Source organism: Micromonospora sp. NPDC003944, assembly GCF_053605225.1.
The window spans coordinates 1-57,453 of the sequence record NZ_JBSGIV010000038.1 but is presented as its reverse complement, the minus strand read 5'-3'; the positions used below and the strand labels follow the sequence as shown (position 1 = coordinate 57,453).

Here is a 57,453-nt window from a genome sequence, read left to right as displayed (position 1 = left end):
CCGCCGCCATCGCCCGCGCCATGGACGTCACCGGCGTCGCCACCATGGCCGAGCGTCCGGTCGACGAACTCTCCGGCGGTGAGCTGCAACGGGTGTGGCTGGCCACCTGCCTGGCCCAGGACACCCCGGTGCTGCTGCTCGACGAGCCCACCACGTTCCTCGACCTGCGCTACCAGGTGGAGATCCTCGACCTGGTCCGTGACCTCGCCGACGATCACGGCGTCGCCGTCGGCGTCGTCCTGCACGACCTCAACCAGGCCGCGGCCGTGGCGGACGAGGTCGTCCTGCTGCAGCAGGGCCGGGTCCGCGCCACCGGCACGCCGGCCGAGGTGTTCACCGAGAACGCCCTCACCGAGACCTACGGAATCCGCATCGAGGTGACCACCGATCCGGTCAGCGGACTGGTCACCACCCGCCCCGTCGGGCGGCACCAGATCCGCGCCCTGGTCTGAACCACCCCTCACCCACAGCAGAGAAAGACCGTCATGACCCGTACCCGTTTCACCGCCCTCATCGCCGTCGCGGCCGCCCTGACACTTGGCGCCTGCGGCACCACCGAGAAGGCCGCCGCCCCCGAGACCTCCGCCTCGGCGGCCGGCGGACCGGTCACCATCACCGACAGCCGGGGCAAGGAGATCACCCTCAAGGCCCCGGCGACCAAGGTCGTCGGGCTCGAGTGGGGCGAGGTCGAGATGCTCGTCAGCCTGGGTGTCATGCCCGTGGGCGTGGCCGACCCGAAGGGCTACGGCACCTGGGTCACCTCGGCGAAGCTCGACCCCGGTGTGAAGGACGTCGGCACCCGCGGCGAGCCCAGCGTCGACTCCATCGTCGCCCTCCAGCCCGACCTCATCGTGATGGAGGACGACCGGGGCGCCAACATGGTCAGCCAGCTGGAGAAGTACGCCCCCGTCGTGGTCGCCAAGGGCAGTGACGCCACCGACAACCTCGGCCGGATGCGCACCGACCTCACCATGATCGCGAAGGCGGTCGGCAAGACCACCGAGGCGACGAAGCTGCTCGCCGACTTCGACGCCGCCCTCGCCGACGGCAAGAAGAAGATCGCCGACGCGGGTGCCGCAGGCCGACCGTTCGCCATCGCCGACGGCTGGAAGGAGGGCAGCACCGTCAGCATCCGGATGTTCGGCGCGGGTGCGCTCGTCTCCCAGATCGGCATCCAGCTCGGCCTCACCAACGCCTGGACCGGTAAGACCGATGAGGTGTGGGGCCTCGGCCAGACCGACGTGGAGGGCATGACCGTCCTCAAGGACCCGAACGTGCACCTCTTCTACAACGCCTCCGACGGCGACGACGTGTTCGCCGACGGGCTTGCCAGCAACGCCATCTGGAAGTCACTGCCGTTCGTGCAGAAGGGCAACCTGCACAAGATGCCCAACGGCATCTGGACCTTCGGCGGTCCGCTCTCCGGCAAGCAGTACCTCGACGAACTCGTCAAGACGTACGCGGTGTGAGCGTGCTGAACGCACCCCCACGCCCGGAGTCGGCCATTCGGCCGGCTCCGGGCGGTGGCCCGGCCGTCACTCGCGTCGCCGGTGTCTTCGTCGCCGCGATCCTGCTGCTGCTCGTGGTGGGCGCGGTGCACCTCACCCAGGGCACCTCGACCGTCGGCGCCCTCGACCTGCTGCGGCTCGTCACCGGCACCGACGACGACGCGGCCCGCGTCCTGATCGCCTCCCGGCTGCCCCGGCTGCTCGCCGGACTGGCCATCGGCGTGGCACTGGGGTTCGCCGGGGCGGCGTTGCAGTCGATCGCCCGCAACCCGCTCGCCTCCCCCGACACCCTGGCGGTCAACGCGGGCGCCCACCTGGCGATCGTCGCCGTCGCCGCGTTCGGCGTCTCGCTGCCCGCGCTGCCCGCCGGCGGCCTCGCCTTCTGCGGCGGGCTGGCCGCCGCCGGCCTGGTGATGGCGATGTCCTCGGGTGGGCAGGCCGGCACCACCCGGCTGATCCTCGCCGGCTCGGCGACCGCCCTGGCGCTCGGGTCGGTGACCACCCTGCTGCTGCTCCTGTTCGAGCAGGCCACCATCGGGCTGTTCGCCTGGGGCAACGGCTCGCTGGTGCAGAGCGACCTGACCGCGCTGACCCAACTCGCCCCGGTGATCGTCGGCGCCGCCACCGTGCTCGTGCTGCTCGGGCACCGCCTCGACATCCTCGCCCTCGGCGACGACACCGCCACCGTGCTCGGCCTCGACGTGCGGCGTACCCGGCTCACCGTCATGGTGCTGGCCGTGCTGCTCTCCGCCGCGGCCGTCACCCTCACCGGCCCGGTCGGCTTCGTCGGCCTGTGCGCCCCGGTGATCGTCCGGCTGCTCGCCCCCGTGGTGCCGGGAGTGCACCGGCACCGCATCCTGCTGCCGTTGTCCGGCATCGCCGGGGTCATCATCGTGCTCGGCTCCGACGTGCTGCTGCGGGCCGTGATGGGCGGGCAGGCCGGGGTCGACATCCCCACCGGCGTGGTCACCACCCTGTTCGGCGCGGCGATCCTCATCTGGCTGGCCCGCCGGCACCGCGACGCGGGCCCCACCCGCCGTCCGCCCGGTGGGCACGCCGCCGTCCGCTCCGCCGCCTTCCACCGCGGCGTCGTCGCCGCCACCGCCGTCCTGACCGTCTGCGCCGTGACGATCGGCATGCTCGCCGGCGACACCTGGGTCCTCCTCGGTGACGTCGTCAACTGGGTCAACGGCAGCACCGGGCCCGCGTACACCTTCGTGCTGGACCAGCGGTGGCCGCGCGTCGCCGCGGCGGTCCTGGCCGGCGCGGCGCTCGCGGTCGCCGGCACCACCGTGCAGGCGGTCTGCCGCAACCCGCTTGCCGAGCCGGGCATCCTCGGCATCACCGCCGGCGCCGGGCTCGGGGCCGTCTCGCTTCTCACCTTCGTGCCGCTGGCCGGGGTGTGGGCCGTGTCCGGCGTCGCCGGCCTCGGCGCGATGCTGGCGTTCGCCCTGGTCTACGGCCTGGCCTGGCGCGGCGGGCTGAGCTCCGACCGGCTGGTCCTGATCGGCTTCGGCGCCTGGCAAGGCGGCATGGCGGTCATCACCTATCTGGTCGTCGCCTTCGACCCCTGGAACACCGGGAAGGCGTTGACCTGGCTGTCCGGCTCCACCTACGGTCGCATGCCCACCCAGGTGCTGCCGGTGCTGATCGCCCTGGTGGTGCTCACCCCGGCCGTGGTCGCCGCGCGCCGGGAACTCGACCTGCTGGCGCTCGACGACGACACCCCCCGGGTGCTGGGCGTCCGACTGGAACGCACCCGGCTGATCGCGCTCGGCGCGGCGGCGCTGCTCACCTCCACCGCCGTCTCGGCCGTCGGCGTCATCGGCTTCGTCGGCCTCGTCGCCCCGCACGCCGCGCGGGCGCTCGTCGGCGGGCGGCACTCCCGGGTGCTCCCGGTGGCCGCTCTGCTCGGCGCGGCGCTGGTCAGCATCGCCGACACCCTCGGCCGGACGATCATCGCCCCGGCCCAGGTCCCCGCCGGCCTGGTCACCGCCATGATCGGCGCCCCGTACTTCGTCTGGTTGCTGTGGCGCTCCCGCGCCGTGACGACCAACTCCCGCTAGCCGCCGACCCGAGCCGAGAGAGGCACCATGACCGAGACCCTGCCCATCGCCCCATGGCGCGTGTTCACCGTCACCGTCGCGGCGGTACGCCGACTCAGCCCCTCGTTCACCCGGGTCACCTTCACCGGCGTCGACCTCGACCGCTTCGCCGACAACGGTTACGACCAGCGGATCAAGCTGGTGCTGCCGTTGCCCGGCCAGCGCGGGGTGCACCTCACCGGCGGCGCGGACTGGTACGCGGCCTGGCGGGCCCTGCCGGAGCACCTGCGCAACCCGATCCGTACCTACACCGTGCGGGCGGTCCGGCCGCACCTCGCCGAGGTCGACGTCGACCTCGTGCTGCACGGCGACGGCGGCCCGGCGACGCGGTGGGCCCGGCGCGTCAGCGTCGGCGACGAGATCGCCCTCGTCGGCCCGGACGCCGGCTACGACGGCAACCACGGCGGGATCGAGTTCCGAGCGTCGACGGCCGACACTCTGCTGCTCGCCGGGGACGAGACGGCAGTGCCGGCGATCGCCGGCATCTGCGAACGACTCCCGCTCGACGCCCGGGGCGTGGTCCTGCTGGAGGTGCCCGACGCCGACGACGTGTTGCCGCTCGTCACGCCGCCCGGCATCGAGGTCCGGTGGCTGCCCCGGGGGCTCGACGGGCACGGCAGCCGGCTGGTGCCGGCCGTCGCCGCCGCGGCGGAGGAACTGCTGGCTCCCGGCGCGTCGACGGCCGCCCAGCCCGTTGCGGACGTGGACGTGGACACCGAGATCCTGTGGGAGGTCCCGGACGTGGTGGCCCCGGTTCCGCTGTACGCCTGGCTGGCCGGGGAGGCCGGTGTCATCCGTACCCTGCGCCGCCATCTGGTCGCCGAGCGGGGGCTGGACCGGCGGGCGGTGGCCTTCATGGGTTACTGGCGTCTCGGCCAGGCCGACGCCGCCTGACCGTCGCGAGCCGCGCTCGACGCCAGGACGGCTGGCGCGGCGCACCCCGAGGCCGCCACGGCTGCGAGGTGCGGCGAGGGCCGCGTGGTGCGTACAGTTTCGGGTCGGACTTGGGGCGGGCCGGCGCGAGCCGGCACGGAATACGGGACGAGACGACGACGCATGACGGTGGACAGCATTATCGAAAACGGTCAGGACGGCATTGACCGAGACCGGCTGGAGGCCTGCCTCAGCGTCTTCGAGGCGTTGGAGGCGCTGCCACCCGACCACCCCGACGTGGTGCGGGTGCAGCGCGCCACCGCCCGGCTCTACAAGGTGATCAAGCAGCGGCGGCGCGAGGAGCGGCGCGATGCCATCCTCGCCGCCGACCGGGCGGTGACGGAGGCCACCGCTACCGGCGCTCCGGGGCGGATCGACGACGAGACGCAGGGCATCCCGCTCGCGTCCTCGGTGCCGGGCGAGACGGCGGGCTTCCTGCACAACCCGCGCGGCTGCTACGTCTGCAAGCAGCGCTACCGCCAGGTGGACGCCTTCTACCACCAGCTCTGCCCGTCGTGTGCCGCGCTGAACCGGGAGCGCCGCGACGCCCGGACCGACCTGAGCGGCCGGCGCGCGCTGCTCACCGGCGGCCGGGCCAAGATCGGCATGTACATCGCGTTGCGGCTGCTGCGCGACGGCGCGCACACGACGGTGACGACGCGGTTCCCGCACGACGCGGTCCGCCGCTTCGCCGCGATGCCCGACAGCGCGGACTGGCTGCACCGGCTGCGCGTCGTCGGGATCGACCTGCGTGACCCCGCCCAGGTGATCGCCCTCGCCGACGACGTCGCCAGCCAGGGCCCCCTGGACATCTTGATCAACAACGCGGCGCAGACCGTCCGCCGGTCCCCCGGGGCGTACGCGCAGCTCGTCGCCGCCGAGGCCGCGGCGCTGCCGGACGGCCCCCTGCCGGAGCTGATCACGTTCACCAAGCCGGGTGGGCAGGGCGCCCCGGCGGGCAGTCTCACCGCCGGGCTCACCCCACACGCGCTCACCGCGCTGGCATTGACCAGCGGCTCGGCCTCGCCGGAGCGGATCGCGGCGTCCACGGCCATCGACGCCGGAGGTCTCGTACCCGACCTCGACTCGGTCAACAGCTGGGTACAGCGGGTGCAGGAGGTGGACCCGGTCGAGCTGCTCGAAGTGCAGCTGTGCAACGTCACCGCACCGTTCGTGCTGGTCAGCCGGCTGCGCCCGGCGATGGCCGCCGCGTCGGCCCGCCGCAAGTACGTGGTGAACGTGTCGGCGATGGAGGGGCAGTTCGGCCGCGGCTACAAGGGGCCGGGGCACCCGCACACCAACATGGCGAAGGCGGCGTTGAACATGCTGACCCGCACCAGCGCCGAGGAGATGCTCACCGACGGCATCCTGATGACGAGCGTGGACACCGGCTGGATCACCGACGAACGCCCGCACCCGACGAAGATGCGGCTGGCCGACGAGGGCTTCCACGCTCCGCTGGACCTGGTCGACGGCGCGGCCCGGGTGTACGACCCGATCGTCCGCGGCGAGCAGGGCGAGGACCTGCACGGCTGTTTCCTGAAGGACTACGCGCCCTGCGCCTGGTAACCACCCCGTACCACGAGGAGAAGATCATGCCGAACGACCGTGAGTCGTGGCCGACGCTTGACGAGCTGCTGCGCGAGGAGACCGAGCTGGAGCTCGCGGGTCTGTCCGAGACCGACGCGTACGAGCTGGGAATGCTCGCCGTCACCGCCGCGACCGAGCAGCGGCTGCCGGTGTCGGTGGGCGTGTGGCGGGCCGGGCGGCAGCTGTTCCACTGTGGGCTGCCGGGGTCGACCGCGGACAACGACGCGTGGCTGCGCCGCAAGGGGCGGGTGGTGATGCGCTTCGAGCACTCCTCGCTCTACATGGCCCGGCTGTGCCAGGACAAGCAGGTGACACTTGCCGAGCGGTTCGGCCTGCCGGCCTCGCGGTACGCGGCGGCTGGAGGTGCGGTGCCGCTGCGGGTGCGCGGCACCGGCGTGGTGGGCTGGGTCGGTGTCTCCGGGCTGCCGCAGCTGGACGACCACCGTTTCGTGGTCGACATCCTCCGCAAGCTCCCCCGCTAGGACGGGAGCCCGGCGGCCTCGTGCCGACGCCGCCGGGCCACCCGCTCAGTGTGCGCGCCGGTTGGCGCGCAGCGCGCCCAGGAGCACGCCGGGCCGGCTCAACGAACGCGGGTGCTCGCGCATGGAGACGACGTCGTTGAACCGCCGTGCGGTCGGCACGTCCGTGACGGTCGCGGCGATGATCTGCCCGCTCGCCCAGCGAGAGAGCCGGTAGCCGCGCGGGTAGGGCCCGTCGACGTGGGGCAACGCCAGGTCCGCCGAGGTCGAGATCGACCAGGCGGCGTCGACCACGACCTTCTGTAGGGCGAGGTAGTGGCGCGCGGGCGCCCGCAGGTCCGGGCCGGACCGGAGGTACGTCGAGAGGCAGGCCGCGTGCAGGGCTGCCGCCGTCATGCCCTGTCCGTACACCGGGTTGAACGACGCGACGGCGTCTCCGACGCTTACCAGCCCGGCCGGGAAGCGCTTCAGCGCGTGGAAGTCCCGCCGCCGACTGTCGGCGTGGTGGTAGGTCTGGACGTCGCCGAGCATCTCCTGGTCGGCGACCTCGCCGAACTCCGGTGGGAACTGTTCCCGTAGGCGACGGACGAAGTCCGTCGCGGTGCGCCCCGGACGGTCGTTGCCGTAACCGGCCATCATGGCCATCCACCGGCCGTCCTCGATGGCGAAGAACGCGGCCCCGGCCACGTCCACTGCCATCTTCGGGGTGTTCAGCGCCAGTACGACGGTCGAGGGCGGGTCGACCTCCGGACGGCGGAACAGGGCGGTCGCGTAGTTGAGGTGCACCGTCATCCGCCGGATGGCCGGCCGGTCCCAGTCGGCCTGCTCCAGCCAGTCCGACAGTTTGCTGGACCGCCCCATGGCGTCCACCACGAGGTCGGCGCGCTCGACCCCGGGCACCCCGCCGACATCGCAGCGGACCCCGGTGACCGCGCTGCCGTCGACCACGAGGCCGGTGGCGCGGGCGGTGATCGTCTTGACGTTCGGCAGTCGGAGCACCTGCTGGCGGATCAGCGTCTCCAGCAGGGGTCGGCTGCCCGCCAGGCTGTCGGCGTCGTCGGGGACGACGACCTTCAGACGTCCGTCGAGGTAGTTGCGCCGGGCGTCGGGCGGCGCCTCGACCGCTCCGCGCGCCAGTGCCTCCTCGCGGAAGCCGGGAAACAGCCGCTCCAACTGGAAGAGGCCGCCGGGCAGCAGCGCGTGCAGCTGTGTCCCCTGGGGTACGCCGGGCCGCGCGCCGGTCACCTGCGGGTCGTCCCGGTCGATGATGACGACGGTGTCGGCGTGGTCGGACAGCACCCGGGCGGCCAGCAGACCGGCGACACTGCCGCCGACCACGACGGCCGTGCCCATCGACGGGGACGGCCGGTCAGGGGGTCGAGCCGCGTTCAGCTCTGCGAAGACCCGGGACGGGGAGAGGGACATCGTGCTCTCCAAGAGGGTAACGAGGTGTGTGCCCTTCCCGGTGACTGTCCAGGAGGGCGCGTGGACGGACCGGTGGACGGTCGTTCGACGTGATGCCCGCCGATAGTCGCACAACCGCCCGAACGTCAACCGGCTGTGTCCGGCAGATGACCACCTGTTGACCGATGGGACGGACGCCGTCGGCGTTCGGCCGGGTCAGGTGGCGCATCCACAGGCCGACTGTCACCATCTCCGGCATGCCCGTTGCGCGTCGTACTCTGCTCGGGGCCGGCCTGGCCGCCGCGACCTCCGCCCTCGCCGGTTGCGGCGACAGGAACGCGGCAAACCCCGGTTCGGCCGGTGACGCGGTGACCGGGGCGGACGCCGCCGGGAGCCGGACCGGGTTCGGTTCGGCGGGCACCTTCAGGTCGCCGTCCGCCGCACCGGGTGCGCCGGTCCCCCCGAGCGGCGGGGCCCCACCGGCAGGTCAGGCCCGCTACGCGCAGGACGTGACCGCGCTGCTCCGGCGACACCTGCCCGCCACACCGCAGACCGTCCAGCACAAGGGCTTCCCCGGTGCTGTCGCTCTCGTGCTGGTGGACGGGGAGATGACGGTGCACACCGCGGTCGGCGAGGCGCTGCGTTACGGGGCGGGCCCGAAGCTGCTCGCGGCGAGCCAGCGGGTCGCGATGCGCTCCGACTCCATCTTCGACCTCGCCTCGGTCACCAAGGTGTACACGGCGATCCTGCTGTTGCAGCAGGTCGACAAGGGGCAGGTCGACCTGGGCGCCGCGGTGCGCGACTACCTGCCCGCCTTCACCGGCACGGGCAAGGAGCGGGTCACCGTCGAGATGTTGCTCACCCACACCAGCGGTCTGCCGGTCGGCGCCAAGGTCACCGGACTGCCCGACAACGCGGCCCGCTGGAACGCCGTACTCACCACGCCGCTGGTCTCCGGCGCCGTGCCCGGTGACACGTTCCGCTACTCGAGCGTCGGGCTCATGGTCGCCGGCAAGATCGTCGAGAAGGTCACCGGCCAACGGCTCGACCAGGCCCTCAAGACCAACCTCACCAGCCCGCTCGGCCTGCGCGACACCGGCTTCAACCCCAGCGGTTGGATGTCCACCAGCTCCAAGGCCGCCCGGCTGGTCGCCACCGACGCCCGCTCGTCCCGGGGCCTGCTGCGTGGCGTCGTCCACGACGATGTCGCCAACCACCTCGGTGGCATCGCCGGTCACGCCGGCATCTTCGCCTCGGCGAAGGATCTCGCGGTCATCGGTCAGCTGCTCCTCAACGAGGGCACCTACCAGGGCAAGCGCATCCTCGCCGCGGCGACCGTGCGTCGGATGCTCACCAACCACAACGCCGGCAAGCCCGCCATCGACCCCGAGCGCCCCAACCGGACCTCGGCGCACGGCCTCGGGGTCGTCCTCAACCAGAGCTGGTTCATGGGCAAGCTCGCCTCGGCGCGGACCTTCGGCCACACCGGGTTCGCCGGCCCCTCGCTCCTGGTCGCGCCGGACCGCAAACTCGTCCTGGCGCTGCTCACCAACCGTGCGCACCCCAACTGGAGTTGGTCGAACCCCGACCCGGTCCGGGCCGCCGTCGGCGACCTGCTCGCGGCGGCGGTCACCTGACCGGAAGGTGTGGACCATCGCGCCGCGCCCTGACACGATACTTGCGCTAGCAGTGCACATACTTCGTCCGTCAGGTGGAGGCTCGATGCACACATCTCGCCGGAGGCTGCTCTCCGCGGTGACCGGGGTCGCTCTCGCCGCCAGCCTGTCCGCCGTCACCGTGCCACACGCCGCCGAGGCCGCCACACGGACGTACCGTCCGGTGATCTTCGTGCACGGCAGCGCGGGGTCGGCGGCGCAGTTCGAGTCCCAGGCCAGACGGCTGACCAGCAACGGGTACCCGATCGACATCATCGAGGCGCACGAGTACGACTCGCCGAACACCGCGGCGATCCTGCCCCAGGTGCACGCGGGGCTCGACGCACGGATCTCCCGCCTGCTGGCAGCCACCGGCGCGGACCGGGTCGACCTCGTCGCGCACTCGCTGGGCACCTTCGTCACGCAGGCCTATCTCACCAGCTCACCGGAGCGCGCCGCCCGGGTCGCCCACTACGTCAACCTGGACGGGCGCACCGCGACCACACCGCCAGGTGGGGTGCCCACCCTCGCCATCTGGGGCGAGGGTGACCCGGCCCGCACCATCGTCGGCGCGACGAACGTGCACCTGCCGGACCAGTCGCACACCCAGACCGTGTCGTCGGCGGAGTCGTTCGGCGAGATCTTCAGGTTCTTCCAGGGCCGCGCGCCGGCCACGACCCGGATCGTGCCCCAGCTCTTCGGCACCGCCCGGGTCTCCGGTCGCGCCGTGCTCTTCCCGAGCAACGCCGGCGTCACCGGTGCGACCCTCGAGGTCTACCCGGTGAGTCCGCTGACCGGCAGCCGACTGTCACACCGACCCGCGCACCGGCTGTCGCTCGGCGGCGACGGCGCGTTCGGCCCACTCCCGGTGCTCGCCACGGCCCGTTACGAGTTCGCCATCGTGCGCCCCGGCGCCGCCACGCACCACTTCTACTTCCAGCCGTTCCTGCGCTCTGACTCGTTCGTACGCCTCGCGACGAGCGTGCCGGGCGAGGGCCTCAGCGCCCTCGTCGACACCAGCGACCGGCACACGGCGCTCACGATTCAACGCCAGAAGGAGTGGTGGGGCGACCAGGGCGATGCCGGCGACAACCTCTGGATCAACGGCAGGGATGTCCTGAACGCGGCGAACACGCCGCGCGCCAAGAGGACGATCGGCATCTTCGCCTTCGACGACGGCAGCGACGGCGTCACGGACCTGACGGCTCCGTTGCCGGAGTTCTTCAGTCAGACCTTCATCACCGGCATGGACGTCTTCATCCCGGCCACACCGGCGCGCCCCGGCCTGGTACGGATCGCCGTGGGCCAGCGCGGCGGCGGCTACGAGGTGATCAACGTACCCAACTGGAGATCGAGCACCGACCGGGTCACGGTAGGCGTCGACGACTTCTGACCGCGTGCCGGAAGCGGCCCGGCCCGTCAGGTCGCGACGGTGACGGGGGCCCGCTCGCGCGATCGGCGTCCGACGGCGAAGCTGACCAACCCCAGGATCAACCCGACGACCGCCAGCACGACGCCCACCCGGGCCGGCGCGAGGTAGCCGAGTCCGGCGGCGATGGCGACGCTGCCCAGGGCAGCGCCCAGGCTGTTCGCGATGTTCATGGCCGACTGGTTGAGCGCCGCGCCCATCAGCTGCGCACCCGGGGCGACGGTGATCAGCCGCGCCTGCAGGACCGGACCGAGGTAGAGGCTTGTCGCACCGACCAGGAAGGCGCCCACGAACAGGCCGACACGTGTCGACGCCACCAGGCTGAACACGGCGATACTCACGATCATCGCCACGAAGCCGACGACCATGCTGCGCTGCAGGTCGCGGTCCGCCAGCCAGCCGCCCAGGGCGTTGCCGACGGTCATCCCGAGGCCCACCGCGACCAACGCCCACGGCACCGTCGCGGCGGCCAGGCCGGTGACGTCGGTGGTGACCGGCGCGATGTAGGTGTTCACCGCGAAGAACCCGGCGAAACCGATCGCGCCGGTCGCCGCGACCAGCCAGACCTGCGAGGTCCGCAGCGCCCGCAACTCGGCGGCCGGCGAGCCGTCGACCGCCGCGGCGACCTCCGGCACGACCGCCAGCACCGCCAGCAGGGTGAGCAGGAAGAAGCCGGCGATGACCAGGTACGCGACACGCCAGTCGGCCGCCTGCCCGAGCCGGGTGACGAGCGGTACGCCGACCAGATTGCTCACGGTCAGGCCGCCGAGCACGGTGGCGAAGCCACGCGCCTCGTTGCCCGGGCCCATCAGGGTCGCCGCGAGCAGACCTGCCGCACCGAAGTACGCGCCGTGCGGCAGCGCCGCCACGAACCGGGCCACCAGCACCAGGTCGAAGGTGGGGGCGACCGCGGACGCGACAGTGCCGACGGCGAAGAGCACGAGCAGCCCGAGAACGAGCTTCTTGCGGGGCAGGCGCGCGCTCAACGCGGCGATCAACGGCGCGCCGACGACCACGCCGAGGGCGTATGCGGTGATCATCCAGCCCGCGCGGGCGACCGCGTCCGACGACGACTGCGCGTACTCGTGCGGGAGCAGGTTACGGGCGATGTCGGGCAGCAGGCCCATAGCCACGAACTCGGTCAGGCCGACCGCGACGCCACCAAGTGCCAGAGCGGCCAGCGCCGCCAGCCGTCGACCTCTACTCAACTCGATCACCGAAAAAATTTAGCAACAGCGTTGCGTAATAGGGTGGTGAGATGACTCGCGTCACTGCCGACGTCACCTTCCTGCGCGGCTACAACCAGGCCCTGGTGATGGCGGTGGGGCGTACCGCTCGCACATTCGAACGCGCGACAGTGGTCGAGGCGACCGGCCTGACACCGCAGGCGGTCTCCAAGGTCATCGCCCGGCTCACCGCCGACGGTCTGATCCGCCCCGCTGGCGTCCGACGTCCAGGCATCGGCAAGCCCGCTGTCGTCTACGAACTCGTCCCGGACAGCCGCTTCGCGATCGGCGCCCACGTGGCCCGGCGTACGCTGCGGCTGGTCCTGGTCGACCTGGCCGGCACCGTGCACCACTCCGCCGTCAGTCCGCTGCCCCGCGACTTCACCCCGGAGCAGCTCCTCGACGCTCTGAGGGTCGGCATCGACACGATGGCCGGCACCGGTGACCTGCGGGGTCGGCTCACCGGGCTGGGTATCGGCATGATCGGCCCCCTCGACCACGCCAACGGCCTGGTCCGGGACGCCCACGGCCTGCGGCACTGGCACGACGTACCGCTGCGCGAGATCGCCGAGAAGCACCTCGGCCTCCCCGTCCACCTGGACAAGGACGTCACCGCGGGGATCACGGCGGAAGCCTGGCGGCACGGCGCGACCTTCGGCGACGCCGCTCTGATCATGGTCGAGTCCGGCATCGGCGGCGGCTTCTGGCTGGGCGGCGCGGCCCACCGGGGGGCGCACACCAACGCGGGCGAGTTCGGCCACACGGTGGTGGACCTGACCGGGCCCCGCTGCGTCTGCGGCCGTCACGGATGCCTGGAGATCGTGCACCAGCACGCCTTCAAGGCCGGGGACGTCGCCCACGCCGCCCGGGTGCTGGCCGTGGGCGTCGTCAACCTGCTCCAGACCCTGGACCTCGCCCACGTGGTTCTGGCGGGCGCGGACCTCCTCCGGCACCCGCAGACCTACCTCGCGGCGGTCACCGAGGCCGTCCACGCGGACGCGCGACGCGCGCACTGGCTGACCACGAACGTTGCCCTGTCCAGTCTCGGCGCGGACGTGATCGCCGCGGGCGCCGCCATGCAGGTCCTCGACAAGCACTACGGCATCCCCGAGCTGGCCCATTCCGCGATCGGTGGCGGCTGAGCAGCTCGACACGCCGAGCGCCGTCCTGCTGAACAGCCACCGATCGGCACGCGGTCAGACGCCGCGTCCTACGCCACGAGTGCGTCAGTGTCCGTCCGGGTGCAACCGCTGGCCGGGCTCTCACTGAGCGTGATGACCGCGTCGAGCCGCTCGCGTGCCTGCCGAAGTTGGCTGATCTGCCGATCGATGCGGTCGCGCTCGGTGCGCAGCAAGGCCCGCGACTGCGGTGTGTTGACCTTCGCGTCGACGCAGGGCAGCAGGTCCAGGATGGTCTTGCTGGACAGGCCGGCGGCGTACAGCATCTGGATCAGACGCACCCGTTCGACCGCGTCGGCGCGGTAGTGGCGCTGGCCGCCACTGCTTCGGGCGGCGGTCAGGAGGCCCTGCTCCTCGTAGTAGCGCAGGGCTCGCACCGATACCCCTGCCGTCGTGGCGAGTTCCCCGATCCGCATGGACCCTCCCCGGGCCGGTGACGCCGGCCACACAGCCCTGTCCCTCACATGAACGTCAGGTTCGAGCGTAGCTCGGCGGCCTGCCGGGACGCCCGGCCGTTCAGCCGACGGGCGCGGACGGGCCCGGCGTCGGCACGCCACCGGCGACCGCGCGGGCGGGCGCCGGCGACGCCGGGGCTTGTCGAAGATCCTCGGGTACGGGCAGCGCGCTGCCCTTGACGAACTGGGCCCAACTGGTGTTCCAGGCGGTCCAGCCGTTGCCCGCCTGGAGCCGGACCTCGGTGCCGGTGACGGTGACCAGATCGCCGACCTGGGTGACGCCCATCAGCCAGTCGGCATTGGCCGCCGAGATGTTCGTGCAGCCGTGCGAGACGTTACGGTGCCCCTGGTCCGACACCGACCAGGGTGCGCCGTGGATGAACTCGCCGCCCCAGGTGAGCCGCTGCGCGTCCTCGACGTTCACCACGTAGCCGCCGTTCGGCTCGCCGCGCGTGTCGAACGTGGTATACCGGTGCTTCTCCATGATCACCATCTTGCCGCTGGACGTGGGGGTGCTGCGCTTGCCGAGGCTGACCGGGATCTTCCGGATCAGTTTGCCGTCACGCAGCACGCGCATCTGCTTGGTGGCGTTGTCGACCTCGAGCGCCACCTGCCGTCCGATCCGGGACGTCGCGGTGCGGTCGGCGTCACCGACGAGGTTCTTCCCGATCGGCAGGCCCTCCAGGCCGGCCCGGACACTGATGGTCGTGCCCGGCCGCCAGAAGTCGGGGGCCCGGTAGAAGACCTGGCTGCCGTCGTCCACCCAGGACCAGGCACCAGGCTGGGGTGGACTGGTCGTGACGAACAACCGACGCTGCACGTCGGCGCGGGCCGCCCTGGCGATGGGCGGGTCGAAGCCGATGGTCACCGGCATGGCAGTGCCGTACGTCCGCTTGTCGGCGACGTAGAGCGTGCTCGTCACCTGCGGCTTCGTCGAGGCCGCCACGGTCGTGAAGGTGGTGGTGCGGGTGGTCGTCCTCCCGGAGTCGCCGGTGGCGGTCACCGCCGCCGTGTAGGTGCGCTGCGGCCGCAACGGCGCGGTCGGCACCCAGGATGAGCCGTCCTCCCGTGGCTCCGCCCTGACCAGCGCGCCCGTGTCGTCGACGATGCGGACGGCGGTGATCGTTCCGCCGGTGACGAGCGGCGCCACCTCGGCGCTGAGCGGCACGTTCCGGGACAGGTCGGCGGGTGTGAGGGTCAACTCCGGCGACGGCACCACCTGCTCGGCGGGGCGCGCGGTGACCTTCCGCTCGGTGGTGCATCCACCGAGGACCAACGGTGTCGCCGCGACGGCCACCGTCACGAGCGTCATTCGCCTTCGTAACCCCATCGACCGACCCCCCGACTTCCGTGACCTCCGTGGCGGCAATTCTCTCCGCGTACACGTCGCCCTGCGTCGTTTCCGCGAAATCACGCCGCGAAGGGGGACCTTCACGATGGCACGTATCGGCTGCGCCTCCCTTTCGTGATCCTCGGGGCATCGAAGCGTGATGCCGACGTGGAATGCTGCCGACATGCACAGAAGACGACGTCCGTGGATTCTGCTACCGCTCCCCCTTCTCCTCCTCCTGACCGCCTGTAGCCCACCGGACGAGCCGCTCGTCGCTCTCGCCGTCCAGGACGGCCAACCGGTCGGCGTGCTGGTCACCTGCGACGACGACTTCGTGCGGCTTGGCGTGTTCGAAGACGACCACCCCGACGATCCGGGCCCTCGCCCCCTGGTCAAGTGGGGCGTGCACGGCGCGCCCGCGAGCAAGGTCGTCGAGGTCGCCCTGCTGGGCCAGCCGCCGCAGGGCTGGGAGGTCGCCGACGCCGTCGACATCCCGGCAAGCGAGGCCGGCATCGACGTGGACGTCGAGCCGCTCACCGAGCTTCGGCCCGGGGTCACCTACAGCCTCGGCGGGTCGAGTCGCCACGACGCCATCTCGGTGGACTTCACCCTCGCGGATCTGCCCCGTATCGGCCCCGACCAGGTGCTGGCGCCGCGCGGACATGACTCGACAACTGTGGTGTCCCGGGAGACCTTCCTGCGCAAGGCACGCAAGAGCTGCTAACCGACCGGGGCCGAGCACCCCACACGGCAGAGTGACGCCACAGTCGTCGATTACGGTTTTTCGGAGAGAATCAGAGAATTGAGATTGAGTCGACATCGTGGCGGCTCCACAAAAGGGTTACCGGCAGTCCCGGAGCGATATTTAAGGGAGATTTAATCGTTTCAGTTGGAAACGAGCAGGGGGTCCACTCGTACTCTTCGTTCTCGGAAGAAAGGTGCGCCCCCGTTGATAAATCTCCGATCCACCCCTCGACACCGTCGTTCCGTCACCGCCCTGCTACTGGTGAGCGTGGCGCTCGCCGGCGGCTGCAAGGAGGCACCGGCGACACCGGGCGCCTCCGGCCCGTCCAGCGACACCGGCATCGGCACGTCCGGCCCCGACGCTCCGACGGCCACGACCCCGGGCGACCCGTCCGCCACGCCGAGCGCCCCGGGCACGTCGGCCACCCCGTCCGCGCCGGGTAAGCCGTCCACTCCGGCGACCAGCGCCGCACCGCCCACCGCCTCCGGCGGCTGGATCACCATCGACGCCGCCGCGCAGGCCGCCGCGACGAAGGCGTTCTTCGCGCGCAAGCCCAAGCCGGTGACCGGAAACCCGGTCAAGGTGCCCGAGTTCAACGTCGGCTGTACGACCAGCCACCACAACAGCGACGACCCGATCGTGCTGCCCAAGCTGGTGGGCGGGTCGCACAACCACACGTTCTGGGGCAACAGGTCGACCGACGCCAACTCGACCGCCGAGTCGCTGCGGGCATCGAAGGCCACCACCTGCAACTCGCCGGACGACCAGTCCGCCTACTGGGTGCCGACGATGTACCAGAACGGCAAGGTGGTGGACCCGAAGGAGGTGACCGTCTACTACGGTTCCCGCCTGAAGGACCCGAGCAAGACCCAACCCTTCCCGTTCGGCCTGCGGATGATCACCGGCAACGCCAAGAACCAGGTCGACACCCCGGACAAGCAGGGCAACCACTTCTGGTGCGCCGGCATCGGTGGAGAGATCGGCCGCAGCGCCGACAAGACGTTCCCGGTCTGCGCCAAGACCGCGCACATCGTCCGGCAGATCACCTTCCCGGACTGCTGGGACGGCAAGCACCTGGACAGCCCTGACCACAAGGCGCACATGGCCAACGGGGACCACACCGGGGCGTGCCCGAAGAGCCACCCGGTGCCCGTTCCGTCGGTGTCCTTCGTGATCTCCTACCCGTTGAGCGCGAACACGGACGGCATCACCCTCGCGTCCGGCACGTCGTTCTCCATGCACGCGGACTTCTTCAACGCGTGGAAGGACGAGGCGCTCGCCGCGCGGGTGCGCAACTGCCTCGACCAGGGCGTGAAGTGCAACTCGGCGGGCAACTTCTGAGCTGACCCGGCCCGCGAGGTCTCCGGTGCGCGGTTCGGCCTCCAGGCCGAGCCGGAAGCCGGAGACCTCGCGCCAGCCGACGTGCCTACCTACTTACGCAGCAGCTTGAGGAAGTCGGCTGCCGCCGGAAGCGGCCGATCCTGGGCGAACTCCCCGATGTAGACGACGGCCTCCTCGTCCTGACCGTAGGAGTAGCCGTCCAGGGCTGGACCGACCACGAGGATGGTGCCGCCCCGCCGCCAAGCGGCGTACCGCCAGGAGTACCGGCCGATGGCCAGGTGCCTGCCCTCGGTGCGGACGTCACACTCCGGTGGGCCGAGCCGTTCGGCGAACCGGTCGATCGCCGCGTCGAGGTACGCCTCGAACTCCGCGCGCCCGGCGCCCCGCTCACTCGTCCAGCCGGGCTGCGAACCCCAGAAGTCGTCCGGCCACAGCTCTCCGCCCACCACATAGTAGTGGACAAAGGGCAGGTAGAGGCCGTAGTCGGTGTAGACGGCGTGGCCGGCTGGAGTAACGAGGCGCGCCTCGTCGGTGGGCACCCCCTCGGTGGACCAGCCGAGGCTCCGCATCGCCTGGCTGGTGACGGCGGGATCGTGCCAGGGCAGGTCGGCCAACCCGATGAGTTGATCGGCCAACTCCGCGTCGATCGGGCAGTTGGCGACGCAGTCCTCGATGTCCGTCTCGACCTCGCCATGGTCTGGCTGGTGATCGTCCGACATGGCCGGGGATTCTTCCGACGCCGGCACCGCCACGCAAGCGCGGGTCGAACGGTGGCGGCGCGAGGCCGACCAGAGCGTCGGTCAGCCCGGGCTAGGCTCCGGCGGTTCCGGACGGCATCCGCGCTCAGACCAGGCCGAGGCCAATGGCGAGGTCGGTGATCGTCGTAGGGGCGTCTGCCCGTCGGCAAACCTCGGCGACGACGCGCCGCGCCGCCGGCCGGTGCCGCATCTCCGATGGTGCGAAGTTGTTGACCAGCAGCAGGCTCCGAGCCGCCGTGATCACGTCGCCGACCTGAAGGTACGCGCGAGCGACGTCGACGAGATGGGCAGCACGATGTTCGAGCGGCAACCATCGCCACCCCTCTCGTTCGACGACCTCCTCATGCTGCGTGACCGCGCGCTTCCCGTCGCCCAGCTCGATCGCCGCGGTAATTCGGGCCAGATCAACGGCAACCGGCCCGAAGGCGGTGTGATGGTGATCGTGTCCATCGCCCACCCGCATCGCCATCTCCATCGCCTCGTTCAGCAACGCACCAGCGTCGCGGTCGTTGCCCGCTCTGGCCGCTGTCAGGGCAGCCTGTACGAGCAGCGATCCGCACAGAGACAGCTCCTGTGCTGTGCCGTCCTTCGGATCGGCTGGAGCAATCCCGCACGCGGCGGCCAGCATTACCGACTTCACCCGGGATGACGCGCGCAGCACCTGGCCGAGCTGCACCGCCGCACAGGCCAGGAGCACCGGATCACCGATGGCGGCGGACATTGCCCGATCGGCAGCCAGCCAGGCGAGGCTTGCCTCGTCCAACTTGACCAGCAACGCCGCCGTCACCCGATACGCCTCCACCACGACCGTACGGTCCGCCCCTGATTCCTGTGCTTGCAGCCGTTGAACATCTGTCAACAACGCTGGAAGCTGCTCGATCAGCTGCGGATACCGTGCGTGCTGGTAGGTGGTCCACGCGTGCCCGACCGCCCGGCCCAACTGATCAGGTGACACATCCCGCCGAGCAGGCGGGCGGCTGCTCGCGATTCCGTACGTGGACAGGGCCGCCCGGATCCTGGAGACGCCGTCCGCGCGCTCGATCAACTCCACCGATCGAACGTCCCGTCCGAGCAGTGTCGCGGCGTCGACCGAAGGACCGCGGCGACCTCCCGGATCGTCGAAAGCCGCTCCAGGGACCGCACCCCGCGCTCGACCTTGTCCACCCAGCTCTTGGATTTTCCCAGTCGATCCGCAAACGACTGCTGCGACAGCTTGCGCCGTGCTCGCAGGTACGCCACGCGCCGACCGATTGGCACGGAATCACCGGTCACGACGCCACCGCCGATCCGGCACCGCCCGCGTCGTTTCCGCAACAGGAATGCGCTCGGACTCGGCCTGCTCCAGAATCCGCCTCCTGGCTGCTTCCTGCTCCGCAGCCTGCACCCGCTCGCCGGTCCTGTCGCCTGCGGTGTTGTCACTCATCCCTGCCTCCGCAGTGCTTCCGCTCCCGCATCATGTGGGATCTACTCTGGTGACCGTGCGGCTACGCTCGGAAGCACCTCGATGCTTTCAGGACCTTTCAGAGGGGATCCGATGGATGACCTCGGTGCGGAATTGAGGCAGGCTCGGCTTGAGGTCGGCGTGACCCTGGCCTCCATCGCGGCCCGTACCTGCTACTCGGCCTCGCACCTCAGCAATGTCGAAGCAGGACGCCGGACCGCGACGCCGGACGTTGTGCTCGCGTATGCGCGAGCGTTGGGAGAAGCCGACGTGAGACGTAGAGACCTTCTCACCGCAGCCACCATCGGCCCGATCGCTGCCAACGACTTGATCCGTAACGGCTTCACCGCCGCCCTCACCGGACACCGCGACGACGCCGATGGTTGGCGTGACCGCGTCGACCAGTACGGCCGCGACTACATGGAGATCGGCGCGGACTCTCTTCAAATCAGGCTCGCCAACGACCTCGTCGTCATGCAACAGCAGCTCGACAGCCCGATCATGTGGGCCACCGCGGCCCGCGCCCTGACCACCTACGGAAAGACGACGAAGGATCCCACCGAGGCCATCGGCTGGTATGACACTGCCCGGGTCGCCGCCGACCGCTCCAACGACCTCGCTGTCCGCGTCTGGGTACGCGGCCGAGCCGCCATCGCCCTGGCCTACGAAGGTGCCGCACTCCCCGTCGCGCAGCGCTACGCGGACGAAGCGATTGGCCTGTCCGACCGACCGTCACTCGGCCAACTCCAAGCGCTGATGGCCCGCGCCCACATCGCCGCCGGACGAGGCGACACCGCCACAGCCATCGCCGCAGATGAAGACGCCCAACGTGTCTTCGAGCGCACCGCATCGGCCGACGGCGAGATCTCCGACGCCGCCGTGCCCGCCTGGCGCATGGCGACCTTCCGATCCATGCTCTACGCCCGTTTAGGGCTCATTCAACGCGGAGAGCAGGCCCAAGGCGACGCAGACCGCCTCCGGCCCGCTGCGCTGACCCGCTTCGCCACCCATATCGAACTCCATCGCGCCCTCATGATGGCCAAAGCCGGCGACGGACCCGGCGGACTGGCACACGCCCGACGCGCATGGGCTGCACTACCGACCAACCGCCGATCGCAAACCCTCGGCCTTGTCCTCCGCGAAGTCGAGAGAGCCGCGAGGCAGCGACGCTGAACCAGTGAGTACACGGGATTGCGGCGGGTGACGGCGAGGGCTGCGGCTGGCTGTTCCTGGACAGCACCCGCAACCACAGCCGACGCTGGTGCGATCCGCTCGACTGCGGCAACCGCGCCCGGGTACGCGCCTACGTGCAGCGCCATCGGCGTGCCGGTTGAGCCCTCGCGGCCGCCCGCCCGGACTCCGGGGGGGGGACGCATGCCCGGCAGTGCCTCTGAGGCTGATGTCGTCAACGAATCGGGCGAGAGCCGCAAGGTGGTCGCCGGTCGTGTGGCGCTGAGGGTGTCGATGCGGAGCCGCCGACGCCAGGTCGAACCGATGTCGCAGACGATTCAGCTCCACAGCGTCCCCACACCACCTCGGCCAGCGTGGCTGCGGCCGGCCTCTACCGCGGTGGCGAGACGTACAGCCCGGTCCTGCACCCTGTCTCGCCGGGTTGCAGCCAGGTGGGGTCGTACCCGGGTGACTCGACTGCTCCGGAGAGGGTCCGGATCAGGAGGAGACATTCCCGCTCGGCGGGGACGCCCACCGCGGCGACGAGTACGCCCTTGTGGGTGGCCGTGTCGACGGTGATGTGCCTGGCGGGAAACGCCGCCCGCACCGCGCCCGCGAGGGTGCCAGGTGTGGCGGTGCGCAGCGCCACGCTGAGCCGGTCGCGTGCGTCCGGGGGCAGCGCCGGGATCGGCCCTGCGCTGGGCACCGGCGGAGTGGCCACCGACGGGCAGTCCATCTCCTGGTACGGCGTGTGGCGCTGGAGTTCGAGCCGGTAGCGGTAGCACCGCGTGGCCTGGCCGGCGGAGTTGCCCAGGTCCCCGAAGGCGGCCCCGTCATCCTCCGCGACCGTGACCACGATCCGCACGTCGATGACGGCCTGCTCGGTGATGCCGGTGCGCCCCGACCATGCGAGTGGTTCCCGTCGGATGGTCGAGTTGGTGCCCTCCACCGTCTCCGGGACGTGGGTCGCGGCGAGCCACTCGGCGTCCCGGACCCGGTCGCGGGTGAGATCGTCATCGAGGCGTTTCGCCTCTGCCGCCGCGAGGTCCCGCGCCATCGTGTCGCCGTCGCGCTGTTCCGCGCACCCGTTGAGCAGCAGACACAGCACCAGGGGCAGCACGCTGATCCGGCGGCTGAGGACCATGGTGTCGAGCATGCCATCCGAACGGTGGCCGGTCACCCCTCGATCCGAGGTGACCGGCCACCGCCGCGTCGGTCGGTCAGAGCCGGGCTGCGCCCGCCTCGGTGGCCTCCTGCACCGCCGAGTTACGCCGAAGCTCGGCCCGCTCGTCGCCAGCCTCCTCGCGGTCCGCGCCGGCTACGCGGGCGGACCTGTTGGTGGTGGGGGCCGCCTGGTCGCCGGTCACACCGCCGCGAATCCGGTTGGTCGCGGCGACCTGGGCGGCCGGGTCGTTGGACGTCACCGTCAACGAGCCGTTGATGATGTTGTCGTCGACGGTGACGCCACCGGTGGTGCTGGTGACGCTCACGTCCGCGCCCCAGTAACCACCGGAGGCGCAGCTGTCGAGGGTGCCGTTCGGGCCGAGCTGCACGCCGCCCACGTTGCCGGCGAAGGTGGCCCGACCCTGCACCGCGCTGCCGCACACCACGCTTCCGGTGGCGCTGTTGAGCACCGACAGCGTGCCGTCGACGAACGAGTCGTGCAGGTCGGTGTAGTAGGTGCCGGTGCTGCTCAGGTTGCGCTGCACCTGGGTGCCGCCGTCGAGGCGGACCTCACCGGCGCCGACGCTGACGTTCCCGGTGACCGTGGACCCCTCGGCGAACAGGAAGCTGTCGATGGTCGTGGAGCCCTTCGGCCGCACCGTGAGGGTGCCGGTGCGGGCGTCCTTCAGGAAGATGCCGTACCCGCCGGCCGCGAGCACGACCTGGCCGTCGACAGTGGTCCCGGTCGCGTCGAGGTACCCGTCGGCGGCGACGCGGACCTCGCCGCTGACCCGACCGTTGGTCACCACCAGGTTGCCGCCGGCCGCGACGGTGACGTTGCCGGTGACGGTGGTGCCGGTCAGCGCGCAGGACTCGCCGGCGGGCACCAGCAGGTCGTTGGGCACGGTGACCGCACCGCCGGTGCCGATGCAGTGGGTGACCAGGTCGGCGTGGGCGGTGGGGGCCACGGCCAGCACCGAGGCCGCGATGACGGCGCTCACGGTGGCCAGCTTGGCGACGGTACGTCCGGGCATCGTTGTACTCCCTGTCGGTGAGGTTCGAGGGCTCATGCGCCGACGTCCGATCGGGCCGCGGCCCGGACGATGGCGCCCTGCTGCCGCCGGTCGAGCGTGCCGCCGGTCACGAGCGCGGCGGTGACCGCCTCGACGTGCCGGACGAACTCCGCGTGACCGGGGTAGTCGGCGTGTTCGGCGATCAGATCGTTGATGGTGCAGCCGTCGCCGGTGTCCACGTTCGCCACACCGGTGTCGGCACCGTCGATGACCACCGTGGCCCGGGTGTCCGACTCGGGGCAGCGGTCGGTGCCGTCGGCCACCACGGTGAACGTCGTCGACTGCTCGGCGGAGGCGTTCCCCGCCCTGTCGGTCGCCCGGTACCGCACCGTGTGCGCGCCCGGGGTGCGGACCACGACCGGAGCGGCGTACGCCGTCCAGCCTGCGGCGTCGAGCGCGTACTCGACAGTTGCCACACCCGACTCGGCGTCGGTGGCGGTCACGGTCACGGTCGCGGCCCCGACGTACCCGCCGTCGTCGTTTCGGTCACCGGCCACCGTGGCGGCGACCGTGGGTGGCGTGGTGTCCTCGGCCTGCGGCTCGACGACGGTGAAGTGGGACATCTGTTCGGCCGAGGTGTTGCCGGCGACGTCTGTCGCCCGGTAGTGCAGCATGTGCATCCCGGCCGCTGTCACCACGATCGGGTTCGCGTACGCGGTGAAGGCCGCCCCGTCCAGCGCGTACTCGATGGTGGCGACACCTGATCCGCTGTCGGTGGCGGTCAGCGTGGCGGTGGCCGTACCGATGTAGTTGCCGTCGCCGTCGCGGTCGCCGGCCAGCGCGGCGGTGACCACCGGCGGGGTGGTGTCCTCCTCCCCCGCCTCGACGATCCGGAACGACACCGAGCCGACGGCGCTGGTGTTGCCGGCGACGTCGGTGGCGCGGAACTGCACCGCGTGGTCACCGATGGCGGTCACCCGCACCGGCTCGGTGTACGGCGTGAAGCTGGTGTCGTCGACCTGGTACTCGACGGACTGCACACCGGAGTCGGCGTCGGTGGCCGTCACTGTCACCGTGGCCGCACCGACGTAGTTGCCGTCCGGGTCCTGGTCACCGGCGACGGTGGCGGCCACCGTCGGCGGTGTGGTGTCGCCACCTCCGCCTCCCTCGGTGACGACCAGTTCGCCGACCATCGAGCTGTGGCCCGGGATCGAGCAGAAGTAGCGGTACCGACCCGGGGTCAGCGTGACTGTCGCCTGGTGCCGGCCGTCGTTGGCGTCGAACGGGCTGGCCAGGATGTTGAGGGTGACGTCGTGGTTGTAGCCCTCGGTGCTGGTGTCGAAGGTCAGGGTGTGCGGCATCCCGGTCGTGTTGCCGGTGGCCGCGCTGTTCTCCCAGATGATCGTGGTCGCCCCGGCCACCGCGGTGGTGGGCGCGGACTTGTAGCGGGTGATGCTGTCGTCGGCGGTCCAGGTCAGCACCTGTTCCGCGGCTCGGGGGGCGGCGGAGGCGGGCGCGACCGCCAACGGGATCACCGTGAGCAGGAGCGCCGCCAGTGCGGCCGTGAGTCGTCGTCGGGTCATCGTCTCTCCTAGAGTTCCCGTACGCGGACGTTGCGGAACTCGGCCAGGTCGTTGTCACCGTGGTTCTGTAGACCGACGAAGCCGCGCAGGAACTGCCGCAGGTCGGTCGGCGGGTCGCCGGCACGCGAGGACTGCTTGCCGGGCGTGTTGTCGAACTCGTTGATCACCACGCCGTTGCGGATCATCGTGTAGTGCTGCCCGACGACGCGGATCTCGTAGTCGTTCCACTCGTTCTTCGGTGTCACGCCGGCCTGGGCCAGCGGCACCGGGTCGAAGTTGTAGACCGAGCCGGTCTTCTGCGGCTCACCGGTGTCGCCGTCGTAGATCTGGATCTCGTGTCCGCAGTAGATGGCCATCCACGCGGTCGAGGTCCGGGCCGAGCCGACGGTGCCGCAACTGCCCGGTGGGCGCTGCTCCAGGGGGGTGCGCAGGTCCGGGAAGCGGATGAAGACGCCGGTGTTGGCCCGGCCGGTGCCCGGAGCGATGTCCTTGAACTGGAGCCGCAGCGAGAAGTCGCCGAGCTCCTTGGTGTGCCAGAGCATGCCCAGGCCACCGCTGGGCCGCAGCGAGCCGTCCGGCTGGATCGCGAACGACCCGGTCGGCGCCTGTTGCCACCCGCGCAGCGACTCGGTGGTGCCGTCGAAGAGCGGCTCGTACCCGGTGTGCCCGGTGCGGCCGATCTCCGACGCGGCGGCCAGCCTGGTCAGGGTGCCCGACTCGCGGGCGGTGAGCAGGTCGTCGTCCTGCAACGCCTGGGCCACCGTCTTGACGTGCCGGACGAAACCGTCGTGGTCGGCCCACGTGCTCTCGTCGTCGATCAGGTCGTTGGCCGTGCAGCCCTGCCCGACCGTACGACTGGGCACGCCGGTGTCGGCGTCACCCAGCCACACGTTCTGCCGGTCGTCCGGCACCGCGCAGCCGACGGTGACGCTCTTCTGCACCGTCGCCGTCTCACCGTCGGCGTACGTGACGGTCAGCTTCGCGGTGTAGGTGCCGACAGTGGCGTACGTGTGTCGGGGGTTCGCCTCGGTCGACGTGGTGCCGTCGCCGAACTCCCACCGGTGGCTGACACCACCGGAGCGGGCACCGTCGAAGGCGATGGTCAGCGGCTTGTTCTGCACGGCGACCGAGTTCGCCGCCGGCGTCGGGGTAGGCGCTCCGCCGGTGTAGGTGATCCGGATCAGCTTCTGGTTCGCGTGCAGGCTGAAGAACCCGCCACCGTAGTCGAGCAGGTAGAGCGCGCCGTCCGGGCCGAACTTCGCGTCCATCCAGCTCTGCAGCCGGGTGTCGCCGTTGCCGCCCGGGATGATGGCCCGCAGCGACTCGGCGTACACCGGTGGGGCGGCCTGCGGCACCCCGGCCGGGTCGACGGTGACCGCGACCCGGTTGGCGGCGTTCGACTGGTCGCCGATGAACCACTTGCCGTCCCAGTGCTCCGGCCAGGCAACGCCGCTTGTGGTGTCGACGAGGCTGCGGTGGTACGTCGGGCCGGACATGATGGCCTGCCCGCCACCGCGCAGGTACGGCTGGGTGTAGGTGGCGTCGGCCGCCACGTAGGTCGGCAGGCCGCTGCCGTCGGTCCGCTCCGGGAACACCGGGCCGCCGCCGTCCGGCGAGTACCAGATCATGTTGTCCCGGGCCGCGGGGATGTCCACGAGTCCGGTGTTGCGGGGTGATTCGTTCTTCAGGTTGTCGCAGTCGTACCAGCCGGTCAGCACCGTCGCGTCGGTGGTGCTGCGGTCGCGGTACGGCTGCCGGTTACCCATGCAGTACGGCCAGCCCTGGTTGCCGGCCGAGGTGATGATGGTGGCCGTCTCGTACTTCGCCGGGCCGAGGGTGGGGCTCGGCGACGAGGCGTCCGGGCCGACCCAGCCCGCGGTCAGCCACTGGTGCACCGGGTCGATCTGGAGGCGGGCGATGTTGCGGACGCCCATCACGTAGATCTCCGGCCGGGTCTTCTCGGTGCCCGGTGGGAACAGGTTGCCCTCCGGGATGGTGTACGTGCCGTCCGCCTCCGGGTGGATCCGGATGATCTTGCCGGCGAGGTCGTTGGTGTTGCCGGACGTACGGCGGGCGTCCTGGAACGAGATCCCCTGGTACTCCTGCGTCCAGTTGTTGCCGGAGTAGCCCTGCGACCCCTCGGACGAGTTGTTGTCGCCGGAGCCGACGTAGAGGTTGCCCTTGGCGTCGAAGGCCATGCCGCCGCCGGCGTGGCAGCAGCTGTGGATCTGCACGGGGAACTGCAACAGGTCCTTGCGGGTGGCCTGGTCGACGGTCTGCGCCTGTCGGTCGTAGGTGAACCGGGAGACGGTGCGCTGCCCGACCCGCTTCACCCGGTCGACCGAGTCGTGCGGCATCCAGTAGACGTAGAGCCAGCCGTTGTCGGCGAACGCCGGGTCCGGCACGATGCCGAGCAGCCCCTCCTCGTTCTTGACCAGCTCGGAGCCGCTGCCCCGGTTGCCCATCACCTCCAGGGTGGTGAGCAGCTTGACCTGCTTGGTCCGCGGGTCCCAGGAGTGGATGGTGCCGCAGCCCAGGCCGACCTTCGGGTTGTTCCAGTCGGCGATCGGGCCGCTCGGGCAGGCCGCCTTGCCGACGTAGAAGACCGTGCCGTCGGGGGCGATGGTGAGCCCGTGCGGCTCGCCGATCTGGTCGAGCTGACCGGTCTGGTTCGCGGCGGTGAGTCGCTCCACCTTGTAGTTCGCGGCGATGGTGGCCTGGCAGTCGCCGCGGACCCGACCGGTGGTCCAGTTCAGGGCCCCGGCGAGGTGGGCGCGGAACGCCTCCTCACCGTAGCTGCCCTCGGTGTGGCCCATGCCGGTGTAGAACGACCGGCCGCCGTCGTAGTCCCGGCACCAGGACACCGGGTGGAAGGCGCCGTTGGCGGCCGCACCCGGGTTGTAGTGCCGTTCCTCGACCTGAGCGAGGGTGTGCACCGTGCCGATCGGGTTCGGGTCCCAGTTCTCCCAGCGGTCCGACCGGGTGATGGTCATCGGCAGCGACGCGGTGGCCGGGTGCTTGCGGTCCAGGATGTTCACCACCGCGCGGTTGACCGCAGGCGGCTCCGGGGCGGTGGTGCTGCCGGTGAAGAGGCGCAGGTCGGCGAGCTGGACCAGCGGCTCCCCGCTGTTCGCGGTGACGTTGAGCCGGTAGCGCGTGAACTCCTGCGGCGTGGCGATGTCGAACCGGCGGGTCTGGAAGCGGTCCGGGAAGGTCTGCCCGGTACGGCGGTCCAGATCGGTCCAGCTCTGACCGTCGGTGGAGCCCTGCAGGGTCCAGTCCTTCGGGTCGCGACCGGCGGAGTCGTTCGCCGACGTGAGCGCGTACCCGGTGACCCGCTTGGCGGCGGCCAACTCGTACGCCACCCAGCCGGTCGGGGTGCGGACCAACCACTTCGTGTTGGCGTCGCCGTCGGTCAGCTTCTCCTTGGTCTCGTTGGGCGGGTTCTCGCCGCTGGCGGTCACCCGGGCCACCGGCTCGGCCACCGGGATGGCGCCGGCCGGGCGGGTGCCGATCAGCCCGGTGAACCAGGCGGAGTCGACCTGGGCGCGGGCCGCGTCGGCGATGCCGACGAAACCGCCGCCGGCCTTGACGTAGCTCTGCAGCGCCGACTCCTGGTCGCGGTTGAGCGCGGCGCCCGTCGCGGAGAGAAAGACCACGCTGCGGTACGCGGACAGCCCGGCGGCGGTGAACGCGCCCGGGTCCGTGGTGGCCGTGACATCGATGTCATGACCGGCAGCAAGCTGTTTGATGGTGTCCACCGCGCGAGAAACCGGGTCCTGCTGTTCGGCCACCGGGCCGTGGAACACCAGGACAGCGGTCTTCTGCTGCGGCGCCGCCTGCGGGGCGACGGTCGTTCGTGGTGCGGCCGCGGCCGCCGTCGTCGCCGGGATCAGTGTCGCGAGGGCCGCTACCGCGGCGAGGGTTCGTCGTACGTTTCTGGTCATGCCCGTCCCCACTCTCGGTTCGGTCAGCTTCCGTGCGTGTGGGTGTGGCCCTGGAACCGGTGGATCGCCTCCTCGGCGCCCGGCGGCATGCTGCCGTCGGCGTTGCGCACCAGGAAGATCCCGGCCATGCCGCCGTCGGAGTGCGACTGCACGTGGCAGTGGTACATCCACGCGCCGGGTCCGACACCCTCTCCGGCCAGCACCTGGAAACCGAAGGAGCTGCCGGGATTGAGGTCCTTGTTGTCGACCACCAGGCTGGGGTCGCTCGGCCCCTCCAACATCCCGGTCCGGTTGTCCGCCCAGCGGTGGGCATGCAGATGGAAGGTGTGGAACAGGTTGCCGTGGCCGATGGCGATCCACTCGACACGCTCGCCCAGGTTCGCCTCGAACATCGGCGTGGCCGGGGCCATCCGGTTGTTGATCATCATGTCGTGGAACACGGCCGTGAACTGCTTCGACGGCAGGATGTCGCCCCGCCGCCGGACGATCAGCGCACCGTACAGTCCCTTCGCGACGCCGCCGGTGCCGTGGTCGGTGCCGAGCGCGTGGTCGTGGTAGTGCCAGTAGCCGGCGCTGCCCGGCATGTACCGCCGGCCCGCGGCGGCCACCATCTCGTGCGAGCGCCAGACGTACGTCCGCGTCTCACCGGGGTTGTTGAACGAGGCGTTGAACGGGCTGCCGTCGGACTCGGTGCTGTAGTCCACCCCGTGCGGATGGATGGACAGTCGCTGGTTGGTGGTGTTGACGAGCGTGATCTCCAGCGTGTCGCCCTCGTACATCTCCAGGACCGGGCCCGGGACGGTTGCCTGACCGGGTGCCAGGCCGTACCCGAACAGGTTGCCGGGCAACTGTTCGGCGTAGATGGTGATCTTCTTGGTGACGCCGGCGGCGGCCCGGGCGGGGCTGCCTCCGAACGCGGAGCCGATCGCTGGGGCGGACGCGCCCAACGCCCCGGCGGCGAGCGCGCCGGTGGCGATGAGCGATCTACGGGACAGGTGGCGGTGAGGGCCACCAGCGTGATCGTCCATGGGTCTCCGTTCCCGACCGGGCGAAGACGCGACGAGGACAGGGTGCATCGACCGCCGAGCACGGGGGGCGGTGGCACGACTGAGGGTGAGGCTCGTCGCGGACTCTGCTCGGAAGACTCAGAACTTTCGATGGATGACAGCAACTTATGTAATCCATCGACGAAAGTACAGGTCTGATTGCAAAAAGATTACCTTGACATTGCGATGTTCGTCGATTGACATGAAGCTGACACGCACGGCCGGGCCGCGCCGCGAGGCTCGCTGACCCCGCCGGGGACATGGACCTGCCGCACCGACCGGGGGGCGGCTGGGCCAGTCATCGTCTGCCACGGCGGCAGGCCGGCGGGCAGGTACCGCCGCGGGCACTTCTCCCTGCGGCTGTCACGCACTCACGGGACCTGACCAGTTACCGGCCCGGATCCTACCTATTCGCGGTAGCTTGGCCGATATGACGGTTCTAGGCAGCGACGTCGTTGCGTCGTCTGGCCGCGAACTCTTGTCGAACGCCGACATCTGAGTGGAAAGCGATCATGATCGCAGCCTTGAAGGGGTTCACCCAGCAACTGGTGCCGGCGAATGGCATCAAGATCAACGCTGTCACGGGAGGCTCAGGCCCGCCGGTCCTTCTGCTTCACGGCTGGCCGGAGACATGGTGGGGATGGCACAGCGTGATGCCGCTGCTGGCCGAACATCTCAGCGTGGTGGCCATCGATCTGCGCGGCGCGGGCTTCTCCGACTGCCCGCTCGACGGCTACGACAAGGCGACGATGGCGCGTGACGCGCACGAGGTCATGGTTGCCCTTGGACATGAACGCTACGCCGTGTGCGGACATGACATCGGCGGAATGGTCGCCCTGCCACAGGCCGCCAGCTATCGGGAGGCTGTCACCCATCTGGCCGTCCTCGACGTTCCGCTTCCCGGCTGGACCGGATGGGAGGCGGCGACCGCAAAGCTCTGGCACTTCAGCTTCCACACGAACCGGGATCTACCCGAGCGTTTGATCCATGGCCGTGAGTATGACTATATTGCGGCCTTCATGTCTGAGCGACTCTACGATCACAGCACCTTCAATCCGGCGGACATCGAGATCTACGCGAGATCGATGGCGCTTCCTGGCCGCACCCGCGGGGGCATGGAATGGTATCGGACCCTCACCGCCGACCATGCGGCCGCTCTCGAGTACAAGAAGCAACCGCTCGCGATGCCGGTGCTGGGTCTCGGCGGGGACCAGCGCTTCGGTGCGCAGATGGTGCCGATGCTCGAAGAGTTCGCCAGCAATGTGACGGGCGGCGCGATTGCGCGGTGCAGCCACTTTGTCCCGGAGGAACGGCCGGATGACGTCGCGGCCGCTCTGATCGAGTTCCTCAAGGCCAAGTGAAGCGCAGCCATCTCGGTCGATCGATTGAACAAGGAGGGGAAGCTGTCATGACCGCACCTGTCATTCGCGGTGTCAATCATATCGGCATCACGGTGCCCGACATCGAAGCCGCAAAAACGTTCTTCGTGGAAGCTTTCGGCGCCCAGGTGATCTACCAGTCCTTCGGACCGGACGACCCACCGCGGCAGGGACCCGAATTCGAGCGGGCCGTCGGCGCCTTCCCTGGAACGATGGTGCGCGCGCAGGCAATGGTCAAGATCGGAACCGGACCCGATTTCGAGCTCTTCGAAATGCACGGCCCCGAACAGGCCCAGCCGGTCCGACCGAGCGACTTCGGCATCACGCACTTCGGTCTCTACACCGACGACATCGATGCATCGGTCGAGCGCTTCAGAAGGGCCGGTGGCACCCCACTCACGGAGCCTCGTGCTATTCCCTATACAACCGAGGAAGGTCCTGGAAACAGGGTCTGCTACTGCCGCACGCCCTGGGGCACGACGATGGAATTCATCACCACTCCGGACCGCATGCCCTATCACGACCAGACGGATCTGCGCAGGTGGCAGGACGAGGACGGATAGACCGGGCCGGCCGTCAGCCCATCGTGCGCTCGTTCGGCTAGTCGGACGCGCCGGGCGGCGTGGGCGCCTCATCGGGCGCACCGAGCCGCGCGACACGGGTCGGGTCGAGGACCCGGGAGAGGAACGCGCGGGTGCGTTCGTGCTTCGGCGCACCCAGCACCTCCTGCGGCGGTCCCTGCTCGACCACCACGCCACCATCCATGAACACCACCCGGTCGGCGACGTCGCGGGCGAACGCCATCTCGTGGGTCACCACCATCATCGTCATGCCGTCCTCGGCCAACTTGCGCATGACGGTGAGCACGTCGCCGACGAGTTCCGGGTCGAGCGCGGAGGTCGGCTCGTCGAAGAGCATCAGCTTCGGCTCCATCGACAGCGACCGGGCGATCGCCGCGCGCTGTTGCTGCCCACCGGAGAGCTGCGCCGGGAAAGCGTCGGCCTTGTCGGTCAGTCCGACGCGCTCCAGGTTGGCCCGCGCGATGCGCTCGGCCTCGGCCCGACCCCGCCGGAGCACCCGCCGCTGGGCGATGGTGAGGTTGTTCAGGACGGTCAGGTGCGGAAACAGGTTGAACGACTGGAACACCATGCCGATGCCGCGACGGACCGCATCGATCTCGACGTCCGGGTCGGTCATCTCGACCCCGTTCACCCAGATCGTGCCGGCCGTCGGCTGCTCCAGCAGGTCGACGCAGCGCAGCAGGGTCGACTTGCCGGAGCCGGACGGCCCGATCACGCAGACCACCTCACCCTGGCCGACCTCGAAGTCGATGCCCTTGAGCACCTCGAGCGGCCCGAAGGACTTGTGCAGGTCGCGGATCTCGACGGCGGGGCGGGGCGGGGTGGTCGTCATGGGGTCACCGGGCCTTGGCGTAGCGGAGTTCGAGGCGTCGTACCACCTGGGACAGGGGCAGGGTGATGATCAGGTAGGCGAGGCCGGCCACCAGCAGCGGGGTCGCGTTCACCCGGTCGTTGAGCATGTCCCGCCCGAACTTGGTGATCTCGATGGTCTGCGCCGTCACACCGAGCACGTAGGCCAGCGACGAGTCCTTGGTGAGCAGGATGAGCTCGTTCGTCAGCGGCGGGATCACGATCCGGAACGCCTGCGGGACGACGATCGTGCGCATGGCGGTGAAGTGCGACATGCCGAGGGTCCGCGCCGCCTCCATCTGCCCCTTCGGCACGGCCTGGATGCCGGCCCGGATGGTCTCCGCCATGTACGCGGCGGCGGTCAACCCGAGGCCGATCGCGATCGAGCCGAACACCCCGCCCGGAATCTCGCGCTCCGGAAAGGCGATCGGGATGCCGTACCCGACGAGGAAGAGCACCAGCAGCGCGGGCAGCCCCCGGAACAGCTCGATGTACGCCGTCGCCACCCAGCGGTACGGCGCTACCCGGGACAGCCGCATCAGCGCCAGGATGGTGCCGAACACGAGGCCGAAGGCGAACGCGCCAAGCGTGTAGAGGACCGTGTTGCGCAGCGCGACGGTGATGATCGTCGGGAACATCGACGTGATGATGTCGACGCGGAAGAACGCGTCGGCCAACCTGCCCCAGTCCGCGGCGACGAGCACCGTGGCGATGATGGCGATGAAGACCAGGTACTGGAGCCCGAGGGACAGCCGCTCCCGCTGGCGACGTCGCAGCTTCACGTTCGCTCGTTGCCTTCCCGGAGGGTTACCGACACGGAGGGCGCGCGGGACGCGCGCCCTCCGGTACTACGTGGTGCTCAGGCGCTCGGCCGCTCTGCGGCTCAGGCGCTCGGCCGCTTACCGATCCACTTCTCGTAGATCGTGTTGTACGTGCCGTCCTGCTTGGCCTTGGCCAGCACCTCGTTGATCTTCTTGAGCAGCTCCGGGTTGGCGTCCTTCTTCACCGGGAAGCCGTACTGCTCGCCGGTGTCGAACTCGGCGGCCACCTCGAACCCGCCCGGGTTCTTCTTCAGGTACTCGGTCCAGACCGGCAGGTCGTTGATGGCGGCCTCGACCTGGCCGTTGGCGACGGCCTGCTGCAGGGCGGCGAGGTCCTCGAACTCGACGAGCTTCAGGCCCTTCTCCGCCTCGAGCTTCTTGGCGTAGTCACGACCCGTGGTGGCCGCCTGGACGCCGAGCTTCCTGCCCTTGAGGTCGTCGAGCGACTTGTACGTCTTGCCGGTCTTCACCAGCATCGCCTGGGTGGCGTCGAAGTACGGGTCGGAGAAGTCGATGACCTTCTTCCGCTCCTCGGTGATGGTCATGCCGGCGGCGGCCGCGTCGCACTTGCCGGTGTTGAGGTCCTGGCCGGACTTGATCCCCTCGAACGGGGTGTCGATGATCGTCTGCTCGACGCCCAGCTCCTTGGCCACCAGATCCATGATCTCGACGTCGAAGCCGGTCACCGTGCCGCTGGCGTCCTTGGACTGGAACGGCGGATACGGCAGGTGGGTGCAGACGGTCAGCTTGCCCGCCGAGACCAGCTTGACGCCGCTGGCCTGGACCTCACTGTCGTCCTTCTTGGCGCAACCCGCGGTCAGCGCGAGGGCGGTGACGGCCACGACGAGGCCGGCCTGGCGGACGGCGCTTGGGAACCTCACGGCTGTGTCCCTCCGATTCGGCTTCCATTGCACAGAAAGCCAATCTGGTTAATAGACTTTGCGATAAGCGACCGTACCCGATCCGGCGCGTCGCCCCCAGGTCGCGCGGCGACCTCTCGCCCGGCCCGGCACACCACGCCCGGCCGGCAAACCCGACACAAGCGCCGGAAAGGGTCTCAGCCGCCGGTTCCCTCGGCCGCTCCGTCCGGGGTGAGGGCCCCCTCGTGGGGGTCTGTGTCCAGGAACACGTGTTGGTGGCCGTGGCCAGCGTCGACGCTGATCTGGTCGAGCTGGGTCGCCGCGACCGACCAGATCGTCGCGGCCTCGGCCGCCTGCCGCGCGGTGACGTCCAGCAGGGCCGCACGCTGCGCGGGCGGGACGCTGGCGGCCAGTGCGTAGGCATCGACGGCGAGCGACGCCTGCTGGACCGCTCCGCGCAGGCCTCCGCGCGCCACGTTGGTGGCGGTGGTCCCCGAGGGCGGCTCGGCGAACGGTTGGGCCGCCTGGCGCATGACGTCCTGCCACTGGCGCGCCTTCGCCGCGTCCGGCGCGCCGGTGCCGGTCGCCTCCGTCTTGATGGCGGACAGGACCGGGGCGACCTGGTCGCGCACGCGGCGGGCCGTCTCGGTCAGCTCCACGATCTGCTGGGCGTCCCGCTTCGCCTCGGCCTCCTTGATGGTCGCGATTGTCGCCTCGGTGGCGTCGGGACGGCCCACCTGATAGCCGATCAGCCCACCCAGCAACGCGGTGGCCAGCGCGATCACACCCGCGACCGCCGCGAAACGCGCTGTGCGGCCCGGACGCCCGCCGGCCTTGTCCAACAGGTAAGAGGGTCGGCCGGTGCGGCGCGCCATCGCATCTCCTCACATCGATGGTGTGGGGCCAAAGATTAGCCGCCCGTCACGACGTCCGTCGATAGCGCCGAGCTGCGGACTCACCCGCGCCAACAGCACCCAATCTGCTTGTTTGCACGGATTTGGCCTTTTTGTCCGGATTCGGTACCTAGGGCGGCCCTTGCCCCACCATCACCAACCCAGGACAGCCAATCGCGTCGCACCGAGGAGGACAAGTTGAGTGAACCCACAGGGATGACACCGGACGAATCGAGCGGTCGAGGACGCCGGCGCAAGATCAGAGCCATCATGGCCGGTGGGCTCGCCCTCGGCCTCGGCGCGACGATCACCCTCGCGGCCTGGAACGACTCGGAGTACGCCACGGGCACGTTCACGGCGGGCACGTTCAGCATGGAGGGCAGCACGAACGGCACCACCTACGCGGAGCACCCCACCGCCGGTACGGCCGCGGCGTTGGTCTTCAGCACCGGCTTCGACGACATCAGCCCCGGCGACGTGGTCGCGGCCCCCTTCGCTGTCCGGTTGACCGCTGCCACGACCTACGACGCGACAGTCACGGTGGCGTCGGCGACCCCCGCTCCGCCCGGCTTCGTCGGCCTCACCTACGGCATCGCCACCGTTCCGGCCTTCGCCGACTGCAGCGCCACACCCACCACCCCGACCTGGATCGTGGCACAGGGCACGGCGCTCAACTCGGTGACCGGGGCGGTCGTTCAACCTGACACAGGGCACGCCCCCCACGACGCCCGGGGCTCCGGTGAACCTGTGCTTCGTCGTCACGGCGGGACCCACCCTGGTGCAGGGCACGACGGTCACGGAAACCTGGCAACTCCTGGCCGAGTCCGTATAGGCGGCGGCCGTGGTCAACAGTCGGACACCGGCCGGAACACCACGGCCGCGCCGGACCCGTGCCGTACTCGCCGGCGCACTCGTTCTCGGCCTGGGAACGACGTCCACGCTCGCCGCGTGGACCGACAGCGAGTACGGCACCGGGTCGTTCGGCGCCAGCGTCTTCGGCACCGAATCACAGACCGCCTCCAGCAGTTGGGCGAGCCACACTCCGGCGGTCAACGCCGCGACGTTGGCGTTCAATGCGACGGCGATGTCCCCCTCGGTGTCCTTCTACGCCTTCCTGGACATCCGGACGACCGCGACGACGAACGTCGGCGGCGCGGTGGCGCTGACGAGTTCCACGAACAACTCGGGTGCGCTGCTGCCCGCGCTCGAGTACCGCGCGGTGCGGACGGCCACCAGCAGCACCACGTGTGCCGCCGCCGCGTTCACCGGTACGCCGACGTGGATCGTCGGGCCCAGCTACTCGGCCATCACCTCGGTGCCCGGCTCGCCGGTCTCGTCCACCATCACGGTTCCGGGCGGTGCGACACCGCAGCTGAGGTTCTGCTTCGAGGTACGGGTCCAGTCCGGCGCCAGTAACGCGTACCAGGGCACGACCGGCACGGTCACCTGGGAATTCACTGCCACGTCTACGTAAAGGATCTACACATGGTGGGACGCGTGCGTCGACGGCACGGCACCCTCGCCCGGGTCGGCGACCTGGCGCTGACGGTGCTCGCCGTCGGCGGGACGGTGTGTGTCGTCCTCGTCCCGCTGGCGTTCTTCTTCGACATCTCACTCATCCTGTTCAAGACCGGATCGATGAGCCCGACCATCCCCGCCGGCTCGCTGGCCGTGGTGCGTGAGGTTCCCGCGTCCGAGGTGGCGGTGGGTGACGTCGTCACCGTCGACCGCACGCCGTTGCCACCGATCACCCACCGGGTCGTCGTCATCGCCAACGGTGGCGGGCCGGCCCGCCTGCTCACCCTGCGCGGGGACGCGAACCAGTCCAACGACGCCGCACCGTACGCGGTCACCACGGTACGGCTCGTCGAGTGGTCGGTGCCCAGGCTCGGCTACGCGGTACGCACCGTGTCGAACGTGTACGCGATGAGTGCGATCACCATCGGGACCGCCGCGATCGTCACCTGGGCGTTCTGGCCACGTGCCACCGAGCCGCAGACCCGGCGGCGCGGAACGTGGCCGCGCCGGGGACCGGGCTCGCCGACGCCCGACCCGGCGGGAACAGACGTCGGCGTCGGCACCCCCGCCAGCGACGCGACAGGGCGCCACGACTCGACTCTGCGGCGCATGGTCGTCCTGGTGGCGGTGCTGCCCGGCGTAACGGCCGCCGTGCTGGCCAGCCCCGGACAGGCACGCGCGGACCCGACCGACGAGGTCATCCGCAGCCGGTACCTCACCCTGGTCTCGATCGGCGACCAGGACCGCATGACGAACCTCGCGCCGAACGAACCGGTGCCCTGGCAGGTGGGCGTATCAGCCCACGCGAAGCAGCCCGGCGAGGTGACCATCGCGCTGTCGGCGCTGGGCCCCCTCGCCGTCGATCCGGACGGACTCCAGGTCATGGTGGCCGTCTGTGCCCTGCGGTGGGTGCGGGGTGCCTGCCCCACCGGCCAGGGCGAGCAGGTCCTCGCCGACGGGCCCGCCACCAGACTGGCCGCACACCCGGTCACCATCAGCTCGATGCGCGCCGACCAGCAGCGCTGGGTCCTCGTCACCGCGAGCCTGCTCGCCCGATCCACCGCCTCCGGATCGGCGGATCTGGTCCTCACGGCGACCGGCTTCGGCGACCGGGCAACGGCGGGTGGCACGGTGGGGCCGCTGCCGCGTACCGGTGCCAACCTGTGGACGCCGGTGCTGGCCGGTGCCGGTGTGCTCCTCGCCGGCCTGCTGCTCATCCTCGTCACGCGCCGACACCGGCTGAAGGTGGAGCGGCCATGAGGCGTCGGCGGGCTCCGGCTCCGGCGGTCGCGGCCCAGACCTGCCGCGCTCGGCGGCGTTGGCTGGCGAGCGCTGCGGCACTCCTGCTCGCCGGCGCCGTCGTGCTCGCACCGCCACAGTCGACGCTTGCGGCGTGGACGGACACCGAGTACGGGACCGGCTCCCTGCAGGCCGGCACGGTCAGCCCACCGACGAACCTGCAATGCACGGCGGGCCTGTCCACCCCGCCGACCTTCACCTGGACCCTGCCGGTCGGCGGCCTGACCCGCAGCGGGTTCACGTGGTCGCTGTCGGGCGGCTTCACCGGCGGCGGAACTCTCGGCGCCAGCGCCACCTCGGTCACCGTCCCCGGCGGGTTGCTGGGCATCGGAACCGGCACCTTCCGCCTGGTGGCGAACGGCCCCGGCGGCTGGACGTCGACAGCCGTCACCGGAACGGTCGGCATGGTGACCGCGCTGCTCTACTCGTGCAGCGTGCCGTAGACCGGGTAGCCCCACTCGGCAAGGGGTTTCTCCAGCACCCGCTCGATCGCGACGAGCTGCGCCGGGCTGAGTTCGTCCCGGTACGCCTCCGCCCGACCCACGGTGAAGTCGTACCGGGAGAAGCCCTTCGCGAAGGCGGACGACCAGCTCAGGCCGAGGAAGTCGAGCATCCGCCCGACCTGCTCGCGCGGCTGCTCGACGAGGTCCTCGTAGCGCACGTCCAACCACTTGTCGGCCGGGTGCCGCAGCCGGGCCTGCGCGAAGGCGTCCATCAGCATCTTCCAGCCCAGCGCGGCGAGCACCGGGAAGGACCGGTCGGACTCGATCCACTCCTCCCGTAGGTCGGACGGGAGCGGGCCGTAGATCCAGTTGTCCGGCCCGCGCCAGCCGTCCCACCAGCCCATCTGCAGCCACGAGTTGGCCACCGCCCGGCCGTCGCGCACCACGTTGACCACCCGCAGCTCCGGGTACGCGGCGTGCAGCAGGCCGGTTCGCGGCCAGCCTGTGACGTGCTGCACCAACTGCTGACAGCGCTGCCGGGCGATCCGCTCGTCGAAGAAGGCCCGCAGCCGGCGGGCCACGAACGGGGTCAGGTCCTCGGCCAGCAGGTCCCGGCACGGGCGGGAGAAGCCGGCAAGCACCTGCCGGTCGAGCAGGTGGTACGCCTCTGACGGCGCCACCCGGAGCCGGCCTCGCTCGATCAACCGTCGACTGTGTCGCAACGAGGTCATCCCCGTCGGGCGGGGCGCCGAGCGCCGGTAGAGCGCCCCGTTGAACCTGCCCTTGGGGTTGAGCCGGGCGAGTTTGTCGTCCAGGCCGGAGACGAAGCCGACCGCGGGATGCCGGGAGAGCAACTCCTGGACCAGGGTCGAGCCGCAGCGACCGGTGCCCACCACCAGTGAGAGCATGTTCAGCCTTCCTGCCGGGTGGCGGGTGACGGGGAGACGACCGGGTCCGCGCCGAGGCGGGCCGCGGGGCGGCGCACCGGGTAGCCGAACCGGGTCAGGGCCACGGCGGTCAGCCCGGTCACCACGGCGTACGCGCGGGTGGGGAGCCCGGTCAGCCACTCGGTGTCGGCGACCACGTCGACGAGTCCGGTGCGGTGCCGCGAGGGATTGCCCGCCACCGAGTGGGTGGCTGTGAGTCGCACCGTGGCCGGTGTCGGGAACGGAAGCTCGTCGGGGCTCGCGCCGACGAAGCCGGCGATGCGAGCGGTGGTGACGGCCGGGTCGGCCACGAAGTCCTCGTACCGCACCCGCAGGTAGCGGCCCGGTGCCCGGCGGCCGCCCCACAGTCGTACGGTCGCGGTGTTCCAGACCAGCCAGAGCAGCGCGGCCTTGCCGACCGGTGGACGGCTCATCAGCTGGTCGCCGACGCGCCCGTCGAGGGTGCGTCGGCGACGCCAGGAGTACGCGGTGGCGCGCGGGTCGCGCACCACGTGCAGGACGTACAGGTCGATGCCGGGAAGGCTGCCGAGCAGGGCGCCGTAGGGCGGCAGCTTGGAGGAGTCGACGATGACACCGTCGGGCCGTCCGGCCAGGGCGTGCTCGGCGATCGAGGCGTAGAGCCGGGCCAGGTGCCTGTCGTCCGGGTGACCCGCGACCGGCGGACGCCCCCGAGCCCGGCGGCGCAGCAGTGCGGGCAGCCCACGCAGCCGCAGCCGCTGGGCCAACCGGGCGGCGATCCCGGCCGGGTCGGCGTCGGTCAGGTCGGCGCGCACCCGGGCCCAGAGCGGGCAGTCGGCCACCGGGGATCCGCAGCCGCAGGGCCGGTTCTCCAGGATGCCGCGCCGCCACAGGTAGCGCAGCTCGCCGGCCGCGAAGAAGCCCGGCAACTGTCCCAGGACCGTGGTCACCAGCGTGCTGCCACTGCGACCGCTGCCGGCGAGGTAGAGCACCCGCACCTGGCTCACCGGGCCGCTCCCCCACCGGCGGCGGCCCGCCGCCGCGGCGGCAGCGCCCCGGCGGCCTCCGCGTACAGCCCTCGGATCCGGTCCAGGTGCCGGTCCGGAGCGAACTGGGCGGCGATCTTCGCCCGGCCGGCCCGACCCATCCGGTACGCCCGCTCGGGGTCGGCCACGATGTCGTTGAGCGCGTCGCCGAGGGCGGTGGGCCGGTCGGCGACGACGATGCGGCCATCCACCTCCGGCTCGACGAGTTCGGGCAGCCCGCCCAGGTCGGTGGCGACCACCGGCACACCGCAGGCGAAGGCCTCCAGCACCGCCATCGGTTGGTTCTCGTGCCAGCGCGACGGTACGGCGACCACCGCCGCCGAACGGATCAGCTCGTGCAGGCGTGGCTTGTCGAGACGGCCGTGGAACCGGATCCGGCCGGGCGCCCGCCGCGCGGCGAGTTCCTCCAGCGCCGGGCGGGCCGGGCCGTCTCCGGCGATGTCCACAGTGACCCCGTCCGGCAGCGCGGCGGCCGCCTCGATCAGCACGTCGACGCCCTTCTCCGGCGCCAGCCGGCCGGCGTAGACGACACCGCCGCCGGGCGTCTGTTTCGCCGCGACGCCGGTCAGGTCGACGAAGTGGTTGACCACCCGCAACCGGTCCGGGTAGACGCCCGCGCGGCGCATCACGTCGGCCAGGAACACGCTCGGGCTGACGAAGAGCTGCACCGGGTCGTACGCGTCGAACTGCCGGTGCAACCAGGACTCGACCGCGAGCAGTCCGCTGCGCGACAGCGACCCGTCCTTGCAGCGGCGGCGGGCCGCCTGCAACGGGCCGCCGGTGACGCACGCCTGGCAGGGGCGGCCCCGGTCCAGCAGTTGGTAGCTCGGGCAGGCGAGCTTGTAGTCGTGCATGGTCAGCACGCACGGCACGCCGGCCGCGCGGGCCGCGGCGAGCACCGACGGGGAGAGCTGGTGGTAGATGTTGTGCAGGTGCAGCACGTCAGGTCGAAAGTCGTCGATCGCCCGGGCGAGGCCGCGGCGGCTCGTCGGCGACCACAGCATCCGACCGACGGCCACCGCGCGGGGCCGTACTCCGCGCGGCGCCGGCTCCAACTCCACTTCGGACGGGAACAGCGCGGCGTACGGCAGCGGTGACTCGTTCTCGGGGTGACGCATGCCGAAGGAGGCGACCGTGTCGCCGGCGGCCCGTTGCAGGTCGGCGAGGTCGAGCAGATACCCCTCCGCGCCGCCACGGCGGTAGAGGAACTTGTTCACATGCAGCACGCGCATCGACTCGGCCTGCTCACGTCGATCGGGCGAACCGGGCCCGGAGGTGATGACCGAGGTCTGCCCGCCCCGGCCACGGCCCACGGTATGCAGGGCAGGTCGGCGAGTCCAGTTCACGTTTGGCAGGTGTGGCTGAACGGGTGATCTTCGTCTGCCCGTGCGGTCCGCAGCCTGGCCTCCCGCCGTGATCTCCGGATAGCCTGGCTGCCGCCGGTCGCGCCCGCTCTGGTGCTGGGCCGGGCCGGTGCCCGACGAGGAGGACCGTGGCAGCCGACGACGAGGTCTCCGCGCTCGCGTACACCGCGCGGCGGGTCCGGCGGCACCTGCGCTGGGCGCGCACCGAGGGGATCGGTCGGCTGGTCGAGGAGGACCGCCTCAACCCGGTCGACCGCATCGGCACCGCCCTCGCCAAGCGACGGTGGCGACGACGGGCCGGCCGGGCGCCGGGCTCGGCGATGCCGGTCTATCTCGTCGGTCTGCAACGCTCCGGCACGAACATGCTGGTCCGGGGCCTGGACGCCGCCCCCGAGGTCGAGGTGCGCAACGAGAACGACAGCACCCTCTTCCACCGTTTCCAGCTCCGCCCGGATCCGGTGCTGACCGCCACGCTGCGGCGCAGCCGGCACGCGTACGTCCTGGTCAAGCCGCTCTGCGAGAGCCACCGCGTGGACGAGTTGCTGGCCCTGCCGGGGCTGACACCCGGGCGCGCGCTGTGGGTCTACCGCGACGTCGACGACCGGGCCCGCTCCGAGGTCGCCAAGTTCAGCGACGCCAACCTGCGCGCCCTGCGGGCGATCGCCGACGGCAGCATCGGCCGACGGTGGCAGGGGCAGCGCCTCGACGCCGACACCGTCGAGCTGGTCCGGGCCCACGACCCGCAGCGGTTGGACCCGCACAGCGGCGCGGCGCTGTTCTGGTACGTCCGCAACTCACTCGTCTTCCAGCTCGGTCTGGACCGGCGGCCCGACGTGCTGCTCTGCCACTACGACAGCCTGGTCGCGGAGCCGGCGGCGCAGGTCCGGCGGCTCTGCGCCTTCCTCGACTTCCCGTACCATCCCCGGCTGCACGCGCACATCGCCCCCCGCACGTCGCACGCGGGCGACCGGCGGCTACCGATCGACCCGCGGGTCCGGGCTCGCTGCGACGAGCTGGCCGACCGACTGGACCGCGCCGTGGCCGACGCCCGACCCGAGACGACGAAGGCGGTCGACAGTGACTGAGACCGGAACCCGCACCGCGCCGATCTTCCTGGTCGGGTGCCAGCGGTCCGGCACCACGATGGTGCGCCTCGTCCTGGACTCGCACTCCCGGATCAGCTGCGGCCCGGAGACCCGCTTCCTGCCGGACCTGCGACGGATCGTCGGCCGGGACTGGGATCGACTGGCCCGCTTCGGCTTCCCCCGCGAGGACTGGCTGCGCCGGATCCGGGACTTCTTCGGCGGTGTGCACGCCGACTACGCCGCCGCGCGGGGCAAGACCCGGTGGGCCGACAAGACCCCGCTGTACGCGATGTCGCTCGACTTCGTCACCGAGGTGTTCCCGGACGCCCAGATCGTGCACCTCATCCGGGACGGACGCGACGTGGTGGTCTCGCACCGCAAACGGTTCGGCTACTGGTCGGCGGTGAAGTGCGTGGTGAAGTGGCCGCGCTACATCCGCACCGCGCGGGCCGTCGGCGCCACCCTGCCCCCGGACCGCTACTACGAGCTGCGGTACGAGCAGGCGGTCGGCGAACCGGAGAAGACCATGCGCGGCCTCTTCGAGTTCCTCGGCGAGCCCTGGGAGGACGGCATCCTCGACTACGACAGCAAGCAGCACGACGTGGCGCAGAAGTACACCACCGAGGCGGAGCGGCGACGGGCGGCGGTGGGCGACACCGCGCCGATCTACGGCTCCCGGGTGGGCAGCTACCGCCGCGAGCTCGACCCGTTCCTGCGCCTGCTGGTCTGGGTCTTCTCCGGTCGGACCCTGCGCGCCCTGGGCTACCGGTGACCCGCCCGGCGCGGCTACGCGCGGTCGCCGCGGTCGTCGCCACGCTCCTGGTCAGCACCGGCTGCACCGCCCGCGACGACGACCCGCCACCGGCCGCCACCCCCTCCGCGACGACGACACCCGGAGCGACCGGCACACCCGGCGCGACAGGCACCGTCGGCCTGGTGGGCAACCCGTTCGGCGCGCACTGGGACTGGTCGCGGTACCAGCAGTTCGAGCCGTACCTGCGCCGGCTCGCCGGTTCGGCGACGTACGAGGAGATCTCCTGGTGCGAGATCGAACGGACCCCGGGGCAGACGGACTGGGCCGGGCTGGACGAGATCGCCACCCGCAGCCGGGACCTGGGCATCACCCTGCACCTGAAGATCCGCACCGGTGTGTGTTGGGCGACCGGTGGCACCGCGCGCTACACCCGGGGCGCGGCGAACAAGACCGAGTCGGCGATGCCCGGCGACCTCGGCGCGTACCAGCGCTTCGTCCGCTCGGTGGTGCAGCGCTACGGCCCGTACGGGGTGCGGGAGTACGCCATCGAGAACGAGGTCAACGCGCCGAGCTACTGGGCGGGCAGCCCCGAGGAGTACGCGCGGCTGGTCCGGGCCGCCGCCGAGACGATCCGCGCGACCGACCCGGAGGCGCGGGTGGTCGACTCCGGCATCAGCAGCGTCGCGTACGGCATGGGCGTCGCCGACCGGCTGGTACGCGCCGACCGTGTGCCCGAGGCCATCGCCGCCTACCAGGCGTACTTCACGCGTCGGGTCGGCACCCGGGGGCAGCAGATCCCGGCGGTGACCGGGGAGGCGCAGCTGCGGACGGCGCTCGGCACCGCGACCAACAGCCGCAGCCTGCGCTTCCTGGCGGTGACCGAGTCGCTGCTTGCCGAGCGCACCGTCGACGTCCGGCAGGTGCACTTCTACGAGCACTTCAGCGGGGTGGCCCCGCTGCTGGACTACCTGCGCGCGACCACACCGGCGGGTACGCCGATCCAGGCGTGGGAGGTCGGGCAGTTCTGGCGCGACGGTGACGGTGACCCGGCCAGCCGTGCAGCGGAGATGGTCAAGACGGTCACCCTGCTTGCCGCCGGTGGGGTCGGTGAGGTCAGTTGGCTGCCGTTGGCGTACAACCCGAACAACGCGGCCGGTAGCGAGGTCCGCTACGGCCTGCTCGAACCGGACGGCACCGAACGGGAGGCCGGCCGGATGCTTGCCGCCCTTGCCGACGCGGCCCGGGACGCCACCGTCACTCCGCTGCCCGCCTCGGTGGCCGGTCGGCTGGCCGGGGTCGCGTTCGTCCGGGGCGGGTCGAGCACGCTGGTGCTCTGGTCGGCGGCGAACACACCAGTGACCGTGCCGGCGACACCCGGCGGACGCTCCGGCGCGGTGGGCTCACCGCTGGATGCGGCCAGTGCCGGCACCACGGTGACCGACGTCCCCGTGCTGCTCCGCGCCGACCAGCCGGTGGACCGGATCCTCGCCACCGTGCGCTAGTCGGGCCAGGTTTCCGGCCAGCCCAACAGGGCGGCCAGGCGCGCGTTGTGCGGCGCGAACTGCTCGATCAGGCGCTCCCGCAGGGCCGGGGTCAGCTCGGACACACCCGGGTCGACGCGGCGGGTGTGCCGGGCGAACGCCTCCGGGGTGAAGGCCGGCAGGCCGAGGAAACGCACGATGTCGCCGTACGTGCCGGCCGGGTCGGCGTGCAGGTCTTCGGTCCGGGCGACGTGGATGCGCTCCCGGGGGACGTGCGCGAACCACCGGTGCAGCTGCTCCGCGTAGCGGCCCCGGGCCGCGTAGGAGAAGTTGCGCAACACCCCGTGCGCGGCCGGGCTGTCCGGGCCGCCCCGCGTCGCCCCGGCCAGCCGCTCCTCCTCGGCGTCCAGCGCGTCGGCGAAGGTGAGCGGCTCGACGCCGTACGAGCGGGTGTGCAGGTAGTGCGAGTAGGCCCGCTGCACCGGGTCACGCAGCAGGACGACGAAGCGGGCCTGCGGCAGTGTCGCCGCGACCCGGGCCGGCACGCTCGGGTGGAACAGGTAGTAGGGGCTCGCCTCGAACGTCCGCTCACCGGGGGCCAGCCGTGGAAAGTGCCCCCGGTACCAGCGCACCCCACGGGCGTGGTGGACGCTGAAGTACTGCAACTCCTTGCCGCTGGCCGCGCGTACCCGGGGATGCGCCGCGAGGTGGTGGTACAGCGACGTGGTGCCGCAGCGCTGCCCACCGATCACCAGGAAGTCGGGCAGCGGGCCCGGCTCCCCCGGTCGGGCCGCCCGTCCCCAGGCCCGCGCCGCGCGGACCCCCCGGCGCAGCCGGTCGGTGACCTGACGCCGCGCGCCGCCGGTCACGAGCCGACCCGGGCGGCGGGGCGGGGGGCGGCGGGGCGGCGGCCACCCCGGCGGGTCACCGAGCGCAGCACCATGACGTCCTCCCGGCTGAGACCGAGGGCGAGCACGGTGGCGAGGTACGCCACCACGATCGCGGCCAGACCGACCGCGAGCTGCACGGTCCAGCCCTCGACCAGCCACCGCACACCGAACCCGACGCCAAGCGCGACAAGCGCGGCGACCAGACCCTTGACCATGCCCACCGTGACCGGCACGGTGTGCACCTGCGCGCGCACCTGCCAGACCCGGGCGATGTTCACCGCCGCCAACGACACCGCCCAGGCCACCGCCGCGCCGAGGATGCCGTACGCCGGGATGAGCCAGAGGTTGAGCAGGACGTTGAGCACCAGGGCCGCGAGGTTGTCCGCCATGTTGACCGAGACCCGGCCGGACATGTTCAGCAGCGTCCCGCACGGCCCGGTCGCGGCGTTGACGAGCTGACCGAGGGCCAGCACGACCGTCACCGCCGCGCCGCCGACCAGACCCGGCCCGCCGACGAGGCGCAGCAGCTGCTCCGGTAAGACCAGCAACGCCACGAAGGCCGGAAGCGACAGCCGGAGCACCCAGCCGGTGGCGACCCGGTAGATCCGGCGCACCTCGTCCAGTCGACCCTGGTGGTAGAGGTGCGCCAGGTGCGGGCCGAACGAGGCGTTGACAGGTGCCAGCACGAACACCGCGATCGTCACCAGCCGGGTCGCCACGTGGTAGACGCCGATCGCGTCGGGTCCGTAGTCGAAGAAGCCGAGCAGCAACGCGTCCACCCAGATCAGCCCGGTGGACGACAGCGAGGAGACCCAGCTGACGGTGGAGAACCGGAACAGCTCGCCCGGCCGGTACACGGGTCGGGCGGTGGGTACCCGGCGCACCATCCGGGCGAGCGCCACGAGGGCGAACGCGGCGGCGCTCCAACTCCCCGCCACCAGCGCCCAGAACGCGCCGGTGAGGCCCGCCCCGAGAGCGAGTGCCAGGGCGGTGAGCACCAGCCGGGCGGCCGGCTCGTAGACCTGACCGATCAGCGCGTAGGCCCGTTGGGTACGCCAACCCCGGGTGGCCGCGAGCGCGGCCTCGCAGACGGTCGTGGCGGGCAGGCACAACGCCACCAACCGCAGCCCGGTGGTGAGCTGCGGGTCGTGCAGGGCGGCGGCCAGCCACGGCGCGCCGGCCGCCAGGCCGACGGCGATCACTGTGGACGCGCCGGCCGAGATGCCGAGCCCGAGCCGGATCGCGCCCCGGAGGGCGGCCGGCTCGTCGTCGGCGAGGTGCACCGCCACGAACCGGGTCAGCCCGGCCCGGAAGCCGGAGAGGGAGAGCAGGCCCAGCAGCGACAGCACGGCGTAGACCTGGGCGTACCGGCCCAGCTCGGGCACCCCCAGGGCCCGGGCCAGCACCAGCATGACCAGGAAGAGCGCCACCTGGCTGAGCACGGCGCTGGCCAGGTTCAGCACACCGCCGCGGGCCATGCCGCGTACCTGCTTGTCGCCGGCCTCCGGCGCGGGCGGCGGGCGGCCGGTCACCTCGCGCACCCGGCGGCCCGTTCCCCGCCGGTCACGGCCGTGCCGCGCCCACGGTCTCCGCCGGCGCCGGGGATGCCACCGGCGGCGCCGGGCGGGCGGTGGCACGACCCCGGGAGAGCAGTTCGAGTACGCCCACCAGCAGCACGCCGAGCAGCAGGCCCGCGCCGCCCACCGGCAGGGCGGTACGCACCAGCTCGGTCATCCGGCTGACCTCGTGCGCCTCGCCGATGCTCGTCACCTGTTTCGGGTCGGCGGCCTGGGCCTGCGCCCGTGCCGCCTGCAACCCCTCCCGCGCCTGGGACAGGGCGTTCGTCGCCGCGTCCCGCTGGGCCAGCAGGGCCTGGTAGTCGGGGAGCTTCGGCCCCAGCTCGTCGAGCTTCTTCTGGGCGGAGGTGATGGCGGCGGTCGCCGCGTCGACACCGCGACCGTTGCCGACCGCCTGCATGGAGAGCTGCTGTTGGCGCAGGCTGGTCAGCTCGCCGAGCGTGGCCTGGTAGATCCGGTCCGGCTGGGAGACCTTGTTCGCCTTCTCCCACTCGCCGATCGCCCTGGTCGTCGCGGTGACGTCGGCGTTGGCCGCCTCGACCTCGCTGGTGGCGATGCCGACCTGGGAGGAGAACAGGAAGGCCAACGCCCGGGTGGTGGTCGCGGTCAGCACCGGCGCGACGGCCGCCCGGTCACCGGCGGTGTACGTCACCTCGAGTTGGCTGCTCGCACCGACCTGGGTGATGGCGAGCCCGTCGCGCAGCCGCTCGGGCGACACCCCGGTGTCGGCGGCCACGTCGGCGAGGACCCGGGGCGAGGTGACCGCCGCGCCGAACGCCGCGACGAACTGGTTCGCCGCCTGCGTACCGGTGTACTGCGTCCCGGCCGCGCCGCCCACCAGCGCCGGCGCCGCCACGTACGCGGTCCCGTCGAACTGCTGAGGCGCGAGCAGGACGATGGCCGCCGCGGCACCGGTGGCGAGCACCGGCACCCCCACGAGTACCCAGAGACGCCGCCGGGCGACCCGCAGGTAGTCGACGATCTCCACCTTTTTCCCCAATGCTGTCGTTCAGTCAAACCGGGATGGACGTGCGTCGTGGCTGCTCGCCGGCCGGGTTCGGAGCCGGCTGGCGGGCGATCGCGCTGGCCGCCGCGGCGAACGCGACGAAGTACCAGAGGGTTACCACGTTGGAGATGACGTTGGAGGCGGCACTGACCGCCACGAACGCGGCGGCGCAGCCGGTGAACCCGACCGCGACGCCACGCTCGAAGCTGCCCGGCGGCGCCCGGCGCAGCGCGCGCCGCGCGGTGTGCAGAAAAGCAAGAAGCATCAGCAGGTACGCCCCGAGACCGAGCAGCCCGGTCTCCACGTACGCCCGCAGGAAGTCGTTGTGCGGTTTCTTCGCCTCGTCGGTCTCGCGTTGGGTCATGTTCGGCCCGATGCCGGTCACCGGATTGCGGTCGGCGAGCGTGACGATCTCGGTCCAGTAGCCGATCCGCCAGGCCAGGGTGTTTCCGGTCGGGTCTCCGCCGACCGCACGCGACGTACCGAGTTGGGCGAAGCGTTCGCCGACGGCGGGCACCAGGGCCACCCCGGCGACCGCCACCACGCAGAGGGTGACGAGCATCCGCTTGCTGCGGTGCAGCGCCGCGACCACCACCAGGCCGATCGCCGCGCCGAGCAGGGCGCTTCGGGTGTTGGTGAGGAGCAGGAACAGCAGTGAGAGCGCCAGCAACACCCCGAGCGACGTCCGCAGTCGACGGCCCAGGAAGCGATAGACGGCGAACCCGAAGATCACCATGAACATCAGGTAGCGACCGAAGGTGGTCGACTGGCTGAACGTGCCGCTGATCCGGGTGAAGTCGCCCTTCACCTCGGCCGGCGGGTTGCCGAGCAGCGACAGGACGACTGTGTAGCCGAGCGCCAGCACCAGTGAGGCGTAGCAGGCGAGCAGGACCCGACGGATCGCCGCAGTGTCCGGCATGAGCTGTTCCAGCACCACGAACATCACCACCACGGTGAGGATCCGCAACGCCTCCAGCAGGCTGTTCGCCGGTCGGCTGGCACCGAGGGCGCTGACCACGCTGCTGGCGCCGACGAGCAGCATGGCCCAGCTGAGTGGGGAGCCGCGCAACCGCCCATGCCGGCTGAGCTGGGCGGCCAGCCAGAGCCCGGCGGCGAGGAGGAACAGCACCGCGAGCAGCGTGGAGGGGTCCACCGCACGGGCCGCTCCGGCGGAGTCGGCCTGGCCGGCGCTCGGACCGGTCAGCTTGAACAGGTCCACGCAGGAGCGCACCGCGAGCATCAGCAGCACGTACCCGGCGAACCGGGTGAGCGCGAGGACGGCCACCGCGACCCCGGCGACCGCCGCGAGCGGCAGCACCATGCCCCTACGGTCACCGGCCGCCATGGAGACACCCGCGAGCACCGCCACGACCGCGGCGGCCAACGCCGCGCCGCCGGTGAGCAGGCGGGTCGGGTCGAGTCGCCCGCTCAGACGCGGGGTGACCTGCTGCGTGTCCTGTTCCACTGATCCCACTGAACTGAATCGGCGCTGCCCGGCCGCTGCCGGGCGCGGCCCACCGATGTCCTCCCGGCACAAGATCGGTTCAATCTAGCCCGGTCGCCCGGACGGCAGAAGGGGCCGTTGCGCCGACTGCTTTCTCCTCCGCGGGGCCGATCCGACACTCCCCGGCGGATCCGCCGCCCGGTCAGTCGGCGTCCGCCACGGGTCGTGCCCGGGCCCGCCGGCCCGGCTCCGGCGCCAGCTGGAGATAGAGCCGCTCCACCTCGCGAGCGGCGGTGTCCCAGCTGTACCTGCCGGTGACCCGCTCGCTCAGCGCGATGGCACCGGCCCGTTCCTCCGGCAGGTCGGCCAGCAGCGACGTCAGCACCCGGACCAGGTCGTCCTCGTCGCCGTCGCGGAACAGCCGCCCTCCGGCCGCGTCGGACCGCAGCACCTCGACGTGCGGCGCGATGTCGCTCGCGACCACCGGCAGCCCGTACGCGGCGGCCTCCAGCAACGTCAACGGCAGTCCCTCCAACCGGGACGGCTGGACGAAGCCGGCCGCGCTGGAGTACAGCTCGGCGAGCAGGTCGCCGTACGCGAACCCGGTGAAGACGATCCGGTCGTCCGTGCCGGCCTCGCGGCGCAGCCGGTCCACGAAGTCGTCGGTGAACGACGAGCCCCCGACGATCGCCAGGCGCATCGGGGTCCGGGTGCGGCGGAAGGCCCGAATCAGCAGGTCGGCCGCCTTCTCCGGAACCAGCCGACCGACGAGCAGCAGGTAGCCGCCGGGGGTCAGGCCGAACCGCTCCTGGATCTGACGGGTCCGCGCCGGTCGGGGCGGGTTCACCCCGTTCGGGATGTAGGTCGTCGGGCTGCCGAACCGGGTGCCGTAGTGGGCCGCGAGCCCCTGGGACACCGCCACCCGCTGGTGCGGGACGTACCCGCTGAGCCAGTGGGCGCTGCCCAGCACCGCCCGCGCGGCGAGCCCCCACTTGCCCCGCTGGTTGTCCAACCCGTGCACGGTCAGCACCACGCGCGCCCGGGACAGGGCGCGCGGAAGCGGCGCGACCAGGGCCGGCCCGAGCCCGTGGTAGTGCACGATGTCGGGTCTGGCGGTCATCGCCGCCACTGTGGAGGTCGCCGCGTGCACGATGGCGTCGAGGTGCTTGCTTGCGATCGTCTGGGTCTGGCGCAGCCGTACGCCCCGGTAGCCGTCGGCGGGCGTCTCGCCGTAACTGCGGCGGCAGTACACGGTGACCTCGTGGCCGTAGCCGGCGAGCCGGCTGGCCATCTCCTCCACGTGCCGTTCGATCCCGCCGTAGGTCGCCGGGATGCCCTTCTGGCCGATCATCGCGATCCGCAGCGGACGCCAGGCGGTGTCGGTGTCGGCCACACCCGCTCCGGACGGGCGTGTGGGGGCCACCCGCTGCCGGGGAATCGCGAGGCTTGCCGCGTGCTGGTCCACGTCCTCGGCCTGCAGGTCGGGATGGGCCACGTTGACTCCCCTGCGTGACTAGGTCCGCGCCCACCGCCCGGCCAGGTCAACACCTTGCCATGGATGGGCCCGTCTGCCAGCTGATCAATGAGACAGAAAAATCATCCATGGGATTCGCTATGCAGGGAATGGCACTGGGGTGACCGTGAGGTGGACGGCGACGGTGCCGCGTCGAACGGCCCGCACAGCGCGACGAGCCCCGGTCGATCGCGTACGGATCGGCCGGGGCTCGTCGGGAGTACCTGTCAGGCGAGATCGAACCGGTCGAGCTGCATGACCTTGGTCCACGCGGACACGAAGTCGGTCACGAACTTGGCACGGGCGTCCTGGCTGGCGTAGACCTCCGCGAGGGCGCGCAGCTGCGAGTTGGACCCGAAGATGAGGTCGACCGCGGTGGCGGTCCACTTCACCTCATCGGTGGCCAGGTCGCGGATCTCGTACACGTGCTCGTCGGACTTCGACGCGCTCCACCGGGTGCCCGGGGAGAGCAGGTTGGCGAAGAAGTCGTTGGTGAGCACACCCGGCCGGTCGGTCAGGACACCGTGCTTGCTGCCGCCGACGTTGGCGCCGAGGGAGCGCAGGCCGCCGATGAGGACGGTCATCTCGGGCGCGGTCAGGTTGAGCATGTAGGCGCGGTCGACGAGCAGCACCTCCGGCTGGGTCTTCTCGCCGGCGCGCAGGTAGTTGCGGAAACCGTCGGCGCGGGGCTCCAGGACCCGGAAGGAGTCGGTGTCGGTCTGCTCCTGGGTGGCGTCGGTGCGGCCCGCCCGGAACGGCACGGTCACCTCGACGCCGGCATCCCGCGCCGCCTTCTCCACAGCGGCCGAACCAGCAAGCGCGATCAGGTCGGCGAGCGAGATCTTCGCGCCCCCGGCCGCGTTGAACTCCTGCTGGATGCCCTCGAGGGCGGTCAGGACGGTGGCCAGCTGCTCGGGCTGGTTGACCTCCCAGCTGCGCTGCGGCTCAAGGCGGATGCGCGCACCGTTGGCGCCGCCGCGCTTGTCGGTGTGCCGGAAGCTCGCGGCCGAGGCCCAGGCGGTGGAGACCAACTGGTCGACGGTGAGGCCGGACTCCAGCACCTTCGCCTTGAGGGCGGCGACGTCGGCGTCACCCACCAGCTCGTGGTCGACGGCCGGCACCGGGTCCTGCCACAGCTGCGGCTCGGCCACCCACGGGCCGAGGAAGCGCTCGATCGGGCCCATGTCGCGGTGCAGCAGCTTGTACCAGGCCTTGGCGAACGCCAGGGCGAACTGGTCGGGGTTCTCCAGGAAGCGGCGGGAGATCTTCTCGTACGCCGGGTCGACCCGCAGCGACAGGTCGGTCGTGAGCATCGTCGGACGGTGCTTCTTCGCCGGGTCGAAGGCGTCCGGGATGATCGCCTCGGCGTCCTTGGCGACCCACTGCTTCGCGCCACCGGGGCTGGTGGTCAGCTCCCACTCGTAACCGAAGAGGATCTCGAAGAAGCGGTTGCTCCACTGCGTCGGCACGTCGGTCCACGTCACCTCGAGCCCACTGGTGATCGTGTCGGCGCCCTTGCCGCTGCCGTGGGTGCTCAGCCAGCCCAGGCCCTGCGCCTCCAGCGGGGCGCCCTCGGGCTCCGCGCCCACGTGGTTGTCGGCGACGCCGGCACCGTGGGTCTTGCCGAAGGTGTGACCACCGGCGATGAGGGCGACGGTCTCCTCGTCGTTCATCGCCATCCGGCCGAAGGTCTCCCGGATGAAGTGCGCCGCCGCGGCCGGGTCGGCGTTACCACGCGGGCCCTCCGGGTTGACGTAGATGAGCCCCATCTCGGTCGCGCCGACGCCGGCCGACATCTCCGTCTCGGAGGCGTAGCGCTCGTCGCCGAGCCAGGTGTCCTCCGGACCCCAGAAGATCTCCTCCGGCTCCCAGACGTCCTCGCGACCGAAGCCGAAGCCGAAGGTCTTGAAGCCCATCGACTCCAGGGCCACGTTGCCGGCGAGCACGAGCAGGTCGGCCCAGGAGATCTGCTGGCCGTACTTCTGCTTGACCGGCCAGAGCAGGCGACGGGCCTTGTCCAGGTTGGCGTTGTCCGGCCAGCTGTTGAGCGGCGCGAACCGCTGCCCACCGTCGCCGGCGCCGCCGCGGCCGTCCTCGATGCGGTACGTGCCGGCGGCGTGCCAGCTCATCCGGATCATCAGGCCGCCGTAGTGACCGAAGTCCGCCGGCCACCAGTCCTGCGAGGTGGTGAGGACCTCGACGATGTCGCGCTTGAGGGCCTCGACGTCGAGCTTCGCGAACTCCTTGGCGTAGCTGAAGTCCTCGCCCAGCGGGTTGCCCTTGGACGAGTGGGCGTGCAGCACCGAGAGGTCGAGCTGGTTGGGCCACCAGTCCCGGTTGGTACGCGGACGGCCGCCGGTCTTCGGGGTCGGCGAGTCGATCGCCGGGTTCTCACTCTCGCTGCCGTGCGCGGTCACCGAGTCGTGCGCGACCGGGCAGCCGGCCGCTGCCTTCTGGTCCACGCCCTGCGCACTGGTGGGGCCGTTGTCCTGGGTGTCGCTCATGTGCTTCCTTCCGAGCTTGCGGATCTCTGGGGCGTGCGGTCGGCCGCGCAGTCGGGGCAGGTGCCCCAGTAGACGACCTCCGCCTCGTCGACCACGAACCCGTGGTCGCCCGAGGCGGTGAGACAGGGGGCGTGGCCGACGGCGCAGTCGACGTCGGCGATGGTGCCGCAGGAGCGGCACACGATGTGGTGGTGATTGTCGGAGACCCGGGACTCGTAACGGGCGGTCGCGCCGGCCGGCTGGATGCGCCGCACCAGACCGGCGTCGGTGAGGACGCGCAGCACGTCGTACACCGCCTGGTGGGAGATCGTGGGATGATCCGAACGGACCAGCCTGATCACCGCGTCGGTGCCGACGTGCGGGTGGTCGCGCAACGCCGCGAGCACCGCCAACCGGGGCCGGGTCACGCGCAACGAGGCCGCCCGCAGCTGCGCCTCGAAGTCCGACATCACGGGTACGAACACTAGCTCACTATTTTGGAACGAATCAAGTTTCCCGCCGCCCGAGGTATCCCAACGGGGGACGATTCACCCGAGGTTAACCTGCCGGATGAAGAAAACCGGACAGCCATGTCGAGAAGTGCCGACCGGCTCCGTCCCCGTAGTGAGTGCGACCACGATGGGTCGCAGCCAGCACCGAGGAGCATCACGATGGCGAAGTACCTGCTGCTCAAGCACTACCGGGGCGCCCCGGCCGCGGTCAACGACGTGCCGATGGACCGGTGGACGCCGGCGGAGATCTCGGCTCACATGCAGTACATGCGCGACTTCGCGGACCGACTCGAGGAGACCGGCGAGTTCGTCGACGGCCAGGCGCTCGCCCCGGAGGGGACGTTCGTCCGGTACGACGGCGAGGGTCGTCCGCCGGTCACCGACGGCCCCTTCGCCGAGACCAAGGACCTCATCGCGGGCTGGATGGTGATCGACGTCGACAGCTACGACCGGGCCGTCGAGTTGGCCGGGGAGTTGTCGGCCGCACCCGGGGCGGGCGGGAAGCCCATCCACGAGTGGCTGGAGCTGCGCCCGTTCCTGAGCGAGCCGCCGACCATCACGGAGTGACGACCTCGATGGACGAGACGCTGCTGCGCAGCCTCACGCCGAGCGTCCTCGGAATCCTCGTCCGCCGCGGAATCGACTTCGCGGCGGCCGAGGACGCCGTGCAGGACGCCCTGGTCGAGGCGGTCCGCGTCTGGCCGGCCGACCCGCCGCGTGACCCGAAGGGCTGGTTGACCACCGTGGCGTGGCGACGGTTCCTCGACACCGCCCGCGCCGACGCCGCCCGCCGTCGGCGTGAGGACCTAGTCGACGAGGAGCCGACGCCGGGGCCCGCCCCCACCGTGGACGACACGCTCCGGCTGTACTTCCTGTGCGCCCACCCGTCGTTGACGCCGTCCTCGGCGGTCGCGCTCACGCTGCGCGCCGTCGGTGGGCTGACCACCCGGCAGATCGCGCACGCCTATCTGGTGCCCGAGGCGACCATGGCGCAGCGCATCAGCCGGGCGAAACGCTCCGTCTCCGGGCTGCGCTTCGACCGACCGGGTGACGTCGCGACCGTGCTGCGCGTCCTCTACCTCGTCTTCAACGAGGGCTACTCCGGCGACGTGGACCTCGCCGCCGAGGCCATCCGGCTCACCCGGCAGCTCGCGGCCGCGATCGACCACCCCGAGGTGGCGGGGCTGCTCGCCCTCATGCTGCTGCACCACGCCCGACGCGCCGCCCGGACCGCGCCCGACGGGACCCTGGTGCCCCTCGCCGAGCAGGACCGCAGCCGCTGGAACACCCGGTCGATCGCCGAGGGCGTCGCGATCCTGCAGGCGGCCCTCGCCCGCGACCAACTGGGCGAGTTCCAGGCCCAGGCCGCCATCGCGGCACTGCACGCGGACGCGCCGACCGCCGCCGAGACCGACTGGGTGCAGATCGTGGAGTGGTACGACGAACTCGCGCGCCTGACCGAGAACCCCGTCGTCCTGCTCAACCGCGCCGTGGCGATCGGCGCGGCCGACGGACCCCGGGCCGGCCTGACGGCGCTCGCGGCCGTGGACAGTGCGCTACCCAGGTACGCCGCGGCGGCGGCGTACCTGCACGAGCGCGACGGCGACCTGGCGACGGCGGCCCGGCTCTACGCCGAGGCGGCCCGGCAGGCCGCCAACCTCGCCGAACGCGACCACCTGACCCGCCAGGCCGCCCGGCTCAACGCCCTCGGGCGTCGCTGACCGGCAGAGCAACGGAAGCCTGCTTGCCAGGCCCGGCATGGGCGGTCCGGAAAGTTCCCGGAAGTTTCGGCGGCCGCCACTCGGACCGAGATCCGCCGTCGAGATTCCGCAGCGCACCCAGGCAACCTCTGATCGACTACTGACCTGGATGGATGCTGAGCGACGGCGGCAGCGGTGTTGCCACCCTGTTTCCGAAAATTATTGACAAGTCGACGACCCGGTTAATACGGTCGCCATCGACGGCATTCGATTGTCGTCGGCACCAGCCACCACGACCCACTTCTCCGGTCGCCGTGCAGCACGACCGGCCCACCACCACCGAGCGGTACGACGCCGTGGCCGACAGTTGACCACCGGCAGCCTGCCGAGGCGTACCGCGCCGCTGGCCCCCGCCAGCCGTCACGAGGAGGCAACAGTTCCATGACCGACACCAGCCACACCACGCGCAGAGGGCGCGGCCGCATGCGGTTGCTCCTCGGCGCCGCATGCGCCGCCGTCGTGGCCGTCGCGGGCACGATGACGGCCACCAACGCGTACGCCGAGGCCGACCGGACCCTCACGTCGAACCTCACCGGCACCCACAACGGGTACTACTTCTCGTTCTGGAAGGACAGCGGCAACGCCAGCATGACGCTGCGCGCTGACGGTCGATACACCAGCAGTTGGGACAGGAGCACCAACAACTGGGTCGGTGGCAAGGGTTGGGCCACCGGCAACCGACGGACGGTGACCTACTCGGGCAGCTACAACCCGGGCAACAACAACACCTACCTGGCCCTGTACGGGTGGACGCGCAACCCGCTCATCGAGTACTACGTGGTGGAGAACTTCGGCAGCTACAACCCGAGCAGCGGCGCCACCCGGATGGGCACGGTCACCACCGACGGCGGCACCTACGACATCCTCCGCAGCCAGCGGGTCAACGCCCCGTCGATCGACGGCAACCAGACGTTCTACCAGTTCTGGAGCGTCCGCCAGCAGAAGCGTTCGAGTGGCACCATCACCACCGCCAACCACTTCGACGCCTGGGCCCGTGCCGGCCTGAACCTCGGCAGCAACCACAGCTACCAGGTCATGGCCACCGAGGGCTACCAGAGCCAGGGCAGCTCCGACATCACCGTCCGGGAGGGCAGCGGCGGCAGCAACCCGACCTCCGGGCCCACCACCGGCAACCCGGGGACCGGCAACTGCAACGCGACGATCTCCGCCGGCCAGCAGTGGGGTGACCGGTTCAACTTGAACGTCGCGGTCAGCGGCACCAACAACTGGGTGGTCAGCCTCGGCCTCGGTGGCGGCCAGAGCATCCAGAACAGTTGGAACGCCTCGGTCAGCGGCAGCAGCGGCACCGTCACCGCGCGACCGAACGGCAACGGCAACAACTTCGGGATCACGGTCATGGCCAACGGCAACTGGACCTGGCCGACGATCAGCTGCAGCAGCAGTTAGCCCCGATAGAACTCCGTACACCGGGGTGGCTGCCGAGGACGAGGACGACGACGGTCAGGCCGCGTCGGGTCGCAGGTACGCGC

50 protein-coding genes and 2 pseudogenes (1 of these 52 only partly in view) are annotated in these 57,453 nt (G+C 71.1%); 25 read left to right on the top strand and 27 right to left on the bottom strand.

The genetic code is table 11. From position 1 onward, the window contains the following. The 6 genes from ACWER9_RS19770 to ACWER9_RS19745 all read left to right on the top strand — a co-directional run. A protein-coding gene (locus tag ACWER9_RS19770; protein ID WP_452303204.1) for an ABC transporter ATP-binding protein crosses the window boundary here: on the top strand, positions 1–452 show its 3' portion. The gene continues 382 nt to the left of window position 1, outside the view; the window shows 452 of its 834 coding nt (coding positions 383–834); its start codon lies beyond the left edge, outside the window; the stop codon is at positions 450–452. A 33-nt stretch (positions 453–485) separates the two neighbouring features. Continuing rightward, complete coding sequence (locus ACWER9_RS19765; protein WP_452303203.1) at positions 486–1,469, top strand: ABC transporter substrate-binding protein; 984 nt, start codon at positions 486–488, stop codon at positions 1,467–1,469. Positions 1,470–1,474: 5 nt separating this feature from the next. Further along, a complete protein-coding gene (locus ACWER9_RS19760) occupies positions 1,475–3,574 on the top strand; it encodes an iron ABC transporter permease (RefSeq protein ID WP_452303215.1) in 2,100 nt (699 codons plus the stop codon). A 27-nt stretch (positions 3,575–3,601) separates the two neighbouring features. Then, complete coding sequence (locus ACWER9_RS19755; RefSeq protein ID WP_452303202.1) at positions 3,602–4,507, top strand: siderophore-interacting protein; 906 nt, start codon at positions 3,602–3,604, stop codon at positions 4,505–4,507. A gap of 162 nt (positions 4,508–4,669) precedes the next feature. Next, complete coding sequence (locus ACWER9_RS19750) at positions 4,670–6,115, top strand: SDR family NAD(P)-dependent oxidoreductase (RefSeq protein WP_452303201.1); 1,446 nt, start codon at positions 4,670–4,672, stop codon at positions 6,113–6,115. A gap of 26 nt (positions 6,116–6,141) precedes the next feature. After that, the gene (locus ACWER9_RS19745) at positions 6,142–6,618 is read left to right on the top strand and encodes a heme-degrading domain-containing protein (protein ID WP_452303200.1); all 477 of its coding nucleotides are present in this window, start codon (positions 6,142–6,144) and stop codon (positions 6,616–6,618) included. Between the two features lie 45 nt (positions 6,619–6,663). Here the strand turns inward: ACWER9_RS19745 and ACWER9_RS19740 are convergent, their stop codons facing one another. Beyond that, positions 6,664–8,040: an FAD-dependent oxidoreductase gene (locus tag ACWER9_RS19740; protein ID WP_452303199.1), complete on the bottom strand. Its 1,377-nt coding sequence runs from the start codon at positions 8,038–8,040 to the stop codon at positions 6,664–6,666. Positions 8,041–8,276: 236 nt separating this feature from the next. Here ACWER9_RS19740 and ACWER9_RS19735 point away from each other — a divergent pair, with 236 nt between their 5' ends. Next, entirely contained in the window at positions 8,277–9,656 is a 1,380-nt protein-coding gene (locus ACWER9_RS19735) for a serine hydrolase domain-containing protein (protein WP_452303198.1), read from the top strand. 85 nt (positions 9,657–9,741) lie between these two features. Then, a complete protein-coding gene (locus tag ACWER9_RS19730; protein ID WP_452303197.1) occupies positions 9,742–11,067 on the top strand; it encodes an alpha/beta fold hydrolase in 1,326 nt (441 codons plus the stop codon). 26 nt (positions 11,068–11,093) lie between these two features. Here ACWER9_RS19730 and ACWER9_RS19725 read toward each other — a convergent pair whose 3' ends face one another. Beyond that, positions 11,094–12,320 carry an MFS transporter gene (locus tag ACWER9_RS19725; protein ID WP_452303196.1) on the bottom strand — a complete coding sequence of 409 codons (1,227 nt, stop codon included), beginning with the start codon at positions 12,318–12,320 and terminating at the stop codon, positions 11,094–11,096. Positions 12,321–12,361: 41 nt separating this feature from the next. Here ACWER9_RS19725 and ACWER9_RS19720 point away from each other — a divergent pair, with 41 nt between their 5' ends. Next, on the top strand, positions 12,362–13,471 hold the full coding sequence (locus tag ACWER9_RS19720; protein WP_452303195.1) for an ROK family protein: 1,110 nt from the start codon (positions 12,362–12,364) through the stop codon (positions 13,469–13,471). Positions 13,472–13,539: 68 nt separating this feature from the next. Here the strand turns inward: ACWER9_RS19720 and ACWER9_RS19715 are convergent, their stop codons facing one another. Then, on the bottom strand, positions 13,540–13,923 hold the full coding sequence (locus ACWER9_RS19715) for a MerR family transcriptional regulator (RefSeq protein ID WP_452303194.1): 384 nt from the start codon (positions 13,921–13,923) through the stop codon (positions 13,540–13,542). A 100-nt stretch (positions 13,924–14,023) separates the two neighbouring features. Beyond that, positions 14,024–15,274 carry an Ig-like domain-containing protein gene (locus ACWER9_RS19710; RefSeq protein WP_452303193.1) on the bottom strand — a complete coding sequence of 417 codons (1,251 nt, stop codon included), beginning with the start codon at positions 15,272–15,274 and terminating at the stop codon, positions 14,024–14,026. A gap of 202 nt (positions 15,275–15,476) precedes the next feature. Here ACWER9_RS19710 and ACWER9_RS19705 point away from each other — a divergent pair, with 202 nt between their 5' ends. After that, positions 15,477–16,016: a hypothetical protein gene (locus tag ACWER9_RS19705; protein ID WP_452303192.1), complete on the top strand. Its 540-nt coding sequence runs from the start codon at positions 15,477–15,479 to the stop codon at positions 16,014–16,016. A gap of 282 nt (positions 16,017–16,298) precedes the next feature. Further along, positions 16,299–17,378, top strand: a complete 1,080-nt coding sequence (locus ACWER9_RS19700) for a DUF1996 domain-containing protein (protein ID WP_452303191.1) — start codon at positions 16,299–16,301, stop codon at positions 17,376–17,378. An 89-nt stretch (positions 17,379–17,467) separates the two neighbouring features. Here ACWER9_RS19700 and ACWER9_RS19695 read toward each other — a convergent pair whose 3' ends face one another. From ACWER9_RS19695 to ACWER9_RS19680, 4 genes are all read right to left on the bottom strand, one after another. Continuing rightward, positions 17,468–18,097, bottom strand: a complete 630-nt coding sequence (locus tag ACWER9_RS19695; protein ID WP_452303190.1) for a hypothetical protein — start codon at positions 18,095–18,097, stop codon at positions 17,468–17,470. 124 nt (positions 18,098–18,221) lie between these two features. Then, entirely contained in the window at positions 18,222–19,187 is a 966-nt protein-coding gene (locus tag ACWER9_RS19690; RefSeq protein ID WP_452303189.1) for a helix-turn-helix domain-containing protein, read from the bottom strand. Beyond that, positions 19,178–19,375 carry a helix-turn-helix domain-containing protein gene (locus ACWER9_RS19685; protein WP_452303188.1) on the bottom strand — a complete coding sequence of 66 codons (198 nt, stop codon included), beginning with the start codon at positions 19,373–19,375 and terminating at the stop codon, positions 19,178–19,180. Before ACWER9_RS19685 ends, ACWER9_RS19690 begins: the two co-directional genes overlap by 10 nt. Positions 19,376–19,397: 22 nt before the next feature. Next, positions 19,398–19,559 (bottom strand): hypothetical protein, encoded by a 162-nt coding sequence (locus ACWER9_RS19680; protein ID WP_452303187.1) that lies wholly within the window; start codon positions 19,557–19,559, stop codon positions 19,398–19,400. Positions 19,560–19,670: 111 nt separating this feature from the next. On the opposite strand from ACWER9_RS19680, the gene ACWER9_RS19675 reads away from it, so the two are divergent. Together ACWER9_RS19675 and ACWER9_RS19670 are read left to right on the top strand one after the other, a co-directional pair. Further along, complete coding sequence (locus tag ACWER9_RS19675; protein ID WP_452303186.1) at positions 19,671–20,750, top strand: helix-turn-helix domain-containing protein; 1,080 nt, start codon at positions 19,671–19,673, stop codon at positions 20,748–20,750. 17 nt (positions 20,751–20,767) lie between these two features. After that, a complete protein-coding gene (locus ACWER9_RS19670; protein ID WP_452303214.1) occupies positions 20,768–20,911 on the top strand; it encodes a CGNR zinc finger domain-containing protein in 144 nt (47 codons plus the stop codon). Between the two features lie 227 nt (positions 20,912–21,138). On the opposite strand, the gene ACWER9_RS19665 is transcribed toward ACWER9_RS19670, so the two are convergent. The 5 genes and pseudogenes from ACWER9_RS19665 to ACWER9_RS19645 all read right to left on the bottom strand — a co-directional run bounded on the left by ACWER9_RS19665 (position 21,139) and on the right by ACWER9_RS19645 (position 29,482). After that, the gene (locus ACWER9_RS19665) at positions 21,139–21,903 is read right to left on the bottom strand and encodes a hypothetical protein (protein ID WP_452303185.1); all 765 of its coding nucleotides are present in this window, start codon (positions 21,901–21,903) and stop codon (positions 21,139–21,141) included. Between the two features lie 64 nt (positions 21,904–21,967). Then, positions 21,968–22,945, bottom strand: a complete 978-nt coding sequence (locus tag ACWER9_RS19660; RefSeq protein WP_452303184.1) for a hypothetical protein — start codon at positions 22,943–22,945, stop codon at positions 21,968–21,970. Positions 22,946–23,184: 239 nt separating this feature from the next. Then, positions 23,185–24,507, bottom strand: a pseudogene (locus tag ACWER9_RS19655) (cupredoxin domain-containing protein); the annotation flags it as partial. A gap of 8 nt (positions 24,508–24,515) precedes the next feature. After that, entirely contained in the window at positions 24,516–28,454 is a 3,939-nt protein-coding gene (locus ACWER9_RS19650) for a ThuA domain-containing protein (RefSeq protein ID WP_452303183.1), read from the bottom strand. 23 nt (positions 28,455–28,477) lie between these two features. After that, on the bottom strand, positions 28,478–29,482 hold the full coding sequence (locus ACWER9_RS19645; protein ID WP_452303182.1) for a multicopper oxidase domain-containing protein: 1,005 nt from the start codon (positions 29,480–29,482) through the stop codon (positions 28,478–28,480). A gap of 530 nt (positions 29,483–30,012) precedes the next feature. Between ACWER9_RS19645 and ACWER9_RS19640 the strand changes: the two genes are divergently transcribed. Further along, a complete protein-coding gene (locus ACWER9_RS19640) occupies positions 30,013–30,861 on the top strand; it encodes an alpha/beta fold hydrolase (protein ID WP_452303181.1) in 849 nt (282 codons plus the stop codon). Between the two features lie 47 nt (positions 30,862–30,908). Next, positions 30,909–31,442 carry a VOC family protein gene (locus tag ACWER9_RS19635; RefSeq protein ID WP_452303180.1) on the top strand — a complete coding sequence of 178 codons (534 nt, stop codon included), beginning with the start codon at positions 30,909–30,911 and terminating at the stop codon, positions 31,440–31,442. Positions 31,443–31,479: 37 nt separating this feature from the next. Here ACWER9_RS19635 and ACWER9_RS19630 read toward each other — a convergent pair whose 3' ends face one another. The 4 genes from ACWER9_RS19630 to ACWER9_RS19615 all read right to left on the bottom strand — a co-directional run bounded on the left by ACWER9_RS19630 (position 31,480) and on the right by ACWER9_RS19615 (position 34,865). Beyond that, positions 31,480–32,292, bottom strand: coding sequence for an amino acid ABC transporter ATP-binding protein (locus ACWER9_RS19630; protein ID WP_452303179.1), 813 nt, complete (start codon positions 32,290–32,292; stop codon positions 31,480–31,482). Between the two features lie 4 nt (positions 32,293–32,296). Next, positions 32,297–33,091: an amino acid ABC transporter permease gene (locus ACWER9_RS19625; RefSeq protein ID WP_452303178.1), complete on the bottom strand. Its 795-nt coding sequence runs from the start codon at positions 33,089–33,091 to the stop codon at positions 32,297–32,299. A gap of 101 nt (positions 33,092–33,192) precedes the next feature. After that, on the bottom strand, positions 33,193–34,011 hold the full coding sequence (locus ACWER9_RS19620) for a basic amino acid ABC transporter substrate-binding protein (RefSeq protein WP_452303177.1): 819 nt from the start codon (positions 34,009–34,011) through the stop codon (positions 33,193–33,195). A 176-nt stretch (positions 34,012–34,187) separates the two neighbouring features. Continuing rightward, positions 34,188–34,865 (bottom strand): hypothetical protein, encoded by a 678-nt coding sequence (locus ACWER9_RS19615; protein ID WP_452303176.1) that lies wholly within the window; start codon positions 34,863–34,865, stop codon positions 34,188–34,190. Positions 34,866–35,099: 234 nt separating this feature from the next. On the opposite strand from ACWER9_RS19615, the pseudogene ACWER9_RS19610 reads away from it, so the two are divergent. The 4 genes and pseudogenes from ACWER9_RS19610 to ACWER9_RS19595 all read left to right on the top strand — a co-directional run. Then, positions 35,100–35,240 (top strand): annotated as a pseudogene (locus ACWER9_RS19610) (SipW-dependent-type signal peptide-containing protein); the annotation flags it as partial. Positions 35,241–35,724: 484 nt separating this feature from the next. Next, positions 35,725–36,357 (top strand): SipW-dependent-type signal peptide-containing protein, encoded by a 633-nt coding sequence (locus ACWER9_RS19605; protein WP_452303175.1) that lies wholly within the window; start codon positions 35,725–35,727, stop codon positions 36,355–36,357. Positions 36,358–36,368: 11 nt separating this feature from the next. Then, positions 36,369–37,661 carry a signal peptidase I gene (locus ACWER9_RS19600; protein WP_452303174.1) on the top strand — a complete coding sequence of 431 codons (1,293 nt, stop codon included), beginning with the start codon at positions 36,369–36,371 and terminating at the stop codon, positions 37,659–37,661. Further along, on the top strand, positions 37,658–38,143 hold the full coding sequence (locus tag ACWER9_RS19595) for a hypothetical protein (RefSeq protein WP_452303173.1): 486 nt from the start codon (positions 37,658–37,660) through the stop codon (positions 38,141–38,143). Before ACWER9_RS19600 ends, ACWER9_RS19595 begins: the two co-directional genes overlap by 4 nt. Here ACWER9_RS19595 and ACWER9_RS19590 read toward each other — a convergent pair. The 3 genes from ACWER9_RS19590 to ACWER9_RS19580 are packed head-to-tail and all read right to left on the bottom strand — an operon-like array spanning position 38,122 to position 41,326. Further along, the gene (locus tag ACWER9_RS19590; RefSeq protein WP_452303172.1) at positions 38,122–39,051 is read right to left on the bottom strand and encodes a sulfotransferase family protein; all 930 of its coding nucleotides are present in this window, start codon (positions 39,049–39,051) and stop codon (positions 38,122–38,124) included. The genes ACWER9_RS19595 and ACWER9_RS19590 overlap by 22 nt on opposite strands. A gap of 2 nt (positions 39,052–39,053) precedes the next feature. Continuing rightward, positions 39,054–40,055 carry a sulfotransferase gene (locus ACWER9_RS19585; RefSeq protein WP_452303171.1) on the bottom strand — a complete coding sequence of 334 codons (1,002 nt, stop codon included), beginning with the start codon at positions 40,053–40,055 and terminating at the stop codon, positions 39,054–39,056. Beyond that, on the bottom strand, positions 40,052–41,326 hold the full coding sequence (locus tag ACWER9_RS19580) for a glycosyltransferase family 4 protein (protein WP_452303170.1): 1,275 nt from the start codon (positions 41,324–41,326) through the stop codon (positions 40,052–40,054). Before ACWER9_RS19580 ends, ACWER9_RS19585 begins: the two co-directional genes overlap by 4 nt. 260 nt (positions 41,327–41,586) lie before the next feature. On the opposite strand from ACWER9_RS19580, the gene ACWER9_RS19575 reads away from it, so the two are divergent. The 3 genes from ACWER9_RS19575 to ACWER9_RS19565 are packed head-to-tail and all read left to right on the top strand — an operon-like array spanning position 41,587 to position 44,799. Next, positions 41,587–42,543 carry a hypothetical protein gene (locus ACWER9_RS19575; RefSeq protein ID WP_452303169.1) on the top strand — a complete coding sequence of 319 codons (957 nt, stop codon included), beginning with the start codon at positions 41,587–41,589 and terminating at the stop codon, positions 42,541–42,543. After that, a complete protein-coding gene (locus ACWER9_RS19570; protein ID WP_452303168.1) occupies positions 42,536–43,315 on the top strand; it encodes a sulfotransferase family protein in 780 nt (259 codons plus the stop codon). The genes ACWER9_RS19575 and ACWER9_RS19570 overlap by 8 nt, the downstream gene beginning before the upstream one ends. After that, the gene (locus ACWER9_RS19565; protein ID WP_452303167.1) at positions 43,312–44,799 is read left to right on the top strand and encodes a hypothetical protein; all 1,488 of its coding nucleotides are present in this window, start codon (positions 43,312–43,314) and stop codon (positions 44,797–44,799) included. The genes ACWER9_RS19570 and ACWER9_RS19565 overlap by 4 nt, the downstream gene beginning before the upstream one ends. On the opposite strand, the gene ACWER9_RS19560 is transcribed toward ACWER9_RS19565, so the two are convergent. The 7 genes from ACWER9_RS19560 to ACWER9_RS19530 form a co-directional block, all read right to left on the bottom strand. Next, on the bottom strand, positions 44,796–45,647 hold the full coding sequence (locus tag ACWER9_RS19560) for a sulfotransferase family protein (protein ID WP_452303166.1): 852 nt from the start codon (positions 45,645–45,647) through the stop codon (positions 44,796–44,798). The genes ACWER9_RS19565 and ACWER9_RS19560 overlap by 4 nt on opposite strands. Next, entirely contained in the window at positions 45,644–47,209 is a 1,566-nt protein-coding gene (locus ACWER9_RS19555) for an oligosaccharide flippase family protein (protein WP_452303165.1), read from the bottom strand. Before ACWER9_RS19555 ends, ACWER9_RS19560 begins: the two co-directional genes overlap by 4 nt. Positions 47,210–47,231: 22 nt before the next feature. Beyond that, the gene (locus tag ACWER9_RS19550) at positions 47,232–48,233 is read right to left on the bottom strand and encodes a Wzz/FepE/Etk N-terminal domain-containing protein (RefSeq protein WP_452303164.1); all 1,002 of its coding nucleotides are present in this window, start codon (positions 48,231–48,233) and stop codon (positions 47,232–47,234) included. 25 nt (positions 48,234–48,258) lie between these two features. Continuing rightward, complete coding sequence (locus tag ACWER9_RS19545; protein ID WP_452303163.1) at positions 48,259–49,716, bottom strand: O-antigen ligase family protein; 1,458 nt, start codon at positions 49,714–49,716, stop codon at positions 48,259–48,261. A 181-nt stretch (positions 49,717–49,897) separates the two neighbouring features. Continuing rightward, the gene (locus ACWER9_RS19540; protein ID WP_452303162.1) at positions 49,898–51,190 is read right to left on the bottom strand and encodes a glycosyltransferase family 4 protein; all 1,293 of its coding nucleotides are present in this window, start codon (positions 51,188–51,190) and stop codon (positions 49,898–49,900) included. A 245-nt stretch (positions 51,191–51,435) separates the two neighbouring features. Continuing rightward, positions 51,436–53,712, bottom strand: a complete 2,277-nt coding sequence (gene katG / locus ACWER9_RS19535) for a catalase/peroxidase HPI (protein ID WP_452303161.1) — start codon at positions 53,710–53,712, stop codon at positions 51,436–51,438. Then, positions 53,709–54,164 carry a Fur family transcriptional regulator gene (locus ACWER9_RS19530; protein ID WP_452303213.1) on the bottom strand — a complete coding sequence of 152 codons (456 nt, stop codon included), beginning with the start codon at positions 54,162–54,164 and terminating at the stop codon, positions 53,709–53,711. Before ACWER9_RS19530 ends, katG begins: the two co-directional genes overlap by 4 nt. Positions 54,165–54,362: 198 nt before the next feature. On the opposite strand from ACWER9_RS19530, the gene ACWER9_RS19525 reads away from it, so the two are divergent. The 3 genes from ACWER9_RS19525 (at position 54,363) to ACWER9_RS19515 (ending at position 57,370) form a co-directional block, all read left to right on the top strand. Next, positions 54,363–54,770 (top strand): YciI family protein, encoded by a 408-nt coding sequence (locus ACWER9_RS19525; RefSeq protein ID WP_452303160.1) that lies wholly within the window; start codon positions 54,363–54,365, stop codon positions 54,768–54,770. Positions 54,771–54,778: 8 nt separating this feature from the next. Further along, entirely contained in the window at positions 54,779–55,924 is a 1,146-nt protein-coding gene (locus ACWER9_RS19520; RefSeq protein ID WP_452303212.1) for an RNA polymerase sigma factor, read from the top strand. 420 nt (positions 55,925–56,344) lie between these two features. After that, entirely contained in the window at positions 56,345–57,370 is a 1,026-nt protein-coding gene (locus tag ACWER9_RS19515; protein ID WP_452303159.1) for a glycoside hydrolase family 11 protein, read from the top strand. Positions 57,371–57,453 lie beyond the last annotated feature (83 nt).

What these genes read in the sequence shown, in the direction of transcription:
- ACWER9_RS19665 (WP_452303185.1), bottom strand. Translation starts at nt 21,903, where the DNA reads ATGCTCGACACCATGGTCCTCAGCCGCCGGATCAGCGTGCTGCCCCTG.
- ACWER9_RS19735 (WP_452303198.1), top strand. Translation starts at nt 8,277, where the DNA reads ATGCCCGTTGCGCGTCGTACTCTGCTCGGGGCCGGCCTGGCCGCCGCG.
- ACWER9_RS19715 (WP_452303194.1), bottom strand. Translation starts at nt 13,923, where the DNA reads ATGCGGATCGGGGAACTCGCCACGACGGCAGGGGTATCGGTGCGAGCC.
- ACWER9_RS19525 (WP_452303160.1), top strand. Translation starts at nt 54,363, where the DNA reads ATGGCGAAGTACCTGCTGCTCAAGCACTACCGGGGCGCCCCGGCCGCG.
- ACWER9_RS19520 (WP_452303212.1), top strand. Translation starts at nt 54,779, where the DNA reads ATGGACGAGACGCTGCTGCGCAGCCTCACGCCGAGCGTCCTCGGAATC.
- ACWER9_RS19630 (WP_452303179.1), bottom strand. Translation starts at nt 32,292, where the DNA reads ATGACGACCACCCCGCCCCGCCCCGCCGTCGAGATCCGCGACCTGCAC.
- ACWER9_RS19720 (WP_452303195.1), top strand. Translation starts at nt 12,362, where the DNA reads ATGACTCGCGTCACTGCCGACGTCACCTTCCTGCGCGGCTACAACCAG.
- ACWER9_RS19730 (WP_452303197.1), top strand. Translation starts at nt 9,742, where the DNA reads ATGCACACATCTCGCCGGAGGCTGCTCTCCGCGGTGACCGGGGTCGCT.
- ACWER9_RS19635 (WP_452303180.1), top strand. Translation starts at nt 30,909, where the DNA reads ATGACCGCACCTGTCATTCGCGGTGTCAATCATATCGGCATCACGGTG.
- ACWER9_RS19650 (WP_452303183.1), bottom strand. Translation starts at nt 28,454, where the DNA reads ATGACCAGAAACGTACGACGAACCCTCGCCGCGGTAGCGGCCCTCGCG.
- ACWER9_RS19765 (WP_452303203.1), top strand. Translation starts at nt 486, where the DNA reads ATGACCCGTACCCGTTTCACCGCCCTCATCGCCGTCGCGGCCGCCCTG.
- ACWER9_RS19590 (WP_452303172.1), bottom strand. Translation starts at nt 39,051, where the DNA reads ATGCTCTCACTGGTGGTGGGCACCGGTCGCTGCGGCTCGACCCTGGTC.
- ACWER9_RS19750 (WP_452303201.1), top strand. Translation starts at nt 4,670, where the DNA reads ATGACGGTGGACAGCATTATCGAAAACGGTCAGGACGGCATTGACCGA.
- ACWER9_RS19660 (WP_452303184.1), bottom strand. Translation starts at nt 22,945, where the DNA reads ATGCCCGGACGTACCGTCGCCAAGCTGGCCACCGTGAGCGCCGTCATC.
- ACWER9_RS19740 (WP_452303199.1), bottom strand. Translation starts at nt 8,040, where the DNA reads ATGTCCCTCTCCCCGTCCCGGGTCTTCGCAGAGCTGAACGCGGCTCGA.
- ACWER9_RS19640 (WP_452303181.1), top strand. Translation starts at nt 30,013, where the DNA reads ATGATCGCAGCCTTGAAGGGGTTCACCCAGCAACTGGTGCCGGCGAAT.
- ACWER9_RS19745 (WP_452303200.1), top strand. Translation starts at nt 6,142, where the DNA reads ATGCCGAACGACCGTGAGTCGTGGCCGACGCTTGACGAGCTGCTGCGC.
- ACWER9_RS19695 (WP_452303190.1), bottom strand. Translation starts at nt 18,097, where the DNA reads ATGTCGGACGATCACCAGCCAGACCATGGCGAGGTCGAGACGGACATC.
- ACWER9_RS19675 (WP_452303186.1), top strand. Translation starts at nt 19,671, where the DNA reads ATGGATGACCTCGGTGCGGAATTGAGGCAGGCTCGGCTTGAGGTCGGC.
- ACWER9_RS19595 (WP_452303173.1), top strand. Translation starts at nt 37,658, where the DNA reads ATGAGGCGTCGGCGGGCTCCGGCTCCGGCGGTCGCGGCCCAGACCTGC.
- ACWER9_RS19580 (WP_452303170.1), bottom strand. Translation starts at nt 41,326, where the DNA reads ATGCGCGTGCTGCATGTGAACAAGTTCCTCTACCGCCGTGGCGGCGCG.
- ACWER9_RS19705 (WP_452303192.1), top strand. Translation starts at nt 15,477, where the DNA reads ATGCACAGAAGACGACGTCCGTGGATTCTGCTACCGCTCCCCCTTCTC.
- ACWER9_RS19615 (WP_452303176.1), bottom strand. Translation starts at nt 34,865, where the DNA reads ATGGCGCGCCGCACCGGCCGACCCTCTTACCTGTTGGACAAGGCCGGC.
- ACWER9_RS19515 (WP_452303159.1), top strand. Translation starts at nt 56,345, where the DNA reads ATGACCGACACCAGCCACACCACGCGCAGAGGGCGCGGCCGCATGCGG.
- ACWER9_RS19710 (WP_452303193.1), bottom strand. Translation starts at nt 15,274, where the DNA reads ATGACGCTCGTGACGGTGGCCGTCGCGGCGACACCGTTGGTCCTCGGT.
- ACWER9_RS19680 (WP_452303187.1), bottom strand. Translation starts at nt 19,559, where the DNA reads ATGAGTGACAACACCGCAGGCGACAGGACCGGCGAGCGGGTGCAGGCT.
- ACWER9_RS19755 (WP_452303202.1), top strand. Translation starts at nt 3,602, where the DNA reads ATGACCGAGACCCTGCCCATCGCCCCATGGCGCGTGTTCACCGTCACC.
- ACWER9_RS19600 (WP_452303174.1), top strand. Translation starts at nt 36,369, where the DNA reads ATGGTGGGACGCGTGCGTCGACGGCACGGCACCCTCGCCCGGGTCGGC.
- ACWER9_RS19645 (WP_452303182.1), bottom strand. Translation starts at nt 29,482, where the DNA reads ATGGACGATCACGCTGGTGGCCCTCACCGCCACCTGTCCCGTAGATCG.
- katG (WP_452303161.1), bottom strand. Translation starts at nt 53,712, where the DNA reads ATGAGCGACACCCAGGACAACGGCCCCACCAGTGCGCAGGGCGTGGAC.